Here is a 57,215-nt window from a genome sequence, read left to right as displayed (position 1 = left end):
CAGCAGGGCGTCGCCCGGCTCCAGGGCGGCCCGCACCATTCGCAGGAAGCCGGCCCGCTCCCGGGGCAGGAAGTTGCCGAGGGTGCCGCCGAGGAAGGCGAGCAGCCGCGGGCCGCCGCCGGGCGGCAGGCCGAGGCCGCGGGTGAAGTCGGCCAGCACCGCGTGCACGGCCAGCCCCGGGTAGTCGGCGGTCAGTGCGGCGCCCGCCGCCTCCAGCGCGCTCTCGCTGACGTCGACCGGCACGTAGGTGCCCAGCGTGCCGAGGCCGCGCAGCGCGTCCAGCAGCAGCCGGGTCTTCTCGGACGAGCCGGAGCCCAGCTCGACGAGGGTGCGGGCCCGGGTCAGCGCCGCGATCTCCCCGGCGTGCCCGGTGAGGATCTCGCGTTCGGCGCGGGTCGGGTAGTACTCCGGCAGCCGGGTGATCTCCTCGAACAGCTCGCTGCCGCGGGCGTCGTAGAACCACTTCGGCGGCAGCCACTTCGGACTCGCCGTCAGACCCCGCTGCACGTCGTGCCGGAGCGCGTGGCTGAAGTGGTCGGCAGGCAGCAGGCGGGTCAGGTCGAAGGTGCTCACGTCGGTTCGTCCTCTCGCGTCGTGCGGTCGATGGGCGCCGGGCGGTCGGTGGGCGTCGGTCGGTCGATGGGATGCAGGGTGACGCCCGCCGGGGTGGCGAGCAGCAGGGTGCGGTCGGGCACCTCCGACCAGCCGGGTCCGTCGTCGTACGGCTCCGAGGCCACGACGACGCCGGGTCCGGTGCGGTGGAAGAGCGTGTCGCCCCAGGCCGTGGCGGCGATCGAACGGCCGTCGGTGGCCAGGAGGTTGAGCCGGGCGCCCTCGCCGTGCTTCGCGGCCTCCCGCACCGTGTCGGCGAGCGCCTCGCCGAGCTCGGCACCGGTGCGGAGCCGGGCCAGCACCAGCGCCCACAGGAGGGCGGAGTCGCTGCGGGCCTCCAGCGACATCAGGTCGGCGGGCGGCAGCGTCGCGGCCAGCGGACCGTACCGCTCCGGCCAGCCCGGCAGCGCGCCGTTGTGGCTGAACAGCCAGTGCCCCTCGGCGAACGGCGCCGCCGCGGCCTCACCGGGCGCGCACCCGGCGGTCGCCGAGCGGACGGCGGCCAGCAGGGCCCGGGTGCGGACCACCCGGGCCAGGTCGGCGAAGGTCTCGTCGGCCCAGACCGGCCCGGCCCGGCGGTGACGCGCCGGGCGCTCGTCGCCGTCGGCGTACCAGCCGAGGCCGAAACCGTCGGCGTTGACCGTGCCGTACCGCTGCCGCCGCGGCGCCCACGACTGCCGGACGAGCCCGAACGGCGGGTCGACGAGCAGGGCGCCCACCGGGCAGGGCGGCCCGAGGTACGCGAGGTGGCGGCACATCAGGAGGCGTCCTGGCCGCAGGCGGTGCGGAAGCCGGCGAAGATCTGCCGCCTGACCGGGTAGTCCCAGTTGCGGAAGGTGCCACGGCAGGCGACCGGCGCCACGGCGAACGAACCGCCGCGCAGCACCTTGTACTCCGGCCCGAAGAACACCTCCGAGTACTCCTTGTACGGCCACGCCCGGAAACCCGGGTAGGGGTGGAAGTCGCTCGCCGTCCACTCCCACACGTCGCCCATCAACTGCCGGGCACCGCACGGCGCCTCGCCGGCCGGGTAGGCACCCGCGGGCGCGGGCTGCAGGTGCCGCTGGCCGAGGTTGGCGTGCTCGGTGCCGGGCTCGCCGTCTCCCCACGGGTAGCGGCGGGAGCGCCCGGAGGCCGGGTCGTGCCGGGCGGCCTTCTCCCACTCGGCCTCGGTCGGCAGCCGCCGGCCCGCCCAGCGGGCGTACGCGTCGGCCTCGTACCAGCTGACGTGCAGGACGGGCTCCTCCGGCGGCACCGGCTCGACCGTGCCGAACCGGCGCCGCAGCCACTGCCCGCCCTCGCGCGTCCAGTAGAGGGGGGCGGTGAGGCCGGCGTCCATCCGGTGCCGCCAGCCCTCGGACGTCCACCAGCGCGGGTCGTCGTACCCGCCGTCGGCCAGGAAGTCCTGGTAGGCGGCGTTCGTGACGGGCGCGGTGTCCAGCCGGTAGGCCGGCAGGTCGACGACGTGGGCGGGCCGCTCGTTGTCGAGCGCCCACGGCTCGGTGTCCGTGCCCATCGTGAACGGACCGGCGGGCACGAGCACGTCGGCGGGCAGCCGCCCGGCGCCCGCGGCGGGCGGCGGGGGAGCGGCGAGCACGGCGGCCCCCCGGCGCAGCTGGTGGGTGATCAGCATGGTCTCGTCGTGCTGCTGCTCGTGCTGCACGACCATGCCGAAGCCGAAGCCGGCGTCCAGCAGCGGTGCGCCCTCCAGCGGGCTGGTCTCCAGGAGGTCCAGCACCCGGCCGCGCACCTCGTGCGCGTAGCGGCGGGCCTCCTCCGGCGGCAGCAGCGGCAGGCGGGTCCGCTCGGCGCGCGGATGCTCGAAGGCGTCGTACAGCGGGTCGATCTCGGGGTGCATCGGGTCGTGGCCGCCGATGGCGCGCAGCAGCCACAGCTCCTCCTGGTTGCCGATGTGCGCGAGGTCCCAGACCAGCGGCGACATCAGCGGGGAGTGCTGCGCCGTGAGGTCCGGGTCGTCGACGCAGTCGGTCAGCGCGGCGGTGCGGGCGCGGGCGGTGGTCAGCTCGGCGGCGATCGTGCCGCGGAGCGCCGCCGGGTCGGTGCGGTCGGCGTTCAGCACGGTGCGTCCTCCTCGACGGCAGGGCGGTGGCCGGCCCGGACGGCGTCCAGCTGGTCGTCGGCGGGGCAGCGGCCGCGGGCGGGGTAGCGGTCGGCGTACGCGCTCAGGGCCCGGCGCAGCGGGGCCGACCCGTCCTGCCGGGCGAGTGCCCGGTCGGCGGCGGCGAAGCAGGCGAGGGTCGCCCGGCGCAGCGCGGGGTCGGCGGTGGCGAGGGTGGCGGCCCGGCACCAGAGGCTGCTGCGCGGCGGCAGGGCGCCGTCGCCGCCGAGCCGTTCGAGGGCCTCGAGGGCGGCGTCCCCGGCCTCCGGGTCGTCCACGAGTGCGGTGACCAGGCCGAGCGGCACGAGCCAGCCGTCGCCGGGCTGCGCGTCGATCATGCGCAGCTCCAGGTGGCCGCGCGGCCGGACGGGCGGGAAGAGCGTGGTGCGGTGGTACTCCAGGTCGGCCATGGTGGGCGGCCGCTCGCCGCCGCCGCGCAGCCATCCGCGGAAGGTCAGGCCGGCGGGGGCGGTCCACGGCGCGCCGTCGCCCCGGCGTACGCAGAGCACCTCGGCGTCCAGCACGTAGCGCGCCCAGGCCTCGCGGGGGTCGCCGTCCGGCGGCGGGGCGAGCGTGCGGGACGGGTCCATCCGTGCCCACACCATCTGCCGACTGGACCGGAAGCCGGTGGGTCGGCCGTCCAGCAGCGGCGAGTTGGCGAAGGCGGCGACGAGCACCGGGCCGAGCAGGTGGGTGAGCCGCCAGCGCCGGGCCATCGCGGCCTCGGTGCCGGCGTCCACGCAGACCTGCACGGAGGCGGTGCCGGTCATCATGATCCGGCCCCACGGCCCGGCCCGGTCGAAGAAGGTCTCCATCGCGCGGTAGCGCGGGTGCTTCGCCTGCATGCGGCGCTCGCGCGGCAGCGGGTCGGTGCCGCTGCCGGTGAGCCGCAGTCCCTGCCCGGCGAGGGCGGTGCGCAGGGCCGTCTGGTCGCGCAGCAGGTCGGCGGCGCAGGCGGCGGGGGTGGGGGCGGGCCGGGAGCTGAGCTCGACCTGGCCGCCGGGTTCGCGGGTGAAGCGGGAGCCCGCGGGGAACAGCGGGCCGTCGGGGTGGTCCGGGAGGGCTGCGAGGGCCGCCGACGTCCGGTCGGGTTCGACCGGCTTCTCCGGACATCGACTGTCGTGGACGAACCACTCCGCCTCGACCCCCACGAGGGCGGGCGGGCCGATCTTGAAACAGATGGCGGCCAGGTGGGTCTCGGCGGACGCCTCGGTCAGGGGCGTCACGCTGGGTGTGTAGGCGGGGGGCGCGGTGGTGCGCTGCGGCCGGACTGGTATCACCGGACTCACCATCCCTCGGTTCGCGGTTGCGGCCCGGTCTTTCCTGCTCAGTCTGCTACGCGTCAAACATCGTTGCCGCTCCACGCAGGTCAGGGATGGTCAGGTCCGCGTCAAGCGGCGGAGCGCCATGTCCAGGCGAGCGGGCGGCAGGGCGTAGTTCAGCCGCAGGAAACCGGGCGCCGGGCCGCCGAAGTCCGCCCCGTCGGCGAGTTCGACGTCACGCTCGGTGAGGGCCGCGGCCCTCGCCCGTCCGGGTGGCAGACCGAGCGCCGTCCCGTCGAGCCAGAGCAGGTACGAGGCCTGCGGCCGGGTGGGCACGGCCGGCCCGAGCGCCGCCAGCACGCGGTCACGGGCGGCGGCCAGGCGGGGCAGGAGGGCGTCCAGCCACTCCTCGCCCCCGGTCAGCGCCGCCCGCTGCACGGTCTGCTCCAGCAGACCGCCCTCCCACAGGCCGTACCCCGCCATCACCTCCAGCAGCCGCCCGCGCAGGGCGGCGTCCGGCACCAGCGCCCAGCAGCTCGGGACGCCGGAGGTGTTGAAGGTCTTGCCCACCGATCCCAGGGTCACCGTGTGCCCGGCGGCCGCACCGGCGAGCGCGACGGCCACCGGCTGGCGCAGCCCGTGGTCGGGGTGGACGAGGTCGCCGTGCACCTCGTCCGAGACCAGCAGGCCGTCCTCGGCGGCGGCCAGCTCGGCGAGCGCGCGGACCTCGGCCGCGCTCCACAGCCGCCCGGTGGGGTTGTGCGGGCTGCTCAGCAGCACCGCGCCGGGCCGGGACGCTGCCAGCGCCTCCAGCGGCAGCCGGAGGCCGTCGCCCTCCCGCACCAGGGCGGCGGTACGGAACGGCACCCCGGCCGCCGCGCACACCCGGGCGAACCCGCCCCACTCCGGCACCACGCCCGCCGCCGCCCGGCCGCGCAGCCGCGGCGCGGCCGCGGCGAGCAGCAGGCGCAGGGCGGTGCTCGGACCGAACGGCAGCAGCAGCACCCACTCCGGGTCGACCGCCACTCCGTGCCGCCGCCGGTACCACCGGGCCACCAGCTCGCGCCCGCCCGGATCGGCCACGGTGTAGCCGTAGGCCGGGTGGGCGGCGCGGGCGGCGAGCGCCGCACCGATCGCGGCCGGGCCGGGCAGGTCCATGTCGGCGAGGCCCATCGCGATCGCACCCGCGCCGGCCCGTGCCCACTTGCTGCTGCCGGTGCCGGTCCGGTCGAACTCCGTCGGCTTCTCCCGCACGCCTGCTCCCTCCGGGCGGACCCCCGCCGTCCACGGTAGGGGTCTGCCCGGGGGAGCGGCCGGGTCATGCGGGCGGGCCGGCGGTTCAGCCGATCGTGCAGGCGGTGCCGTTGAGGGTGAAGGCGGCCGGAACGCCGTTGGTGCCGGGCGTGGAGCCGGCGTTGAGCCCGAAGGTGACCGATCCGCCGGCCGGGACGGCGGCCGTCCAGGCCTCGTTGGTCACGGTCAGCAGCCTGCCGCTCTGGGTGCCCCTGGCGTTCCAGATCGAGTTGAGGGTCTGCGGGCCGGGGAAGGAGAAGACCAGCGTCCAGCCGTTGACGGCGGTCGTGCCGTTGTTGCGGATCGTGACGTCGGCGTTGAAGCTGCTGCCCCAGTCGGAGAGCCGGTAGGCCACGGTGCAGCCGGAGGCGGTGGGGGAGGGGCTGCTGCTCGGGCTCGGGCTCGCGCTGGCGCTCGGGCTGCTGCTCGGGCTGCTGCTCGGGCTCGGGCTGGCCGAGGTGCTCGCCGAGGGCGAGGGGCTCGGCGTCGCGGTGCCGCTCCTTGCCGCCATCCGCTCGGCGTGCGCGCGGAAGACCGCGAGTTCGGGCGCTCCGGCCATCACGCCGTAGGTGGGGTCGACCTGCCGGTCGGTGTACCACCAGAACGCGCTGCCGTCGCCGCCGGCCGCCTCGAAGTCCGCGAAGATCGCCTGCCACCAGGCGCTGCGGTCGACGTTCTTCACGTTGAACTCGCCCATGAAGAAGGGCTTGCCGACCACGTCGTGCGAGTCGTGGATCCAGGCGCGGATCAGCGCGGTGGTCCGGGCGAGCGACAGGCCCGCCCACTCCTCGGTGGTGTAGGGGTGCGCGGAGGTGAAGTCGATGTACGGCGAGTTGTGGATCGCGACGAACGGGTTGCCCTCGTCGCCGCCGAAGCCGTACGCGCTCTGGTGGCCCTCCAGGCCGGTGCCCAGCAGGTGGTTCGGGTCGATGCCCTTGACGAAGGCGCCCATCTCGTCGACCCAGGCGCGCAGCGTGGTGCCGCTGACGTTCTCGGCGGCGCTCTGGTCCTGGTAGCGGGGCTCGTTCATGAGCTCCCAGGCGAAGATCGTCGGGTCGTCCTTGTAGGCCACGCCGCTGTAGTGGTTGGTGCGGGTGAGGGCGTGCGCGACGTAGTTCTTGTAGGAGTCGAAGCAGCCGGGGCAGCGGGCCCTGTCGAAGAAGGCCGCGCGGCCGGGGTGGCCGCCGGGCAGGCCCTCCCAGGCGAGGCGGGTGTCGATGCCGCCGTACGCCTCCCAGTAGTTCTCGAAGACCGGGACGAGCCGCACGCCGTGGGCCTTCGCCGACTCGACGATGTAGTCGAACTCGGCGAACTCCTGCTCGTTGTAGACGCCCTCGGAGGGCTCGAAGCCGTGCCACGCCTCGTGGCTGAACATCCACAGCCGGACCACGCCGACCCGGTCGGCGGCGAACCGGGTGAACTGCGCGTCGATCCGGGCCTTGTCCATGTACTGCGTCTCGGTGTCGTTCGAACCGCTGCCGTAGGTGAACAGGTCGTAGGTGTTGGTGCCGGCGACGTAGTACGGCTTGCCGTCCAGGCAGAAGTGGATGCCGCAGCGCTGCACGAAGCCGCTCGGTGCCACGGCGGAGGCGCTGCCGCGGGCGACGAGCGCCACGGCGGCGACGGCCAGGGCGAGCAGCAGGGTCAGCGGCCGTGACCACCGGCGCCGGGCGTGCGGGGACGTCATCGGGTCTCCTCGGGGGTGCGCCGGGGCCGGCGCGTGCAGGAGCCGCCGGCCTGCCCGGGGCGGAGGCGCCGGCGGGGGCCGGGTCGGCCGTGCGGGGGTGACGGCTCGCGGGGGCTGCGTCGGCCCGCGCGATCCGGTGGCGGGCTGCAGGCGTGCTGAACTCCCGCCGGGGCTCGGCGGGTTGTGCCGGGCGGGCACGGCCCGGGTGGGTGGGGCCGGTGCCGGGCGGCCTCGGCGGAGGCGGCCCGGGCGCTGACGATGCAAGCACCGGCCCCGCGGTCCGTCAATGTTCCTGACGGGATCCGCGTGGCCGTTCCCGGCCATGGGCGCGTGTCCCTTCAGGTGTTCGCGTGGGGACTGCCGGGGGTACGAGCCGCCGGACGGCGCTCTCCCATGGGAAATCCCGCATGTCACAAGGGAGTTGGTGTGTGTTCCGGGGGAGCGGCCGGGACCGCCCCCAGGGCGCGGGGCCTGCGGCGATAGGGGTCTTGCGATCACACCTGAAAGGGGAGCGCTCCCACGGCCCGTTGCCGGTTCAGGAGTTGAAGTCTGCCGGAGTTCTTGACGGCGGTCCGCCTTCATGGCTTGATATGCCCAGAGCTCAGGGCGTGCCCCGATGCGCGGGGTGCTTTCGCCCGCCGCTCCGACGAATCGTCAAGTGCCCCCGTCAGGACCGTGCTTTGGCGACCGTCGTCCCACTGATCATGGGAGCGCTCCCACAGGTTCCCGCCCCACTGCACCCCCCGGGTCCCTCCCCCACCCGAAAGGATCCCGTCAGTGCCTTCCCCCATGATGAAGCGCGTGCGGACGGCTGCCGCCGCCGCAGCGTTGACGCTCGTCGGCGTCGTGCCGCTCGCCGCGGTCGCCACCCCCGCCCAGGCCGCCGAGGCCCGTGTCGACAACCCCTACGTCGGCTCCAAGGCCTATGTGAACCCGGACTGGTCGGCCCTGGCCGCGGCCGAGCCCGGTGGCTCCGCCATCTCCAACCAGCCGACCTTCGTGTGGATGGACCGGATCGCCGCGATCACCGGCTCCTCCTCCGCCAAGGGTCTGCGGGCGCACCTCGACACGGCGCTGGCGCAGGGCGCCAACCTCGTGCAGATCGTCATCTACGACCTGCCGGGCCGTGACTGTGCCGCCCTCGCGTCCAACGGTGAGCTCGGCGCCACCGAGCTGGGCCGTTACAAGACCGAGTACATCGACCCGATCGCCGCGATCATGGCGGACTCGAAGTACGCGAACCTGCGCATCGTCAACATCATCGAGCCCGACTCGCTGCCGAACATCGTCACCAACGCCGGTGGCACCGCGGGCTCCACGGACGCCTGCGCCACGATGAAGGCGAACGGCAACTACGAGGCCGGTGTCGGTTACGCGCTGCACACCCTCGGTGCGCTGTCGAACGTCTACAACTACATCGACGCCGCGCACCACGGCTGGCTGGGCTGGGACTCCAACATGCCGCCCGCCGTCACCGAGTTCAAGAAGGCCGCCACCACCAGCGGCGCCACGGTCAACGACGTGGCCGGCTTCATCGTCAACACCGCCAACTACAGCGCGCTGACGGAGCCGAACTTCAAGGTCACCGACTCGGTCAACGGCACCACCGTGCGCCAGTCCAAGTGGGTCGACTGGAACTACTACGTCGACGAGCTGAGCTTCGCCCAGGCGCTGCGCACCTCGCTGGTGGCCTCCGGCTTCAACAGCAACATCGGCATGCTGATCGACACCGCCCGCAACGGCTGGGGCGGCACCGCCCGTCCGACCGCCCCGGGTGCGCTGACCTCCGTCGACACCTACGTCAACGGCGGCCGGGTCGACCGTCGCATCCACGCCGGCAACTGGTGCAACCAGAGCGGTGCCGGTATCGGCGAGCGTCCGACCACCGCCCCCGCCACCGGCATCGACGCGTACGTGTGGGCGAAGCCCCCGGGCGAGTCGGACGGTTCGAGCACGGCCATTGCCAACGACCAGGGCAAGGGCTTCGACCGGATGTGCGACCCGACCTACACGGGTAACGGTCGCAACGGCAACAGCCTGACCGGCGCGCTCCCGAACTCGCCGCTGGCCGGTGCCTGGTTCTCCGCGCAGTTCCAGGAGCTCCTGAAGAACGCCTACCCGGCGCTCACCACCACCCCGCCGCCGGTCGACACCACCGCGCCGTCCGCGCCCACCGCGCTGACCTCGCCGGCCAAGACCTCCACCAGCGTCTCGCTGTCCTGGACGGCCTCGACCGACAACGTCGGCGTCGCCAGCTACGACATCTACCGCGGCGCCACCCTGGTCGGTTCGACCAACGGCACCACCACCACGTACACCGACTCGGGCCTGACCGCCTCCACCGCCTACAGCTACACCGTGAAGGCGAAGGACGCGGCCGGCAACGTCTCGGCGGCCTCCTCGGCGCTGTCCGTCACCACCTCGGCCGGCGGCACCAACGACACCACCGCGCCCACCGCGCCCACCGCGCTGACCTCGCCGGCCAAGACCTCCACCAGCGTCTCGCTGTCCTGGACGGCCTCGACCGACAACGTCGGCGTCACCGGCTACAACGTGTACCGCGGCGCCACCCTGGTCGGTTCGACCACCACCGCCACCACGTACACCGACTCGGGCCTGACCGCCTCCACCGCCTACAGCTACACGGTCCGGGCGAAGGACGCGGCGGGCAACCTCTCGGCGGCCTCCTCGGCGCTGTCCGTCACCACCTCCGGCACCAGCACCGGCTCCGGCTGCACCGCGGTGTACACCGTCTCCAGCGACTGGGGCGCCGGCTTCAACGCCAACGTCACCGTCACCAACAACGGCACCAGCGCGATCAACGGCTGGAAGGTCACCTGGACCTACAGCGGTGGTCAGACGATCACCAACCTGTGGAACGGCACCGCGACCCAGTCCGGTCAGGCCGTGACCGTCACCAACGCCGGCTACAACGGCGCCCTGGGCGCCGGCGCCAACACCAGCTTCGGCTTCGGTGCGAGCAACTCGGGCAGCGGCAACGCCGTCCCGACGCTCACCTGCACCACCAGCTGATCCGCTTCGCGATCTGATCGCGAAACCCGGGCGGCCGATCCCACGGCGGTGGGATCGGCCGCCCTTCGCGCTGCCCGCGTACGGGCGTGCCGTGCAGGCGGGCAGGCGTGCGGTGCAGGCAGGCGGGCAGGCGGGCGGGTGGCCGGGTCAGGCGGCGGCCAGCTCGAAGGCCGAGTTGACGAGCGCCACATGGCTGAACGCCTGCGGCATGTTGCCCAGTTGGCGTCCCTCCAGCGGGTCCCACTCCTCGGCGAGCAGGCCGACGTCGTTGCGCAGCGAGACGAGCCGGACGAACAGCTCCCGCGCCTCCTCCCGGCGGCCGATCGCCACCAGGGCGTCGACCAGCCAGAACGAGCAGGCCAGGAATGCGCCTTCGGAGCCCCGCAGGCCGTCGGCGTCGGCGTAGCGCCGGATCAGGCCGCCGTGGTCGAGCCCGGCGCGGACGGCCTCGACGGTGCGCACCACCCGCGGGTCGTCGGGCGGCAGGAAGCCGCTCTTGACGACGAACAGCGTGGCCGCGTCCAGCTGGTGTCCGCCGTAGTGCTGCACGAACACGCCGCGGCGCCGGTCGTAGCCGTGCGCGCAGACGTCGGCGTGGACGGCGTCGCGCATCTCCCGCCAGCGTTCCACCGGCGCCGGGAGGCCGGTGAGTTCGGCCATCTTCAGGGCCCGGTCGGCCGCGACCCAGGCCATCACCTTGGAGTGCACGAAGTGCCGGCGTCCGCCGCGCACCTCCCACAGGCCCTCGTCGGGTTCGGTCCAGTGCTTCTCCAGGAACGTCATCAGCATCCGCAGCAGGCTCCAGACCTGACGCTCCATCGGTATTCCGGCGCGGAGCGCGAGGTGCATGGTGTCCACCACCTCGCCGTAGACGTCGAGCTGGAGCTGCCGGACGGCGGCGTTGCCGAACCGCACAGGTGTCGAACCCCCGTACCCGGGGAGCCAGTCGGCCTCGGTCTCGGGCAGCCCGCGCTCGCCCGCCACGCCGTAGACGGCCTGCAGGTCGCCGGGGTCGCCGGCGATGGCGCGCAGCAGCCACTTGCGCCAGGCGGCGGCCTCCTCGCGGAAGCCTCCGCGGAGGAGGGCGGAGAGGGTGAGGCTGGAGTCGCGGAGCCAGCAGAACCGGTAGTCCCAGTTGCGCTCGCCGCCCATCGCCTCGGGCAGCGAGGCGGTGGGGGCGGCGACGATGCCGCCGGTCGGCTCGTACGCCAGGGCCTTGAGGGTGAGCAGCGAGCGCAGCACGGCCTGGTGCCAGTCGCCCTCGTAGCGGCAGACGTCGGCCCAGCGCTGCCAGCCCTCCAGGGTGTCCGCGAGGGCGCGCGCGGGGTCGTTGCGCGGGGTGGAGTGCAGGTGGGAGGGCTGCCAGGTGAGGACGAACGGCACCTGCTCGCCCGCCCGCACGGTGAAGTCGGAGGCGGTGGAGCCGTCCTGGCCGTAGGTGTGCACGCCTGGGGGCACCCGGAGCCAGGCGGAGTCGGGGCCGGCGACGGCGACGCGGTGGTGCTCGGTGCGGCGCACCCAGGGCTCGACGCGCCCGTAGTTGAAGCGCAGCCGGAGTTCGCCGCGCATCGGCACGCTGCCGGTGAGGCCCTCGACGATGCGGACGAGTTGGGGTACGCGGTCGCGCTGCGGCATGAAGTCGAGTGTGCGGACGGTGCCGACGGGGGTGGCCCAGACGGATTCGAGGACGAGACTGTCGGCGAGGTAGCGGCGCCGGGTGCAGTCGCCGGCGCCGACCGGGGCGAGGCGCCAGGCGCCGTGGCCGCGGTCGCCGAGGAGTCCGGCGAAGCAGCTGGGGGAGTCGAAGCGGGGCAGGCAGAGCCAGTCGACCGAGCCGTCCCGGCCCACCAGGGCAGCGGTCTGCAGGTCACCGACGAGGGCGTAGTCCTCGATGCGTCCAGCCATCACCCCATTGTCCGCCGAGAGTGTCAGGTGCCGCGCGGCGTAACGGCGTCCGGGCCCGGATGGCTACCGGTTCTGCCCGTTCCGGTTGCACTGAAGATCGGAACGTAGGAAAATCATGAGGCGTTATTGTCATTTTCTCCTGAGCCGGAAGGGGTGCGGCCATGCGGCAACCGGACTGGGTGCCCGCCGGAACGGACCTCGAAAAGCCCAACGCGGCTCGGATGTACGACTTCTACCTCGGCGGCTCGCACAACTTCGAGGCCGACCGGCGGACGGCCCGGCATGCGGTCGAGCTGTGGCCCGAACTCCCGCAGATCATGCGGGCCAACCGCGCGTTCCTGCGCCGCGCCGTGCAGTACCTCGCCGAGACCGGCGTCCGGAGATTCCTCGACATCGGCTCGGGCATCCCCACCTTCGCCCCCGTCCACGAGGCCGCCCGGGCCGTCCGGCCCGACGCGCAGGTCGTCTACGTGGACAACGACCCCGTGGCGGTGGCGCACAGCAGGCTGCTCCTGCGGGACGACCCGCTCAGCGTCGTCGTCGAGGCCGACCTGCGCTCCCCAGACGACCTGCTCGCCCGGCCCGAGGTGGCCGCCCTGCTCGGCGGGGGCGAGCCCGTGGCCGTGCTGCTCGTGGCGGTCCTCCACTTCGTGCCGGACGGCGACGGCCCGTACAAGGCCGTCGCCGCGGTCCGCGACGCGCTGCCGCCCGGCAGCGCGCTGGTGCTCTCGCACGCCTCCCTGGAGGGCCGCCCCGACCAGGCCGACGCCCACCAGGACATCTACCGGCGCACCCCCACCCCGCTCACCATGCGCAGCCGTGCCGACATCGAGGCCTTCTTCGAGGGCCTCGACCTGGTCGACCCCGGCGTGGTGTACCTCCCGGAGTGGCGGCCGGAGGCCCCCGGGACGGTCGGCCCGCACCCCGAGCGGATGACGGGCATGGCCGGCGTCGGACGCCTCCCGTGAGTGACGGGCTGCCGGCCCCCTCCGGCAGCACCGGCCGCCTGCGCGAGGACTGGGCCCGGCTGCTCGCCGACGGGCACGGCGGCGCCGTGCACCCGCGGGTGCTGGACACCCTCGTCGACCGCACCACCGAACTGCTGGAGCGGGCCCGGACGAGCCGCCCCTTCGACCCGGCCGCCGCCCAGCAGGCCGGAGCCCTGCTGGTCGACGCGCACTTCACCGACCCCGAGGTGCTGGCCAGGGCGGTCGAGGTGCTGCACCGGGAGCCGCCCCCCGACGGGTCCGGCGCGATGCTCGCCGGGGCCTTCGCGGCCGGCTGGGCGGCCGCGCTCCGCGAGCGCACCCTGCGGGAGCAGGAGGCGATCCGGCTGGCCGCCGACACCGCGCGCCACGAGATCGAACGGGCGCTGCGCGAGTCCGAGGCACGGTTCCGGGCGCTGTTCGAGAGCGCGGCCATCGGCATCGGCATCGGCGACGTCGAGGGCAACATCCTGGCCGTCAACAAGGCGATCGGCGAGATCTTCGGGATCGGCGCCGAGGACATGGCGGGCCGCCGGGTCGGCGACCTCGTCCACCCCGAGGACACGCCCGGCGTCTGGGAGGCGTACGGCGACCTCATCAGCGGCAAGCGCGAGTACTTCCAGGTCGACAAGCCGTACTACCGGCACGACGGCGAGGTGGTCTGGACGCACCTGACCGTCTCGCTGATCCGCGACGCGGACAACGTGCCGAAGTACCAGGTCGCCATGCTGGAGGACATCACCGACCGCTACCGCCTGCAGGAACGGCTGCGCCACCAGGCCACCCACGACCCGCTGACCGGCCTGCCCAACCGGGCCGCCTTCTTCGACCGGCTGGAGCGGCTCTTCGAGGAGCCGGAGCCGGGCGCGCGCTTCGGCCTGTGCTACGTCGACCTCGACGGGTTCAAGGTCGTCAACGACAGCCTCGGGCACGACATGGGCGACCAGTTGCTGACCGCCGTCGCCGCCCGGCTGGAGGCCGCGCTGACCCCGCTGGGCCACCTGGTGGCCCGCCTCGGCGGCGACGAGTTCGTCGTGCTGCTGGAGAACTGCCGCGGCGAGCAGGAGGCCGTGGCGGCCGCCAAGGCCGTGCTCGCCGCGCTCGCCAAGCCGGTGGTCGTCGGCGACCACCGGCTCGCCGTGGGGGCCAGCGTGGGGGTGCTGGAGCGCCGGGTCGCCACGACCACCCCGGGTGCGGCGGTGCGCGCCGCCGACCTGACGCTCTACCGGGCGAAGGAGGCCGGCCGCGGCCGGTGGACCCTCTTCGACCCGAAGGAGAACGCCCGCGCCGTCAGCCGGTACGCGGTCTCCGTGCGCATGCCGTCCGCGCTGGACCGCGGGGAGTTCTTCATCGACTACCAGCCGCTGGTCAACCTCGCCGACGGCTCGCTCGCCGCCGTCGAGGCGCTGGTGCGCTGGCGGCATCCACAGCTCGGCGTGCTCGGCCCGGAGGAGTTCGTCGGCACCGCCGAGGAGACCGGCCTGATCATGCCGCTCGGCCGCTGGGTGCTGGAGCAGGCGTGCAGTCAGGCCGCGGACTGGGTGCGGCGGTTCGGCGACCGGGCGCCGCAGCTGAACGTCAACCTGGCGGTCCGTCAGGCCCGCAACGCCGGGCTGGTCGCCGACCTCGACCGCATCCTGCGCAGCACCGGCCTGGAGCCGGCCAAGCTCCAGCTGGAGATCACCGAGTCGACCGTGGTCGGCCCCGAGGACGAGGCGCTCAAGGCCCTGCACGGCCTCGTCGACCTGGGGGTCTCGCTGGCCGTGGACGACTTCGGCACCGGCTGGTCCAACCTCGCCTACCTGCGGGACCTGCCGGTCTCCGGCCTCAAGATCGCCGGCTCCTTCGTCGGCGACCTGCACGACCCGGCGAAGGACACCCACCTCGGCTGGCGCATCGTCAGCGGCCTGGTGTCGCTCGCCCACACCCTGGGCCTCACCGTCACCGCGGAGGGCGTGGAGAACCGCGCCGACGCCGAGCGGCTGCGCCTGATGGGCTGTGACTGGGCCCAGGGCTGGCACTTCGGCCGCCCGGTGCGCCCGGGGGAGATCGCCCGGCGGATCGCCGAGGCCAACCTGCCGGAAGCGCTCGACGTCACGGAGTGACGGCACTCCGTGCCACTGTCAGAAAAGCTGATAAAACCGGACAGAACCCCTTGACTCCGCGTGACCTGCATGCGGATGATGGGGCCAACCGGTACCGCTTCTACGGCGGGATCGCCAGGTACCGGCCGTCACCGTCGGCGCTCAGCGCGCCCGAGACGACCGACGCATTGCAGGGCCAGGGCCAGGGGGGCTCTTCGAGGCCGCTGGGGGATTTCAGGCCCGCGTCGCTGTCCGCTCTCCTCCCCACGCCAACGGGCACCCCTGTGCCCGGCCGCCTCGCAGAGAGGCCTGCTCGCGATGAGCACCATGCTGCCCTCCGAACCGGAACTCCCGCACCCGAGCGGCAACGGCCGGCCGACGCGCCGGGCCGCCGACCGGGTCACGTCCCCGCAACCCATGCGCCGGGCCACCGACAAGGCCGCCCCCGCGCAGGCGGGACGCCGGGCCACCGACCGGGACACCCGCCCGCTGCCCATGCGCCGCGCCGGCGACCGGCCCGTCCGCCGCACCGTCAGCCTGGTCGTGCCCGCCTACAACGAGGCCCGCAACATCCCGTGGGTGTTCGAACAGATCCCGCGCTGCGTGGACGAGGTCCTCCTCGTCGACGGCTCGTCGAGCGACGCCACGCTCGCCATGGCCCGGCACTGCCTGCCCACCGTGCGCAGCGTCCAGCAGACCGGCCCCGGCAAGGGCAACGCCCTGCGCACCGGCTTCGCCGCCGCCACCGGCGAGTACATCGTGATGCTGGACGCCGACGGCTCGATGTGGCCCGGCGAGATTCCCCACTACCTCCACTTCCTCGACAACGGCTACGACTTCGTCAAGGGCTCGCGCTGCATCGCCGGCGGCGGATCGCTCGACTTCACGAGGATCCGCTCGCTCGGCAACCGCGCCCTGCTGGCCGTCGTCAACCGGCTGTACCACGCGGCCCTCACGGACCTGTGCTACGGCTACTGCGCGTTCCGCCGCAGCTTCCTGGACGAACTCCAGCTGCGGTCGTCCGGCTTCGAGATCGAGGCCGAGATGGTCGCGCACGCACTCCGCTCGGGCCTGCGCATCGCCGAGGTCCCGAGCCTCGAACTTCCCCGCCGCAGCGGTCGCTCGAACCTCCACGCCGTCTCCGACGGCAGGCGGGTCTTGCGGACCCTCATCGCCGAGCGCCCCGGCGCCCGGTCCGCGGCGCCCCTTGCCGTGGGGGAGCGATGATGAATGGCCACGACCGGCGCACCCCGGCAGCCTGCCCGCGCCCTGTCGCCCGTACGACGCCCTACACCCCCGTCCGGGTGGTCGAGCTGGACCTGGACGCCCCGGAGCGGCTGTGCGCGCCCGGCGGACTCGGCCCGGTCGACCCGGACGGACGCGTGTTGGCGTTGGTGCGACAGCACGGACACCCGCTCGGGTTGGTATCGGCCACCGGCACTGCAGGCGATCCCGCCACGCTGCGCCGGGCGCTGGTCGCAGCCGCCCATCGGGAACTGCACGTTCCCGCCCCGTCCACCGCGACACCCGGGCCGCTGCCCGGTCGGGCCGGCGGCGCCCGGGTGCCCGCGGACGGACCCACCGCGACGATCATCGTCTGCACCCGGGACCGCGGCCCGATGCTCCGCGAGTGCCTCGACTCCGTCCTCGGCACGGCCTACCCGCACACGGAGGTGATCGTGGTCGACAACGCCCCCTCGGACGACGTCACCCGCGAACTCGTCCGCACCTGCTACGCCGACCGCGTCCGCTACGTCCACGAGCCCGTCGCCGGGCTCGCCCGGGCCCGCAACACCGGCCTGGCCGCGGCCCGCGGCGAGATCTGCGCCTTCACCGACGACGACGCCCTGGTCGACCCCGGCTGGGTCACCGCCATGGTGGCGGCCTTCGGGGCGGACGACCGCATCGGCTGCGTCACCGGCCTCGTGCTCCCCGCCGAACTCGACACCCCCGCCCAGGAGGCCTTCGAGTCGTACGGCGGCTACGCCAAGGGCTTCGCCCCGCACGACTGGACCTGGCACGACGGCGACGGTGCCGACGACCCGCTGCTGCCGTTCGCCGTCGGCCGCTTCGGCACCGGCGCCAACATGGCGCTGCGCACCGCGGTCATCCGCGGCCTCGGCGGCTTCGACGAGGCCACCGGCGCGGGCACGCCCACCCGCGGCGGCGAGGACCTCCTCGCGTTCTTCCGCGTCATGGAGGCCGGGTACACGGTCGCCTACCGGCCCGACGCCGTCGCGTGGCACCGCCACCGCCGCACCGACGCCGACCTGCGCAACCAGATCTACGGCTTCGGCGTCGGCTTCGGCGCCTACCTGACCGCCGCCGTCGTGCACCGGCCGCGCCTGATCGTGCCGCTCGCCCGGCGGGTGCCGCGCGGCCTGCGCCAGTGGCACGGCGCGCGGCGCACCCGGGCCGGCACCGCCGGCCGCGCGGGCGAGGGCCTGCACCTCGGCCGCAAGGAGTTCCAGGGCCTGCTCTACGGCCCGATCAGCTACCTGGTCAGCGTCCGCCGCCGGCACACGCACCGGGTCGAGGGGATGGCGTGATGTTCACCGTGGACTGCCGGCCGGCCGGGACCGCCCAGGTCGTCGAACTCGACCTGGACCACCCCGACGTCCTCCACACACCCGGTCACGAACGGCGCACCGCCCCCGACGGGCGCGTCCTCGCCCTCGTCCGCCAGCACGGGCACCCGCTCGGCCTGGTCGAGGCCACCGGCGCCGCCGGCGACCCCGTGGGCCTGCGCCGGGCGCTCGTCGAGGCCGCCTACCAGAGGCTCTGCGTGCCCGGCCTGGCCGACGCCCGGCCCCGGCCGTACGGGCACCGGCCCACCGCCAGCGTGGTGATCGCCACCCGCAACCGGCCCGGGCCGCTGGAGCGCTGCCTGAAGTCGCTGTTCCGCCAGGAGCACCGCCCCGCCGAGGTCATCGTCGTCGACAACGCACCGTCCGACGACGCCACCGAACGGCTGGTCCGCGACACCTACCCCGGCCGGGTCCGCTACCTCCGCGAACCGGTCGCCGGGCTCGCCCGCGCCCGCAACGCCGGGCTGGCCGCCGCCCGCGGCGAGATCTGCGCCTTCGCCGACGACGACCTCGTCCTCGACCCCGGCTGGCTCGGCGCCCTCGCCGACGCCTTCGCCGCCGACCGGCGCGTCGGCTGCGTCACCGGGCCCGTGCTGCCCGTCGAGCTCGCCACCGACGCGCAGGCCGCCGTCGAGCAGTACGGCGGCGGCTACGCCAAGGGCTTCACCGCCCGCCACTGGTCGCTGGCGGACGGGTCCGACGACCCGCTGCTGCCGTTCAAGGTGTGCACCTTCGGCACGGGTGCCAACATGGCCTTCCACACCCGGAGCCTCCGTCGCCTCGGCGGCTTCGACGAGGCGACCGGTGCCGGCACGCCCACCCGCGGGGGTGAGGACATGATGGCCTTCTTCCGCGTCCTGGTCGGCGGCCACACCGTGGCGTACCAGCCGGACGCGATCGTGTGGCACCGCCACCACCGCACCATGGAGGCCCTCACCACGCAGGTCTTCAACTACGGCGTCGGCTTCGGCGCCTTCCTCGCGGCAGCCGTCCGCACCGAGCCGCGGCTGCTCGCCGTGCTGCTGCGCGGCCTGCCGCGGGCCTCCCGGCAGTGGTGGGCCGGCCGGGTCCGCGACCAGGCGGCGCTCACCGCCCCCGGCACCCCGCGCCACCTCAACCGCCGTGAACTCGCGGGCCTGCTCTACGGGCCGTTCACCTACGCGGTCAGCGTCCGGCGGCAGGACCGGTCCGCGGAGGGCGGTCACCGATGACCGGGCCCGTGCTCCGCCAGGCCGAGTCGGTGCGGCCGTGCTCCTGCCCGGTCCCGCTGCCCTGCGAGTGCTCGTACACCTCGCTGGTGCGGGCCCGGACACGGGCCGCGGTACGCCGCGCCAAGCACGCCGAGCCGCTGCTGCGCAACGCGCACCTGCTCGCCGCGAGCTCGATCCTGGCGGCCGGGCTCGGCGCCGTCTACTGGATGTTCGCCACCCGCTGGTACGACGCCGAGGCGGTCGGCCGCAGCTACGCCGCACTGTCGGCGGTGGCGCTGCTCGCCGCCGTCGGCCAGCTCGACCTGGGCGCCGTGCTCGTGCGGTTCGTCCCGGCGGCCGGCCGGCACACCCGGCGGCTCGTGCTGCGCTGCTACGCGGCCAGCACCGCCTGCAGCGTGCTCGCCGCGGCCGGGTTCCTGCTGCTCGTCCCGTGGCTCGCGCCCGAACTCCGCTTCCTGCGCGAACCCCTCCTGGCGTGCGCCTTCGGCGTGGCCACGGCGGGCTACGCGCTGTTCGTGCTGCAGGACGCCGCGCTGACCGGGCTGCGGCGGGCCGGCTGGGTGCTCGGCGAGAACGTCGTCTTCGCACTCGTCAAGGCCGGGGCGCTCGCCCTGTGCGCGGCGTTCGCCGTCGGCACCGGGATCCTCGTCTCCTGGGCCGCCGCGCTGCTCGTCGCGATCTCCGTCACCACCGTCGTGATCTTCCGCTGGGCGGTGCCCGCCCACGAGCGCCTCGACCGCCACGGCGCCGAGATGCCCACCCGGATCGTCCGCTTCGCCGCCGCCGACTACGTGGCCACCCTCGCCAGCCTGGCGCCGTTCACCGTCGTCTCGCTGATGATCCTCGACCGGCTCGGCCCCGAACTCAACGCCTACTACTCGCTGACCTGGATGGTCTCGTACCCCTGCTACCTGGCCGCGACCAGCATGGCCAACTCGCTCATCGTCGAGGCCGTCCACGCGCCCGAACGGCTGGCCGAGCACGCCCGCAGGCTGATGCGGCACATCCTCCTGCTGATGGTCGGGCCGGTGCTGCTCGTCACCGTCGCCGCCCCCTGGATCCTGCGGATCTTCGGCCCCGGCTACGCCGAGCACGGCACCACCGTGCTCCGGCTCATGCTGATCACGGCCCTGCCCAACGTCGTCCTCACCATCGCGGTCGCCGCCGCCAAGGCCTGCCGGGCCCTGCGCTGGATGATCGGACTGGAGATCACGTTCGCGGCGCTCTCGATCACCCTCGCCGCCCTGCTGCTGCCCAGACTCGGCCTCACCGGGATCGGCGTGGCCTGGCTGCTGGCGGTGTGCGCCCTCGCCCTGCCGCTGCTGCTGGCGATGCCCCGCTGGCTGCCCGTCCGCCCCCGGAGGCCGGCATGACCGTCGAACCCGCCGCGCCCAGCCTCACCGCGGTGATCTGCGCCTACACCACCGACCGGTGGGACGACCTCGGCGCCGCCGTCGCCTCCGTCCGGGCCCAGCGCACCCCGCCCGACGAGGTGCTCCTCGTCGTCGACCACTGCCCCGAACTGCTGCGCCGCGCCGCCTCCCTCCCGGGCCTGCGGGTGCTGGAGAACCGCCACCGCCGCGGCCTGTCCGGTGCCCGCAACACCGCACTGGCCGCCGCGCACGGAGACGTCGTCGCCTTCCTCGACGACGACGCGGTCGCCGCACCCGACTGGACCGCCCGCCTGCTCGCCGGCTACGCCGACCCGTCCGTGCTCGGCGTCGGCGGCCACGTCCGGCCCTGGTGGGAGACCGGCCGCCCCGGCTGGTTCCCGCCCGAGTTCGACTGGGTCGTCGGCTGCTCCTACACCGGCCTGCCGGACCGGCCCGCCGAGGTGCGGAACTTCATCGGCGCCAACATGTCCTTCCGCCGCGCGCCCGTGCTCGCCGCCGGCGGCTTCGACGACGGCCTCGGACGGGTCGGCGAGCGCCCGCTCGGCTGCGAGGAGACGGAACTGTGCATCCGCCTCACCGCCCGCACCCCGGGCGCGGTGCTGCGGCACGAACCGGCCGCCGCCGTCCGCCACCACGTGCCCGGCAAGCGCACCACCTGGTCGTACTTCGTCGCCCGGTGCTACGCCGAGGGCCGCTCCAAGGCCGGCGTCGCCCGCCGCAGCGGCACCGGACCCGCCCTCGCCAGCGAGCGCCGCTACCTGCGCCGCACGATGCCCGCCGCCGTCGTGCGCGCGGTGCTGCACGGCCGTCCGCGCACCGCGGGCGCGCTCTGCGCCGGCGTCGCCACCACGCTCGCCGGGTACACCGCCGGACGGCTCCGCCGCGGCCCGGTGCCGTCCGGTGCCCGCCGCCCCGGCTCCCCCGCCCCCGCGCCGGAGGGCACGACGACCGGGAGCAGACCATGAGAGCCGTGCCCGTCTTCCTCTGGCACTCGGTGGCGGACGACCCGCCGCCGTGGATCGCCCCCTTCACGGTCACCCCGGCGGTCTTCCGCGAGCAGATCGACCGCATCCTCGACAGCGGCCTCCAGGTGGTGCCCCTCAGGCGGCTCGTCGCCGCCATCCGGGGCGGCGCCGCACTGCCGCCCCGGGCCGCCGTGCTGACCTTCGACGACGGCTTCGAGGACTTCTACTGGACGGTCGCCCCCGTGCTCGCCGACCGCGGACTGCCCGCCACGCTGTACGTCACCGTCGGCGCCCTGCACCCGCCCGGCGGCGAGCCGACCGGCAGCCTGCTGCCGAGGTCCGGGCGGATGCTGAACTGGCGCCAGCTCACCACCCTCGACCTCCTCGGCATCGAGATCGGCGGCCACTCGCAGACCCACGCCCAGCTGGACACCCTCTGCGGCCAGCGCTGCACCGAGGAGATCGCCGGCTGCAAGCAGCGGCTGGAGGACGCGCTCGGCCACGAGGTCGTCTCCTTCTCCTACCCGCACGGCTACTCCAGCCCGGCGGTGCGCCACAGGATCGCCGAGGCGGGCTGGACGTCGGCGGCGGCCGTGCAGGACAGGTTCAGCTCGGCCGCCGACCACCCGCTGCGGATCAGCAGGCTGATGATCCGCAGCGACACGCCGACCGAGCGCTTCGGCGCCTGGACGGCCGGCCGCGGCGCCCGGATCGCACCGCTGCCCGAACGGCCGTACGACAAGGCCTACCGGGCCTACCGGCGCCTGCGCGCGGCGGCCGGCAGCCCGGTCGGCGGACCGCCACAGGACTGAGGGCCCCCGATGTCAGCTCACCAGACCAGCAGCCCGGCGGCGGAGGCCGGCGACCCGCCCCCCGTACCCGAGGCCACCCGGCCCGTCCGCGCGCGGCGGCTCCCCCCGCTCCGCCGCGGACTCCTGGTGCCGGCCGCGCTGCCGATCGCCGTGGGTCTGTGGATCGCCTCGCTGCCGCGGGTGAACGTCGACGCGATGGGCGACCTCGGCCTCCTCCAGGTGCTGCCGGTGACCTACTTCGCAGCCCTGGGCCTGCTCGCCGTCGGCTTCCTCGCCGTGCTGCGCGAGCCGCGGGTGCGCCAGCCGTGGGCGGCCGGGTACGTCCTCGCCCTGATCACGGTGATCCACGCGACGCCCAGCGCGCTCTACCCGGCGCTGCGCTACGCGTGGGCGTGGAAGCACGTCGCCGTGGTCGACGCGATGCTGCGCCACGACGGCGCCGTGCCGCACTCCGGCACCCTCGACATCTACAACCAGTGGCCGGGGTTCTTCCAGCTCAACGCCGCCGTGCTGCGGGTCACCGGCCTGCACTCGGTGCTCGGATTCGCCTCCTGGTACCCGCTGCTGGCGAACCTCCTGCTGGTGGGCCCGCTGCTGCTGCTGTACCGCTCGGTCACCACCGACCGCCGGCTCGTGTGGGGCGGGGTGTGGCTGTACTTCTCGGTCTCCTGGGTCGGGCAGGACTACTTCTCGCCGCAGGCCTTCGCCCACCTGCTGTACGTGACGGTGCTCGCGCTGGTGCTGCGGCGCCTCGCCGACCGGCGCCGCGCGGCGGCCGCGGGAACCCCCTCCGCCCGCCGCCCGGGGGCGTTCGTCCTGGTGGTGGTGCTGATCGCGGCGATCGTCTGCTCGCACCAGCTCACCCCGCTGATGCTGATCACCACGCTCCTGCTGCTCGCGATCCCGCGGCGCAACCGGCGGGTGGTGCTGCCCGTCCTCGGGGTCGCGGTGGGCCTGACCTTCCTCTGGGACTCCACCGTCGCCCGGCCGTACGTCTCGACGCACCTGAGCGACCTGATCGGCGCCCTGGCCACGCCCGACCGCAACGCCACCTCCGGCCTGGCCGGTCTCGGCAGCGCGGCGCCGGGCCAGGTGTTCGCCTCCTGGGTGGACCGGTCGCTGACCGCCACGGTGTTCCTGCTGGCGCTGGTCGCGGTCGTCCGCCACCGGTGGGTGCGGCGCACCGGGCTGCCGCTGATGCTCCTCGCCCCGCTCGTGATGCTGCCGAGCAACAACTACGGCGGCGAGATGATCTTCCGGGTCTACCTGTTCGCCCTCCCGGCCGCCGCCTTCCTCGTGGCCACCCTGCTGGTGCCGCCCTGGCCGCACCGCCGGTGGCGGGCCTACGCCTCCGGCCTGGTCGCGGCCGTACTCCTCGGCGGCCTGCTCTTCGGCTACTACGCCAAGGAGAACATGAACCGCTTCACGGCCGAGGAGGCCGCCGCCACCCGCTTCGTGACGAGCGTGGCGCCACCGGGATCACGCATCGTCTCCGTGACCTCCTCCCTCCCCGGCGGCGAGCTCGGCTACGACACGCACGAGCGGCTCGTCCTGGCCCAGGACCCGCTGGACCAGCGCCGCCTCCTGCTCACCGACCCGCTCGCCGTGCTGCAGTCGACCATGGACGACCCCCGGATCACCGGCCCGACCTACGTCATCCTGACCCGGGCCCAGGAGGCCGAGTCCCGACTGACCGGCGTCTTCCCGGTCGGCACCGTCGGGAGCGTGCGGGCCGCCCTGGACACCTCCACACTCTTCCAGCGGCTGTACGACGGCCCCGACGCGGCGGTCTACCGCTACATCGGGCCGGGCGCCCGGCCGTCCCCGCCCGGGAGCGTGCAGCCATGAGAGTCCCGCCCGGTGCCGCCGCCCGCCTCCTGCCCGTCGTCGCCGGCTGGACGGCCGCCCTCGCGACCGCCACCCGCTGGCCCGGCGACCCGCTGCGCACCGCGGTCGCCGGCACCTTCCTGCTCGCCGGGCTCGGCACCGCCGTCCTGCAGGCCGCCCGGCCGCTCGGCGACCGTCCCGGCCCGGCCGACCGGATGCTGACGGCGGCCCTCGTGCCCGTGGCGGGCGCCGCGGTCGTCGCCCTCGCCGCCGTGGCGCTGTTCTCGACCCACACGTTCACCGCGGTCCGCCTGGCGACCGGGCTGGCGCTGCTCACCACGCTGCTCGCCCTGCTGCCGCGCCCGCGGCCCCCGCGCCCGGACCCCGCCCGCCCGGACCCCCCGGGCGACGGGCCCGCCGCCGCGCCCCGGCGCCCGCCGCGGCCGGGCCGCACCGCCCTGCGCGTCGCCACCGCGGCCGGCCTGTGCCTGCTGCTCACCACGGCCTGCAGCGGCATCCCGGACGGCCCGGGGGCGAGCCCGGGCGCGCAGGCGGTGAGCGGCGGGCGGACGGAACCCGCCCGCGAGCGGCCGGCCGCCCCCGGCCCCTGGCACCTCGTCTTCCACGACGACTTCACCGGACCGGCCCTGAACACCGCCGACTGGGCGACCTGCTACGACTGGAACGACCGCGGATGCACCAACGCCGGCAACGGCGAGGAGCAGTGGTACCTGCCGGGCGGGGTGGCGGTGGCCGACGGCGCCCTGGCGCTGACCGCCCGGCGGCAGGACACCCGCGGCAGCGACGGCCGCACCTACCCGTGGACCTCCGGCATGGTCACCACCGGCCGCGACCACTGGGACGGCGCCCCGCGGCACACCTTCACCTACGGCTACTTCGCCGCCGCGATCCGCGCCCCTGCGGACTCCCTCGGCATGTTCCCGGCGTTCTGGCTGATCCCCGCGGAGGCCCGCGGCACCCCGCCCGAACTCGACGTCGCGGAGTTCCCCAACACCAACCTCCAGGTCGACATGAACCTCCACTGGCGCACCGCCGACGGCCGCGACGCGCACGTCGGCCACCGCTACGGCCCGGCGGACTTCGCCTCCGAATACCACGTCTTCGCCCTGGACTGGGAGCCGGACGCCGTCACCTGGTACGTCGACGGCGTCGAGCGGTTCCGGATCACCGAGAGCGCCCGCATCCCGTCGGTGGCGATGGAGATCGTCGTCAACCTCGCGGTCGGCTACCTGGCCTCGCCGCCCGCGTCGCTCGACACCGCCACGCTGAAGGTCGACTGGGTCGGTGTCTGGCAGCATTGAGCCCCACCGGCAGTACCGACCCGAGAGGTACGTGCAGCGATGGTCACGAACCGGCCGGATCTCGACCGCGGTGTTCCCGCCCTGCTGGTGAAGGTCGGCCGGTACCCGCAGTCGCACAGCGCGGTCGGCGCCGTCCGCTCGCTCGGCCGGGCAGGTGTCCCGGTCCACGCCATGGTGGAGGACCGGCTGACGCCCACGGCGGTCTCCCGCCACCTGACCGGCGCCGTCGTGTCCCGGACCACCGGCTGCGAGCCGGAGGAGCGGCTGCTGGCGGCCGTCCGCGGCGCCGCCCGCGCGGTCGGCCGCCGCTGCGTCCCCGTCGTCACCGACGACGAGGCGGCCGTCCTGCTGGCCGAGCACGCCGACGAGCTCCGCGACCACCTGCTGCTGCCGCCGGTGCCCGCGGCGCTCCCGCGCCGGCTGGCCGACAAGGGGGAGCTGCCCGCGCTGTGCGCCGCGGCGGGCGTCCCCACCCTGCGGGCCGCCGCACCGGCCGGACGCGAGCAGCTGCTGGAGACGGCCCGGCGCCTCGGCTACCCGCTGGTGCTCAAGAACCTCGCGCCGTTCTCCCGGCTCAGCCGTCCGGCGGTGGGCCACAGCACCGTCGTCCGCGACGAGCGGGCGCTGCTCGCCGCCTGCCCGGACGCCACCGCGGGTTCCGTGCTCGCCCAGGAGTACCTGCCGGACGAGCACGCCGAGGACTGGTTCACCCACCTGTGCTGCGGCCCCGGCGGGGAGCCGCTCGTCCTGTTCACCGGGCTGAAGCTCCGGGCCTGGCCGCCCGGCGGCGGGGTGACCACCCGGGCCCGGGCGCTGCCCAACCCGGCGCTGGCGGCCCTCGCCGAGCGGTTCTGCCGCTCCGTCGGCTACTGCGGCATCGCCGACCTCGACTGGCGGCTCGACCGGCGCACCGGCGGCTACCACCTGCTCGACTTCAACCCCCGGACGGGGGCGCAGTTCCGGCTCTTCGAGACCGCGGGCGGCGTGGACGTCGTCCGCGCCCTGCACCTGTCGCTCACCGGCCGCCCGGTGCCGCCCGGCCCGCAGCGCGCCCGTTCCTTCGCCGTCGGCCAGCTGGACGCGATGGCGGCGGTCAGCGGCCTCCGGCACGAGCGCCGGATGCCCCGCGACATCCGGCCCCGGCGGGGCACCGAGCGGGCCTGGCTCAGCCTCGACGACCCCGCCCCGGCGGTGGCCGAGGCCGCCCGCTTCGCCGCCACCGAGGCCCTGCGCCTCGCCCGGTCGGTGCGGCGCCGCGGGTAGCGGCCGCTACCCGGCGGCGGCGACGGCCGCGCCGACCCGGCGGCCGGCGAACGCGGTGCCGCACACGAACCGCATCACCGGGCCGAACGTGTCGGCCGCGGTGAGACCGGTGAAGTACAGGCCCGGCACGGACGACTCGAAGCCGGGCGTCAGCCGCGGCGCGCCGCCGGGCGCCCGCCGGACGGCCCGGCGCAGCCCGGCGTCGAGCAGGTCCAGCCGGTCGACGTCCACCCGGTAGCCGGTGGCGGCGAGCACGTGGTCGACGACCAGCTCGTCCCGGTCCGGCCCGTGCAGCCGGAGCCGCACCCCGTCCGGCCGCACCTCGGCGTCCTCCACGGTGTGCCCGGTCAGCACCCGGAACCGGCCGTCGACCCGCTCCCGCAGCCACCACGCACCGGCCGGCCCGAGCACCGTGCGCACCCGGAGCTCGCGGGCGCCGTCGGAGAGGTGCCGGAACGCCCACGGGATGCCCGCGTACGCCCGCAGCGGCCAGCCCGGTCCGAGCACGGAGCCGGGTTCGGCGAGCCGCGAGGTCAGCGGCCGGTCGTCGACGAGGTCGGTGACCGGCGGGGTGCCGAACGCCAGCTGCGGCCTGCGGGCCACGACGGTCGGGGACGCCCCGGCCTCGTGCAGCAGGGCCGCGCTCTCCAGCGCGGACTGCCCGGCCCCGACGACGGCGACCCGGCGGCCGGCGAACACGCCCAGGTCGGCGTGGTGCGAGGTGTGCGAGGCCAGTCCGGCGTCCACCGCCGCGGCCAGCACGGACGGCACCCGGGCGTACGGGCGCAGGCCCGCCGCCACCACCACCGCGCCGGTGGTCAGCTCCTCGCCGGTGCCGAGCTCCAGCCGGAACCCGCGCGGGCCGGACGTCACGGAGACGACCTCGGTGCGCTCGACGTCGGGCACCCGGTTCCGCTGGAACCACTCGCCGTACGCGACGAACTCGTCCACCGGGATCGCGTACCGGTCGCCGACCGGCGGCTGCCCCCGGCTGATCCGGAAGTCGGCCAGCGTCCAGGCGCCCGACGGGTCGGAGATGTTCGAGGCACGGGGGGTGGACTTCAGGTACATCCCGCGCGGCATCGCGGACCGCCAGCCGTCCATCGGCTCGCCGAACACCCGCACGTCGACCCCCCGGCCCCTCAGATGGGCGGCGGCCGCCAGGCCGTACGGCCCGGCCCCCACCACCACGGCACCGGGCGACACCCGGTCGGACGGCACTGTCATGGGAAAACCTCCGGTGCTCGACGCCCTCCTCTCCAGCATGCGACCGGCCGCCGGGGGCGGCACGCCCGCCCGGTGCCGGCGGTCAGTGGCGCTGCGCCCGGACGACCTTGGCGTTCGCCGCGTCGGCCTTGGTGTCGCCGTGCGCCAGCACCGTCCGGGTCTGCCCGGCGCCGAGGCCGGTGGTGCCGACGACGACCGTCTCGACGGTCGCGCCGGAGCCGTCCAGGAAGTCCACCTGCACCGCGTAGGCGGCCGTCTCGGAGGTGGAGTTGGTGATGGTGAGCGTCGCCGCCGGGAAGCCGTCGGTGGCGGTGGTGGGGATGCCCGTGAGGGTGACGTCGCCGAGGGCGTTGCCGGTGCCGGCGACCCCGGTCAGGGCGGCGCTCGCGCTCGCCCGGGCCTTCGACACCTGGGCCGAGACGGACGCCTCGAACGCCGCCGCCCGGGACTCCAGCGTCGAGGCCGCCGCCGAGGCGGACGCGGCGCGGGCCGAGGCGACCTCGGAGATGAGGGCGGCGGCGTTCGACGCCGCGTCGGAGGCTTCGGCACCGGTCAGCTCGGACGCCTCCGCAGCCGCCGAGGCGGCGTGCCGGGAGGCCTCGGCCGCGGCCGACGCGACGGCCGGGCTGATGCCGCCCACGGTCTTCTCCGAACTGCTGCACGCGGCGGCGCCCGCGGTCAGCGCGGCGGCCGCGGCCAGGATCGCGCCGGCCCGGGCGGTGGGCCCGGTGAGGGCGCGCAGGCGGGGGTGCTGGGTCATGGCGGGCTCCCGAGGGGCGTTCGGCCGGAGGATGCACAACGTCTCAAGCCTGCGAGGGCGCGCCGGGGGCCGCGCGCAGGGCTGCGCCGCCCGGGTGTGCGGCGGCCCCCGGCCCCCGGCCCGCGGGTGCGGACCGGGGGCCGGACGGGCGGTGCCGGCCGTCAGTACCGCAGTACGGCGGCGATCCGCTCGTGCGCGCTGAGCTGCTCGTCCGGCAGGAAGACCACCTCGGCGCCCTTGTCGAGGGCGGTCTCCACCAGTTCGTCGACGATGTCCTCGCGGACGCCGTCCTCCCAGCCGCCGGTGCTCCCGTCGTCGAGCGGGGTGAGGTGGCCGTCGGTCAGCCTGACGGTCCGCTGGAAGTGCTCCTCGACGGCGACCATCTCGGCGCGGCCCTCGCAGACGGCCTCCCAGACCTCGTCCAGGCCCGCGGCGAACGCCCGGCGGCTGCGGGCGGCGTCCAGTGCCGACCCGACCCGGTCCGACTCGTGCCGGGCGAACTCCGCCATGGCCGGGGTGAGCTCCTGCAGCAGCAGGCGGTCGGGGCCGTCCGTGAGGCCGCCCTTGAGCACGGTGGCGACGGCCTTCCCGGCGGCCTGCCCGGTGCCGACCTCCTGCAGCAGCGACACGGCCTGCGCCAGGCCGACGAGGAACAGCGGCCGCGGGTCGGCGGCCAGCACCGTGCCGAGGGCCGTGTCGACGGTGCGCAGGAAGCGGCGGGTGTCCTCGTCGCTGAAGGTGCTCGGCTGGTCGCCGACCCGCTCCTCGCGCTGGACGTCCCAGTCGGGCCCCTCGGCCTCCGCGGGGAAGCCGTCCGCCTCGTGCTCGTGCAGCGTCTGCCCGGTGCCGCCCCACAGCGAGGCGCGGTCGGCGGCCACCGCGAGCACCCAGTACGGGCGGGCCTGCGCCTTGGCGGCGACGAGGTTGCGGGTCAGGAAGGTGTCGCTCAGCACGACCCGCTCGGGCACCTCGCGGGCGAGGTTCCACACCTGGTGGTCGGCGGTGGTGGCGTACAGGACCAGCCCGTCCTGGGTGTGGCGCGGGTCGATCTCGGCGACGGCCCGCTCCAGCTGGCGGTGCAGGTCGATCCGGTCCTGCCGGGAGGCCTCCGGGGAGGAGTCGATCCGGCGCTCGGCCTCGGCCAGCAGGTTGCGCAGTCGCACCGCGTCCTGGGCGTTCTCCGGCTCGCGGCGGTGCGTCGGCATGGTCAGCGAGACCGCGGGGTACGGCCGTGCGGTGCGGAGCTCGCGCAGGGTCTCGGCGGTCAGGGAGTCGGTTTCCATGGGCGCTCTTCCGGTTCGGGTCCGCACCGGGCGCAGTGCCCGGCGGGGCCGCGCGGCGGGGCGGGAGGACGGGAGGCGGCCCACCGCCCGACGCTTCCACGCGCCCCGCGCCGCCGCCCGCCCGCTGCGCCGACCGGGTGAGGGCGGTCAGGCGCCGAGCGAGAGCCCGGCGATGCCGTGGCCGAGGGTGCGGGCGGTGCCGTCGGCCTTGGTGCGAAGGTAGCGGACGTTGCTGTCGGAGAGGTGCACGCCGGTCGGCACGCGATCGGCGACCTCGATGCCGAGGGCGCCGAGCTGGGCCGCCTTGTCGGGGTTGTTGCTGAGCAGCCGGATGCCGGTGGCGCCGAGGGCGGTGAGCATCTGCGCGGCGGCGGTGTAGTCGCGGCCGTCCTCGGGCAGGCCGAGCGCGGTGTTGGCCTGGTAGGTGTCGAGGCCGGAGTCCTGGAGGGCGTAGGCGTCGAGCTTGTTGTACAGGCCGATGCCGCGGCCCTCCTGGCGCAGGTAGAGCAGGTAGCCGCCGGCCTCGGCGATCCGCTCGACGGACTCGCGCAGCTGGGGGCCGCAGTCGCAGCGGGCCGAGCCGAAGACGTCGCCGGTCAGGCACTCGGAGTGCAGCCGCACCAGGGGCGTGCCGGTGGCCGGGGTGGGCTCGCCGAGGGCGAGGGCGAGGTGTTCGGCACCGTCGGCGAGGCCGTGGAAGGTGTACACCCCGGCGTCCGCGCGGTAGCCGTCCGGGAAGGCGAGCGGGATGCGGACGTGGGACCGCACGCGGGCGGGCGCGGGCCGCGGCGTCCGGGCGGTGTCGGTGTGCGGCATGCCGGCCTCCGTGATCGGTAAGTGGTTCAAATTCGAACCGCTTGCTCGACCGTACCGTGTAGTTCCAATATGAACAACCGTCGTCCGTTCCTGCCCCGCCCGTCCCGTTCGGCCCACCATCCCCGGCCGACCCGCCCGACCGCTGCGCAAGCTGGGTGAAGGATGTCGCCGATCTCAGGGAGCACCATGTCCAAGGCGTTCGCGTACCGGGCGTACGGAGGACCGGAGAACCAGGAGTTCCTGGAACGGCCCGTACCCGCCCCCGGACCGGGGCAGCTGCTGGTCCTCGTCCGCGCCGCCGGGGTCAACCCGGTGGACTGGAAGATCCGCAACGGCTGGCTCGGCACCGGCGGCCCGCTGCCCGGCGTCTTCGGCGTCGAGGCGTCCGGCGTCGTCCAGCAGACCGGCGCCGGCGTCGACGGCTTCACCCCCGGCGAGGAGGTCTTCGGCACCGCCGTCGCCGGCGGCTACGCCGAGCACACCCTGCTCGACGCCGCCGGCACCGCCCACAAGCCGCTCGGCGTCACCTTCGCCGAGGCCGCCGCGCTGCCGGTGGCCGCCGCCACCGCGTACGACGCCGTCGAACAGCTCGGCCTGGAAGCCGGCCGCACCCTGCTGGTGCTCGGCATCGCGGGCGGCGTCGGCAGCGCCGCCGCCCAGATCGCCCGGGCCCGCGGACTGACCGTCATCGGCACCGCCTCCGACCGCAACCGGGAGTACGTCGAGGGTCTCGGCGCCGTCCAGATCCGCTACGGCGAGGGTGTCGCCGACCGCATCCGCGCCGCCGCCCCGGACGGCGTCGACGGGATCATCGACCTCATCGGCGGCGAGGACCTCCGCGAGGCCGCCCCCGTGCTCGCCGACCGCACCCGGCTCGTCTCCACCGTCGACCCCGGGACGGCCGCCGCCCTCGGCGGCGGCGCCGTGCACCGCGCCCCGGCCGGCGCCGCGCTCACCGCGCTCGCCGGGCTCGTCACCGACGGCGCGCTCGACCCCCGGATCACCGGCAGCTTCCCGCTCGACCGCGCCCCCGAGGCGCTCGCCGAGGTCGAGACCGGACACGCCCGCGGCAAACTCGTCCTGGTGATGGAGTGACATGAAGATCGACAGGCCCGCCATCGGCGCCCCCTGCTGGGTGGAGCTCGCCACCGTCGAACCCGACGCCTCCAAGGTGTTCTACCGCGAACTCTTCGCCTGGCGCACCGAGACCGACCTCCGGCCCGAGGCCGGTGGCTACACCGCGCTGATGCTCGGCGCCGAACCCGTCGCCGGACTCAGCCCGCTCCGCACCTCCGGGCAGCCCACCACCTGGACGGTCTCCTTCGCCGTACCCGACGCCGACGCCGCCGCGCAGGCCGTCCGCGCCGCCGGCGGCCGCATCCTCGCGGAACCGGTCGAGGTGCTCGACCTCGGCCGCTTCGCGGTGGCCGCCGACCCGGGCGGCGCCGCCTTCGCCCTCTGGCAGGCCCGCGCCTTCAACGGCACCACCCTCATCGACGAACCTGGCTCCCTCGGCTGGGTCGAACTCGCCACCCGCGACACCGCCGCGGCGAAGGAGTTCTACCCCCGGGTGCTCGGCTGGAGCGTCACCGTCGGCGAGATGTACACCCAGTGGGGCCTGCCCGGACGCGACTTCGGCGGCATGACCGACATGGCCGACCAGTTCCCGGCCGACGCCGCGCCCTACTGGATGCCGTACTTCGCGGTCGCCGACGTCGACACCACCGCCGAGCGCGCGGCCGTGCTCGGCGCCACCGTCGTGCTCCCGCCCACCGACGTGCCGGACGGTCCCCGGCTCGCCGTGCTGCGCGACCCGCAGGGCGCCGTCCTCGGCATCCACGTCGCCGGGACGGTGGCCGAACCCGTCGGCAAGCCCTAGGGCGTGTCCGACAGCGCCCGACGCCGCGCGCCGATCCGCCGCGAATCGTCGGAAACGCCCTGGCGGAGCACTACGAGCGGGACGCCGACGGTTCGGCGGCGGGCGCGGCCACCGGAGCCGGGCCCGCCCCGCGGCGGTGCCGGCGGAACACCACCGCCGCGCCGATCAGGGTGACCGCCACCGAGCCGTACGGCACCCAGTCGCCGAGCCGGTCGTACCAGGTCAGGGCGGCCGGATCGGCCAGCGGCACCCGGACGGTCAGCGCCCCGGACGCGTCCGTGCCGAGCCGGGCCAGCCGACGGCCCTGCCGGTCGTACGCCACGGACTCGCCGGTCAGCGCCGCCTGCACCACCGGGCGGCCCGTCTCGGCCGCCCGGATCGCCCCCAGCGAGGCGTGCTGCGCCGGAGCGGACGTCGACTGGAACGTCGACGTCGACGACTGGTAGACGAGCACCGGCGCCCCCGCCCGCGCGGCCGCCCGCGCCATGTCGGGGAACGCCGACTCGAAGCAGATCAGCGCACCCACCGGCAGCGGGCGGCCGTCCGCGGCGGTCGCGGGCAGCAGGTGGAACGCGCTGCCCGGCGCGCGGTTCTCCCCGGCGGCCTTGCTCACCCCCGAGATCCAGCCGAGCGCCGAACGGAATGGGATGTACTCGCCGAACGGCACCAGCCGGATCTTGCGGTAGCGGGCCGCGACGCCGTCCGGGGTGACGAGCACCGCGTCCTTGGAGATCCGGCCGTCGGCCTTGCGGGCGTCCTCGCCGACGACCAGCTGCGCGCCGGTCGTCGCGGAGAGCTTCCGCAGGCCCGCCAGCACCGCGGCGTCCGTGTCCAGGTCGGCCGTGGTGCTGCTCTCCGCCCACACCACGAGGTCCAGCTGCCGCCCCACCAGACCCCGGGTGATCCGGGTGCTCGCGGCCAGCCGCGAGACCTCGTCGGAGGTCTGGCCGGGCTGCACCAGCGCCACCGTCGCACTGCCGCCGCCGGCCGGTGCGGGCAGCACCGCGAACAGCACCGGCCCCGCGACGAGCACCACGACGGCCGCCACCACGGGCAGCGCCCGCACCCGGCCGGTGCACACCAGCACGACCGCCGTGTTGCACGCCGCCACCGCCGCGCTCACCAGCCACACCCCGCCCACCGAGGCCAGCGCCAGCACCGCCGGGTGCTCCCACTGGCTGGCGCCGAGCAGCGCCCACGGGCCGCCGAGCGCATGCCAGGACCGGACGAACTCGCAGCTCACCCAGACCGCGGGCAGTACGACCAGCGCCGTCGCCGCCGCCCGCAGGCCCGCCGGACGGTGCAGCAGCCGCCACACCGCGAACCCGAACACGCCCTGCACCGTACCGACCAGCACCGCCAGCACGAGCAGGGCCGGCCCGATCGACGGCGTCAGCCAGTACATCGCCGCCAGGATGAACCCGGCGCCGAACCACCAGCCGCGGACGGCCGCCTCGCGCCCGTCCGGGGCCCGCTGCATCAGCAGCATGCCGGGCACCAGCGCCACCCACGCCAGCCAGGCCAGGCCCGCACCGGGGAAGGCCGCCACCGGCAGGGCGCCGGCGGCGAGCGAGGCGTAACGGGCGGGCCGGGTCAGGGCGGTGCGCAGGCTCATGCGGAGATTGTCCTCCCGGACGCGCGCGATCATGCGCCGACGTGCGGCGCGGTCCGCGGCGCACGTCGGGTCGGGCATCGCCCGGCCCCGGCCGCGCGCCGCCCGCGGAGGTCAGGCGTCGCCCTCCAGATCGCCCTCGGTCTCCAGGAACGCCGCCCGCAGCTCCTCGATCAGGCGCGGGTCCGGCTCGGCCCACAGCCCGCGGTCGGCCGCCTCCAGCAGGCGCTCGCTGATGCCGTGCAGCGCCCACGGATTGGCCTCGCTCAGGAACTCCCGGTTGACCGGGTCGAGCACGTACTCCTCGGTGAGCTTCTCGTACATCCAGTCGGCGACCACCCCGGTGGTGGCGTCGTAGCCGAAGAGGTAGTCGACGGTCGCGGCCATCTCGAAGGCGCCCTTGTAACCGTGCCGCCGCATCGCCTCCATCCAGCGCGGGTTCACCACGCGGGCGCGGAAGACCCGGGCCGCCTCCTCGGTCAGCGTCCGGGTGCGCACCGTCTCCGGGCGGGTCGAGTCGCCGATGTACGCCGCCGGGTTCTTCCCGGTCAGCGCCCGTACGGTGGCCACCATGCCGCCGTGGTACTGGAAGTAGTCGTCGGAGTCGGCGATGTCGTGCTCGCGGGTGTCGGTGTTCTTCGCGGCGACGGTGATCCGCCGGTACGCGGTCTCCATCTCCTCCCGCGCCGGCCGGCCGTCCAGCCCGCGGCCGTACGCGTAGCCGCCCCACACCGTGTACACCTCGGCGAGGTCGGCGTCGGTGCGCCAGTCCCGGCTGTCGATCAGCTGCAGCAGGCCCGCCCCGTACGTGCCCGGGCGGGAGCCGAACACCCGGACGGTCGCCCGGCGTTCGTCACCGTGCTCGGCCAGGTCGGCCTGCACGTGCGCGCGGACGAAGTTGTCCTCGTCGGCCTCCTCCTGCCCGGCGGCGAGCCGCACGGCGTCGTCCAGCAGGGCGACCACGTGCGGGAAGGCGTCCCGGAAGAACCCGGAGATCCGCAGCGTCACGTCGATCCGGGGACGGCCCAGCTCCGCCACGGGCACCGCCTCCAGGCCGGTCACCCGGCGCGAGGCGTCGTCCCACACCGGGCGCACGCCCAGCAGCGCGAAGGCCTCGGCGATGTCGTCGCCCGCGGTGCGCATCGCACTCGTGCCCCACAGCGAGAGGCCCACCGACGGCGGGTACGTGCCGTCGTTATCGGCGCGGTAGCGCTCGACCAGCGACGCCGCGAGCGCCTGCCCGGTCTCCCACGCCAGCCGGCTCGGCACCGCCTTCGGGTCGACCGAGTAGAAGTTGCGGCCGGTCGGCAGCACGTTGACCAGCCCGCGCAGCGGCGAGCCGGACGGGCCGGCCGGCACGAAGCCGCCGTTCAGCGCGTGCAGCACCGCGTCCAGCTCGTCCGTGGTCGCCGCCAGACGCGGCACCACCTGGCGGGCCGCGAAGTCGAGGACGTCGCGGACGGCGTCGGGATGCCCGGCCGCGACCTTCTCCACCGCCTCCGGCGACCAGGCCTCCGCCTCCATCGCCTCGACCAGGGCACGGGCCTGCGCCTCGGCGGCGTCGGTGGCGCCCAGCGTCAGCGCCGCCTCGTCCAGGCCGAGCGCCTCGCGCAGACCCGGCAGGGCGCTGACCCCGCCCCAGATCTGCCGGGCGCGCAGGATGGCGAGCACCAGGTTGACCCGGTCGGTGCCGGCCGGCGCCTGGCCCAGCACGTGCAGGCCGTCCCGGATCTGGGCGTCCTTCACCTCGCACAGCCAGCCGTCGACGTGCAGCAGGAAGTCGTCGAAGCCGTCGTCCTCGGGCCGCGCGTCGAGACCGAGGTCGTGGTCGAGGCGGGCCGCCTGGATGAGCGTCCAGATCTGGGCGCGGATCGCGGGCAGCTTCGCCGGGTCCATCGCGGCGATCGACGAGTACTCGTCGAGCAGCTGCTCCAGCCGCGCGATGTCGCCGTAGCTGTCGGCGCGCGCCATCGGCGGCACCAGGTGGTCGACCAGCGTGGCGTGGGCGCGGCGCTTGGCCTGGGTGCCCTCGCCCGGGTCGTTCACCAGGAACGGGTAGACCAGCGGCAGGTCGCCGATGACGGCGTCCGGCCCGCAGTCCGCCGACAGCGCCGCCGTCTTGCCCGGCAGCCACTCCAGGTTGCCGTGCTTCCCGAGGTGGATGACCGCGTGCGCGCCGAAGCCGCCGTCCTCCTGCGCCGCCGCGATCCAGCGGTACGCCGCCAGGTAGTGGTGGCTCGGCGGGAGGTCCGGGTCGTGGTAGATCGCGACCGGGTTCTCGCCGAAGCCGCGCGGCGGCTGGATCAGCACCAGCAGGTTGCCCGAGCGGATCGCGGCGAGCACGATGTCGCCGTCCGGGTTCTGCGAGCGGTCGACGTACAGCTCGCCCGGCGGCGGGCCCCAGTGCGCCTCGACGCCGGCGCGCAGGCCCTCCGGGAGGCCCGCGTACCAGCGGCGGTAGTCGGCGGCGGGGATGCGGACCGGGTTGCGGGCGAGCTGCTCCTCCGTCAGCCAGTCCTGGTCGTAACCGCCGGCCGCGATCAGCGCGTGGATGAGCGCATCGCCCTCGTGCTGGACCTTTCGCCCGCTCGCCTCCGTGCCCTCCTGGCCCGGTGCCGACGGTCGTCGCTCCGTCGCTCCCGCGTCGCTCCCGCGCTCCTCCCTTTCGGCACCGGCGGGCCCTTCGGCTCGGGGCGCGGCTTCCCGCCCGCCCGCCGGTGTGTCGAGTCCCGGCAGGTCGGTGCCGAGGTCCATGCCCTCCGCGCGCAGCCGCGCCAGCAGCCGCATCGCGCTCGCCGGGGTGTCCAGGCCGACGGCGTTGCCGACCCTGGCGTGCTTCGTCGGGTACGCGGACAGCACCAGCGCGAGCCGCCGCTCGGCGGCCGGGGTGTGGCGCAGCTGCGCGTGGCGCACGGCGATGCCGGCGACCCGGGCGGCCCGCTCCGGGTCGGCGCGGTAGACGGTGAGGCCGTCCTCGTCGAGCTCCTTGAAGGAGAACGGCACGGTGATCAGCCGGCCGTCGAACTCCGGCACGGCGATCTGGGTGGCCGTGTCGAGCGGGGAGAGGCCGTCGTCGCTCTCCTCCCACCGGCTGCGCGACCAGGTCAGGCAGAGGGCCTGCAGGATCGGGCGGTCGAGGGCGGCGAGCGCGCCCGCGTCCCAGGCCTCCTCGTCGCCGCCGGCCTGCGCGTCGGCCGGGCGGGTGCCGCCCGCGGCGAGCACCGTGGTGACGATCGCGTCGGCCCGAGCCAGCTCGGCGAGCAGCTCCGGCTCGGCGCCGCGCAGCGAGGAGCAGTACAGCGGCAGGGCGCGGGCGCCCCGGTCCTCGATCGCCGAGCACAGCGTCTCGACGAAGGCGGTGTTGCCGCTCATGTGGTGGGCGCGGTAGTAGAGCACCGCGATCAGGGGACCGTCCGTGTGCCGCTGCGCGCGCTCCAGCGGGCCCCAGTCGGGTGCGGAGGCGGGCGGGGCGAAGCCGTGGCCGGTGAGCAGCACGGTGTCCGAGAGGAACGCGCCGAGTTCGGCGAGGTTGGCCGGCCCGCCGTGCGCGAGGTAGGCGTGCGCCTCGGCGGCGATGCCCGCAGGCACGGTGGAGAGCTCCATCAGCTGGGCGTCGGGGGCCTGTTCGCCGGTCAGCACGATCACCGGGCGGGGGCCGGCCAGCAGGGCGTCGAGCCCGTCCTCCCAGGCCCGCCGGCCGCCGAGCAGCCGCACGACGACCAGGTCGGTGCCGTCCACCAGCGCGGGCAGGTCGTCGGCGGTGAGCCTGGCGGGGTTACCGAGCCGGAAGGGCACCGGGCCCTGCGCGGCGCGGGCGCTCAGCAGGTCGGTGTCGGAGGTCGACAGCAGCAGGATCATGCGGAGGGCCTCCCGGCCAGGTCGGTGTTCCGGGTCGCGAGTCGCGGGGTCGGCCGTGCCGGGGGAGCGGGCGGTGCGGGCTCGGCGCGTCCGGTACGGACGGCGGAGCCGGGCAGGCGGCATCGCACAGGTCGGACCTTCCTCGGGGTCCGCGCCCCTCGGTGTGCTCCCGGCCGGAGACCGGGAGAAGGCGGAGGACGGCGGGAGTTCCTGGCTCCACGGCAGGCTGAGCCGTGGTTACAGTGGCGGGACCGCACCGGATTTGCACCGGTTTCCTCCGCTTGCCGTCGCTGGCGTCGGGCCGTCCTCACGGACCGCCCGGCAGCATCGTACGGGGTGCCGCACGGCTGCGGGACAGGGCGCCGACTGTGATCTACGAGACGGGGGCGGCCCGCCGCACCCTCTGTATGCTCGCCGCCATGCCCGCTTCACCCGACGCCGCTGCGCGAGGCTCCGCCCTGCCCGGCCGGGGCGGCGCGGACGCCTGCCCCGGGGCTCTCCGTCTGCACGCCGCCGACGACGGCGCCCTGGCCCGGGTGCGCCTGCCCGGCGGACTCCTGACGGCCCGTCAGCTCGTGGCGCTCGCCGACGCCGCCGAGCAGCTCGGCGACGGCGCACCGGAGACCACCTCGCGCGGCAACGTCCAGTTGCGCGGCCTGCCTTCGGACTGCGGGGCCGAACTCGCCCGGCGGCTGCGCGAGGCCGGGCTGCTGCCCTCCGAGACGCACGAGCGGGTGCGCAACATCGTCGCCTCGCCGTACGCCGGGGTCGACGGCCGCGGCCACGCCGACGTGCAGGGCTGGGTGCGCGCGCTCGACGCGGAGCTGTGCGCGAGCGGCTGGGCGGCCGGACTGTCCGGCAAGTTCCTCTTCGCCCTGGACGACGGCCGCGGCGACGTCGCCGCCCTCGACGCCGATGTGACGTTGATCGCAGCGCCCGGCGGCACCGCGCTGCTCCGGCTCGGCCGGGCCGGCAGCGTCCGCCCGGTCGGTGCGCCCGTGGCCGCCGCGCTCGCCGCCGCCCGCGACTTCCTGGCGGCCGCGGCCGGCCGGGCCTGGCACCTGCGGGAACTCCCCGACCTGCTGCCGCCCGGCACCGAACCGCTGCCCGCTCCGGTCGGCGGCGCGCCCGCGCTCGGCGCCCTGCCCGGCGGGATCGCCGTCGGCACCCGCTTCGGCCGGGCCGCCGCCGACCGGTGGCGCCTGCTGGCGGAGGTGTCCGCCGGTGAGATCCGGCTGACGCCGTGGCGGGGGGCCGTCCTGCCCGGCGTGCCCGCCGACCGGCTGCCCGAACTGGCCGCCGCCGGGTTCCTGACCCGGCCGGGCACCGCCTGGGACCGCGCCACCGCCTGCACCGGCCTGCCCGGCTGCGCGAAGTCGCTCGCCGACGTCCGCACCGACGCCGCCCGCGCACTGGAGCACGCGGCCGGCGCGGCCCGAACGGCCGCGCACCCCGGCGTGCCGTCCGGCGCGGCCCGCACTCCGGAGCGCGCCGGTGCCACGGCGCCGCCCGTGCACTGGTCGGGCTGCGAGCGGCGCTGCGGACACCCCGCGGGGCGATGGGTGGACGTGCTCGCGCTCGGGCAGGGCTACCGGGTGACGCCGGTCGGCACGACGGCGCCTTCAGTGGATGTGACGACGGAAGAGATGGCCGAGGCGGTCGCCGAGGCCCGGAGGATCACGTGATCGAGTACGAGAAGGACGGCGCGGCCATCTACCGGCAGTCCTTTGCCACCATCCGGGCGGAGGCCGATCTGGCCGCGCTGCCCGAGGACGTCGCCCGGGTCGCGGTGCGGATGATCCACGCCTGCGGCATGACCGACCTGGTCGAGGACCTCGTGTACTCGCCCGGCGCGGTCGCCGCCGCCCGGGCGGCCCTGCTCGCCGGGGCGCCGATCCTCTGCGACGTCAACATGGTCGCCAGCGGGGTGACGCGCAAGCGCCTGCCCGCAGGCAACGAGGTCGTCTGCACCCTCACCGACCCGGCGGTGCCCGAGCTGGCCCGCCGGATGGGCACCACCCGCAGCGCCGCCGCCATGGAGCTGTGGCTGCCCCGGCTGGAGGGTGCGGTGGTGGCCGTCGGCAACGCCCCGACCTCGCTCTTCCGGCTGCTGGAGATGGTCGAGGCGGGCGCACCCCGCCCGGCCGCGGTGATCGGCGTGCCCGTCGGCTTCATCGGCGCCGCCGAGTCGAAGCAGGCCCTGGCCGAACACCCCGCCGCACTGGAGCACCTGGTGGTGCGCGGCCGCCGCGGCGGCAGCGCGATGGCCGCCGCCGCCGTCAACGCGATTGCGAGTGAAGAAGAGTGACGGGCCGTCTGTACGGCGTCGGGCTCGGCCCCGGCGACCCCTCCCTGCTGACCGTCCGTGCCGCCGAACTCATCGGCAAGGCCGACGTGGTGGCGTACCACAGCGCCCGGCACGGGCGTTCCATCGCCCGCTCGATCGCCGACCGGTACCTGACGGGCGGGCAGATCGAGGAGAAGCTGGTCTACCCGATCACGGTCGAGACCACCGACCACCCCGGCGGCTACCGCGGCGCACTCGACGACTTCTACGAGGAGGCGTCCGCCCGGCTCGCCGCCCACCTGGACGCCGGCCGCGACGTCGTCGTCCTCGCCGAGGGCGACCCGCTGTTCTACGGCTCCTACCAGCACATGCACAAGCGCCTCGCGCACCGGTACCCGACCGAGGTGGTGCCCGGCGTGACCTCGGTCAGCGCCGCCGCCGCCCGGCTCGGCACGGCGCTGGTGGAGGCCGAGGAGACCCTGACGATCATCCCCGGCACCCTGCCCGAGGAGGAGCTGACCGCCCGGCTCGCCTCCGCGGACTCCGCCGTGATCATGAAGCTCGGCCGGACCTTCCCCGCCGTCCGCCGCGCCCTGGAACGGGCCGGCCGCCTCGCCGACGCGCAGTACGTCGAACGGGCCTTCATGGACGGCGAGCGCACCCTGCCCCTCGCCGAGGTCGACGCCGACTCGGTGCCGTACTTCTCCGTCGCCGTCCTGCCCAGCAAGGTGGCACCGCTGGACGCCGCCGAGCCCGAACCGGACGGCCCCGGCGAGGTCGTCGTCGTCGGCACCGGCCCCGCCGGGCCGCTCTGGCTGACCCCGGAGGCCCGCGGCGCCCTCGCCGCCGCCACCGACCTGGTCGGCTACACCACCTACCTCGACCGGGTGCCCGTGCGGCCCGGCCAACTGCGCCACGGCTCCGACAACAAGGTCGAGGCCGAGCGCGCCGAGTTCGCCCTCGACCTGGCCCGCCGCGGTCGCCGGGTGGCCGTCGTCTCCTCCGGCGACCCCGGCGTCTTCGCGATGGCCACCGCCGTGCTGGAGGCCGCCGGCGCCGACCCGTACCGCTCGGTGCCGGTGCGGGTGCTGCCCGGCATGACCGCCGCGCACGCCGCCGCCTCCCGGGCGGGCGCCCCGCTCGGCCACGACTACGCCGTGGTCTCGCTCTCCGACCGGCTCAAGCCGTGGACGGTCATCGCCGAACGGCTGCGCGCCGCCGCCGCGGCCGACCTGGTGCTGGCGCTCTACAACCCCGGCTCGAAGTCCCGCACCACCCAGGTCGGCCTGGCCCGCGACCTGATGCTGGAGTACCGGGCCGCCGACACCCCCGTGGTGATGGCCCGCGACGTCGGCGGCCCCACCGAGCGGGTGCGCACCGTGCGCCTGGCGGACCTCGACCCGGCGCAGGTCGACATGCGCACCCTGCTGCTGATCGGCTCCTCGCAGACCCGCCTCGTGCAGCGCGACGACGGCACCGAGGTGGTCTGGACACCGCGCCGCTACCCGGAGGACTGAGCCCGCCGCCGGCCCCGGGCCGGCGGCGCGGAGCCGTGCCGTGCGGCGGTGAGTGTCCGCCGCACGGCACCCCGGGGACGCCGGGCGCTGGAACAATGGCGCCATGGCCGAACCTCACATGCCAGAACGCCACGCCCAGCTGCTCGCCTACGCACAGGGCCTGACACCGCCGTCGGGGTGGAAGGTCGAGATCTCCGGCGACGAGATCATCATGATGGCCGGACCGTCGGTGATCCACCAGCGTAATCTGCTGGTCGTCCGTGAGCAGTTCGACGCTGCCCGCCCGGCCGATCTGATGCCGAGCGAGAACACCGACCTCGCCTCGCCGAACGTCGGCAAGCTCCGCAACCCCGACCTCACCTACATTCCGACCGCGGTCGTCGAACTCGGCGGCAACGACGTCCCGGCGGAGCTCGCGGCCATCGCGGTCGAGATCGTCTCCCCGTCGAACCCCGAGAACGACCTGGTCGGCAAGGTCCGTGACTACCCGCTCATGGACATTCCGATGTACCTGCTCGTCGACCCCCGCGAGGGCGTCGTCACCCTGTACTCGGAGCCCGCAGCCGGGGTCTACCACCGGCAGTGGAACGGTACGTTCGGCGACACCGTCCCGATCCCGGAGCCCTTCGGCTTCGGCCTCGCCACCACGGGCCTGATCCGCTACCCGGCCTGACCGCCGCGGCGCGCCGTCAGGGCTCGGGCCACAGCTCCACGGAGTGCGCCGCGACCCGGCCGCCGATCAGGCGCAGGGCCTCCGCGGCGGGCAGCGGGCCGGGCCGGCGGCCGTCGCGCAGTCGCAGCGCCACCCGTCCGTCGGCGGCCTCCGCCGCGCCGACCACGGCCTGGTACGGCACCAGCCGCCCGGCCCGGACCCGCGCGCCGAGGGTGCCGGCGTCCGGGCCGGCGAGCTCCGCCCGCAGGCCGCGGACGACGGCCTCCCGCACGAGCTCCTCGGCCTGCGGCCGCTGCTCCTCGCCGACCGGCAGGACGAGCAGCTGCACCGGCGCCAGCCAGGCGGGGAACGCCCCCTGGTGGACCTCGACGAGGTGGGCGACGGCCCGCTCCACGCTGCCGATCACCGCGCGGTGCACCATCACCGGGCGGTGCCGGGCGCCGTCCGGGCCGGTGTAGCCGAGGTCGAACCGGGCCGGCTGGTGGAAGTCGACCTGCACGGTCGAGAGGGTCGACTCGCGCCCCGCCCGGTCGGCGACCTGCACGTCGATCTTCGGCCCGTAGAAGGCGGCCTCGCCGCCCGCCTCCTCGTAGGCGACGCCCGCCGCGTCCAGCGCCTCGACGAGCACGGCGTTCGCCCGGCGCCACAGTGCCGGGTCCGCGACGTACTTGCCGCCCTCGGCGGGCAGCGACAGCCGGTACCGGGCGGCGGTGATGCCGAGCGCCCCGTACGCCTGCCGGATCAGGGCCAGCGCGGCCAGCACCTCGCCGGCCACCTGGTCGGGACGGCAGAACACGTGGGCGTCGTTGAGCTGCATCGCCCGGACCCGGGTCAGCCCGCCGAGCACCCCGGACAGCTCGGAGCGGAACATGCCGCCGAGCTCCGCCATGCGCAGGGGCAGCTCGCGGTGGCTGTGCGGGCGGGAGCGGAAGAGCACCGCGTGGTGCGGGCAGAGGCTGGGGCGCAGCACCATCTCCTCACCGCCGATCCCCATCGGCGGGAACATGTCGTCGCGGTAGTGCGCCCAGTGCCCGGACATCTCGTACAGCTCGCGCTTGCCGAGGACGGGCGAGTACACGTGCCGGTAGCCGGCCTGCCGTTCGAGTTCGCGGACGTACTCCTCCAGGGCGTGCCGGACGGCCGCGCCGTCGGGCAGCCAGAAGGGCAGGCCGGCGCCGATCAGCGGGTCGGTGTCGAAGAGGTCCAGAGCGCGGCCGAGGCGGCGGTGGTCGTGCACGGCGGTCTCCCTCGCGGGTGGCGGGGGCGGGTGACCGGAGGGACGGCGAAGCCCCGGGGCACTCGCCCCGGGGCTTCGTCGGACAGCAGGTGTCAGCGCGCCGGGACGTGGTCCGGCGTCGTCGTGGCTGCTGCACCGACAGGCTTCATGCGGGCAGGCTAGCCCGCCGTGCGGGCGGGGCGCACCCGGATTTCCGCCGCGCGGTGCGCCGTCCGCCGCGCGGCCCGGTCAGGCGGCCTTCGGCAGCGGGAAGGCGGAGCGCATGATCGCGTCGAAGGCGGCGTCCGGCAGCAGCCGCTTGGCGATCATCGTGCCGCGGGCCATCGCCCCGATCGCGTAGCGGGCCCGCGGGCGGCGCACGGTCGCGGCGCGGACGACGACCCTGGTGGCGGTCTCCGCGGTCACGGCGCCGTTGCGGCGGGTGAAGGCGCGGGTGGCGTAGAGCTCCGCGAGCTCCGTGGTGAAGCTGCCGTACGGGCCGCCGTGGTCGGCGCCGCCGGGCATGGTGCCGACCGCGGTGCCGCCGAACTCCGTCATCGTGGGCCCGGGCTGGACGACCACGACCTCCACGCCGAAGGGTGCGACCTCCAGCCGCAGCGAGTCGCTGATCGCCTCCACCGCGTGCTTCGTCGCGTGGTAGAAGGCGCCGCCGGGCGGGGAGAAGCGCCCGCCCATGGAGGAGATGTTGACGATCCGTCCGTGGCCGGCGCGGCGCATGCCGGGCAGCACGAGCTGCGCCATCCGCACGAGCCCGAAGACGTTGGTGTCGAACTGCGCGCGGACCTCCTCGGGCGAGGCCAGCTCGACCGGCCGGTGCAGCCCGTACGCGGCGTTGTTGACCAGCACGTCGACCTGGCCGTGGGCCTCCTCGACGGCGGCCACGGCCGCGGCCATCGACGCCTCGTCGGTGACGTCGAGCGGGAGCGTCGCGATGCCGAGGGCGGCGAGGTCGGCGAGCGTCCCGGGGCGGCGCGCGGTGGCGTGGACGCGGTGGCCGAGTCCGTGCAGGGCGAGGGCGGCCTGCCGGCCGAGGCCGGTGGAGCAGCCGGTGATCAGGACGGTCCTGGGGGTGCTCATGGGTTCCTGCCTTCGTGGGCGGGGGGAGGGGTCGGGGTGGCGGCGGGCTCTCCCGGTCGGTGCAGGAGGTTCCAGACGGCCTCCTCCGCGCGGGCGAGGGACTCGGCCGGGAGTGCACCGAGGCCGGCGGGCCGGTGCCGTCTCACCAGCCCGGCGAAGGCGCCGAGGGCGAGCGCGACGAGGTCGGCGGCGTCGCCGTCGCGGATCTCGCCGGCCTGCTGGCCGCGCTGCACGAAGTCGGCGGAGAGCTGGTCGACCTCGGCGGTCAGGGCCCGGCTGCCGGGGGCGAGGAAGGTGTCGTGCTGCTGGTTCTCCAGGAACACGAACGCCTCCGGGCGGGCGGTCGCGTAGCGGGTGAAGCCGCGCCAGTGGCGGGCGAACTCCTCGCGCGCGGACCGGGCGGGCCCGCCCTCGGCCATCGCCGCGGCGAGCTCGTCGAGCAGGGCGCGCTTGGCGTCCTGGAAGGCCGCGTTGCCGAGCGCCTCCTTGCTCGGGAAGTACCGGTAGATGCTGCCGACGCCGACGCCGGCGCGCTGGGCGACGGCGGGCATCTGGGTGCCTTCGTAGGTGCGCTCGGCGAAGAGCGCGACGGCGGCGTCGAGGAGCTGCCGGGGGAGGTCCGGCCTGCGCGTGGTCACGGAATGAATATTCATTCCGTAATGGAGGGCTGTCAAGCCCCGCAGGTCCGTACCGGAGGGGCCGGACCGGTCAGCGGCGGGCCGACAGCCAGGCGAGCGCGCCCGGGACGTCCTCGGCCACGGGGACGCCCACCGGCGTCGCGGGGCGGCGCACCACGACCACCGGCAGGCCGAGCTCGCGGGCGGCGGCCAGCTTCGGGGCGGTGGCCGTCCCGCCGCTGTCCTTGGTCACCAGCACCTCGATCCGGTGGTCGCGCATGACCGCCAGCTCGCCGTCGAGGGTGAACGGCCCGCGGTCGAGCAGCACCTCGGTGCGGGGCGGGCGCGGCGGCTCGGGGGCGTCCACCGAGCGGGCCAGGAAGTACGTCGTCCTGAGGTGCGCGAAGGCCGACAGCCCCTGGCGGCCGGTGGTGAGGAAGACCCGGCGGCCGAGGCCGGGCAGCGCGTCGGCGGCCTCGGCGAGGCAGGCCACCGGATGCCAGTCGTCGCCGTCGACCCGCCCCCAGCCGGGCCGCCGCAGGACGAGCAGGGGAACATGGGTGTCGGCGGCCGCGAGGGCCGCGTTCCGGCTGATCCGCTCGGCGAAGGGATGGGTGGCGTCGATGACCGCGTCCACACGGTGCTCGCGCAGCCACTCGGCGAGTCCGGCCGGGCCGCCGAAGCCGCCGATCCGCACCGCGCCCTCGGGCAGCCGCGGCTCGGCCACCCGGCCCGCGAGCGAGCTGGTGACCTCCAGCGCCGGGTCGGCCGTCAGGTCGGCGGCCAGGCGGCGGGCCTCGGTGGTGCCGCCGAGGATCAGGACGTGCATCGGGACTCCAGGAGGCGGACGTGACTGAGGCGGGCGGCCGGGCGGCGCAGCTGAAGAGTAGCGGGCTGCGGCACGGCTGGACGACGGGTGCGTGCGCGACCGCCGCCGCCACCGCGGCCTACACGGCGTTGCTGACCGGGGAGTTCCCCGATCCGGTGGTGATCACTCTGCCGAAGGGCCAGCAGCCGGCGTTCGCGCTGGCCGTCGAGGAGCTCGCCGGGGGCCGGGCGACCGCGGGCGTGGTGAAGGACGCGGGCGACGACCCGGACGTCACCCACGGCGCACTCGTCCGTGCGACGGTCACGGCGGCCGCGCCGGGCGCGGGCGTGGTGTTCCGGGCGGGCCCGGGCGTGGGCACGGTCACCAAGGCGGGCCTGCCGCTGCCGGTCGGCGAGCCGGCGATCAACCCGGTGCCGCGGCAGATGATCCGGGACGCGGTGGCGGGGGTCGCCGCCGCGCACGGCGGCACCGGCGACGTCCTCGTGGAGGTGTCGGTCGACCACGGCGAGGAGATCGCCCGCTCGACGTGGAACCCGCGCCTCGGCATCCTCGGCGGACTGTCGATCCTCGGCACGACGGGCATCGTGGTGCCGTACTCCTGCTCGGCCTGGATCGACTCCATCCGGCGCGGGATCGACGTCGCCCGCGCGGCGGGGCGCACCCACGTGGCGGGGTGCACCGGCTCGACGTCCGAGAAGGTCGCGGTGGCGGTGCACGGGCTGCCGGAGGACGCGCTGCTCGACATGGGCGACTTCGCGGGGGCGGTGCTGAAGTACCTGAAGCGGCACCCGGTGCCGCGCCTGACCGTCGCCGGGGGTTTCGCGAAGCTCTCCAAGCTGGCGGCCGGCCACCTCGACCTGCACTCGGCCCGGTCGCAGGTCGACAAGGGGTACCTGGCCGGGCTGGCCCGGCAGGGCGGGGCGTCGCCGGAGCTCGCCGACCGGGTCGCGGCCGCGAACACCGGCCTGGAGGCCGTGCAGTTGTGTGCCGCCGCGGGGGTGCCGCTCGGCGACCTGGTGGCGGAGGGGGCCCGGGCCACCGCCCTCGGCGTGCTGACCGGCTCGCCGGTGGCGGTGGACGTGATCTGCATCGACCGCGCGGGCGCGATCGTGGGCCGGGCGGCGCCGGCGGGGCCGGGCGTCAGCCGATGACGGCCTGCGCGTCGATCTCCACCAGCATCGGCTCCTGCGGGAGTTCGACGAAGACGGTGGTGCGGCAGGGCTTCACGCCGCCCGCCGGCACGTTCTCCTCGATGAAGGCGGCGTAGACCTCGTTCATCAGCGGGAAGTGCGCACGCTCCGTCAGGTACACGCGGAACATCACCACGTCCTCGATCGTCGCCCCGCCCGCCTCGACGATCGCCTTGACGTTCTCCAGGGTGCGCCGGGTCTGCGCCCGGACGTCGCCGTGGTGGAGGTACTCGCCCGTCGCCGGGTCCTGCGGGCCCTGGCCGGAGACCTGCAGGATCGGGCCCTTGCGCACGCCCTGGGAGAACGTCCAGGCGGGGGCGGGGGCGCCGTCCGTGCGGATCTCGGTCTTGCCGTTCATGGGGTTCGCTCCTTCTGTGCGCCCGACGGTCCGTCAGGCTTCCGTGGCGCCCGCGTCGGCGGAGACCGCCCGGGCGGTGGCGAGCAGCTGCGGCAGCAGCTCCAGCACCTGGTCGTAGGGCAGCACGACGTCGGGCACCGAGACGGAGGCCGCCGCCACCACCCGGCCGGTGGCGTCCCGTACGGGTGCGGCGACGCAGTTGATGAACGTCTCGTGCTCGGCGTGGTCCTGCGCCCAGCCCTGGGCGGCGACCTGCTCCAGCTCGGCGAGCAGGGCCTTCGGGCCGGTGAGGGTGTGCGGGGTGTGCGGGGTGTAGGTGATGCCGGCGGCGACCCGGCGGCGTTCGGCGGGCGGCAGGTCGGCGAGCAGCACCTTGGCCACGGCGGTGCAGTGCAGGGAGGCCCGCAGCCCGACCCGGGAGTACATCCGCACCGGCTGCCGGGAGTCGTACTTGTCGATGTAGACGACCTCGCCGCCCTCGTACGCGGCGAGGTGCACCGTCTGCCCGGTCGCGGCGTTCAGCGCGGCGAGGTGCGGTGCGGCGGTGCGGCGGATGCCGCGCTGCTCCAGGGCCAGGCCGGCGAGGGCGAAGAGCCCGGCACCGAGGTGGTAGCGGTAGGCCGCGTCGCGGTGCACGAACCGCTCCTCCTCCAGGCTCTGCAGCAGCCGCAGCACCGTGGTCTTGTGCACGCCGAGCACCTCGGCCAGCTGGTCGAGGGAGCGTTCGCCCTCGCCGAGTTCGGCGAGCAGGCGCAGTGCGCGGGAGACGGTCTGGCTCATGGCGTTCCTGGTGCTCCGAGGGGTGCGGCGGGCCGGGTCGGTACGGGTGACACGATGCCATCCGCGGTGACCCGGGTCGCGGCCCACTCCTCCTCCGACGCGTCGAGCAGCGCCGCCACGGCCAGCGGGGGGTGCGGCCGGGCGCGGTCGCCGCGGGCGGTGAGCGCGCCCGCGGCGGTGAGGTGGCCCAGGCGCAGCCGTCGGCGCTGGTCGAGGCCGCGCAGCAGGCCGGCGAGGTAGCCGGCGGCGAAGGCGTCGCCGGCGCCGGTCGGTTCGACGACGTCGACGGCCAGGGCGGGCTCGGTGGTGACGCCGTCGCGGGTGAGGGCGGTCGCCCGGTGCCCGGAGTCCTTGACGACGACGGCGGCGGGTCGGGGGAACATCGCGCGCAGGGCGTGCGGGTCGCCGGTGCCGAGGGCGTCCTCGGCCTCGTCCGCGCCGAGCAGCAGGACGTCGGCGGCGCCGAGCAGGGCGGGCAGGACGCCGGGGTCGCGGTGGCGCCACAGGCCGGGCCGCCAGTTGAGGTCGAAGCTGACGGTCCGGCCGGGGCGGCGGTCGGCGAGCAGGGCGCGGACGAGCGCCAGGCAGCCGTCGGAGAGGGCGGGGGTGATGCCGGTCAGATGCAGGAGCCGGGCGCCGTCGAGGAGCCGGGCGGCGGCGGGGTCGGCGAGCAGGGCGGGGGAGAGGGCGGAGGCCGCGGAGCCCGTCCGGTAGTAGTGCAGGCGGCTGCGGCCGGCGCCGAGGTCGTACGGCAGGGCCGAGCCGCCGGTCTCCTTCACGTAGAGGCCGGTGGGCCGGTGCGGGTCGACGGCGACGGCGGAGACGTCCACGCCGCGGGCGGCGAGGTCGGTGGTGATCCGGCGGCCGAAGCCGTCGTCGCCGACGCCGCCGATCCAGGCGGCGGGCACGCCGAGGGCGGCGAGGCCGCACGCGGTGTTGGACTCCGCCCCGCCGACCGAGACGCGGAAGCCGCCGGCGGCCTCCAGCGGGCCGGGCCGGTCGGGCAGCAGCACCGCCATCGACTCGCCGAGGCAGACCGCCTGCGGGCCGGGCCGTTGCTCCGCCATGCGCCGCACCTTCCGCCGTGTCGTTGACCGCTGTCCGGCGTGAATGTTAGAACCGTGACAGCACTATGCGCAACGCTCGTTGCGAATATCGCAACATCACAGGTGGAGGGTGGTCCGGATGGCCGACCTGCTGTTTCGTGGCGCCACCGTCGTCGACGGCACCGGCGCCGAACGCCGCCGCGCCGACGTCACCGTCACCGACAGCCTCGTCGACGGAATCGGACGCGGCCTCACCGCCCGCCGCACCGTCGACGCCGACGGCCTCGTCCTCACGCCGGGCTTCGTCGACATGCACACCCACTCCGACCTCGCCCTCCTCCTCACCCCCGACCAGCCCTCCCGGGTCACCCAGGGCGTCACCTGCGAGGTGCTCGGCCAGGACGGCCTCTCGTACGCCCCGGTCGACGACACCACCCTCGGCGCGCTGCGCCGCCAGATCGCCGGCTGGAACGGCGACCCGCCGGGCCTCGACTGGAGCTGGCGCACCGTCGGCGGCTACCTCGACCGGCTCGACGAGGGCATCGGCGTCAACGCCTGCTACCTGGTGCCGCACGGCTCCGTCCGGATGCTCGCGATGGGCTGGGACGACCGCCCGCCCACCCCGTCCGAGCTCGACCGGATGCGCGAACTCGTCGCCGCCGGGCTCCGGGAGGGCGCCGTCGGCCTGTCCAGCGGGCTCAGCTACACGCCCGGCATGTACGCGGGCACCGACGAGCTCGTCGCCCTGTGCGCGACGGTCGCGGCGTACGGCGGCTACCACGCGCCGCACCAGCGCTCGTACGGCCGGGGCGCGCTGGAGGGCTACGCGGAGATGCTCGACGTCGCCCGCCGCTCCGGCTGCCCGGTGCACCTCACCCACGCCACGATGAACTTCGACGTCAACCGCGGCCGGGCCGGGGCCCTGCTCGACCTGGTCGACCGGGCGCTCGCCGACGGCGTCGACGTCACCCTCGACAGCTACCCCTACCTGCCCGGCTCCACCACCCTGGCCGCACTGCTGCCCGGCTGGGCCGGCGCCGGCGGCCCGGACGCCACCCTGGCCCGCCTCGCCGACCCGGCCGCCCGCGAACGCATCCGCGCCGACATGGAGGAGCACGGCAGCGACGGCTGCCACGGCGTCGTCGCCGACTGGGCGACCGTGCAGATCTCCGGCACCGGCGACCCCGCCCTGACGGCCCTGGTCGGCCGGACCGTCGCCGGGATCGCCGAGGCGCGCGGCTGCACCGGCACCGAGGCCTTCCTCGACCTGCTCCGCGAGGACACCCTCGCCACCACCGTGCTGCAGCACGTCGGCGACGAGGAGAACGTCCGCGCCGTCATGCGGCACCGCGTGCACACCGTCGGCAGCGACGGCCTGCTGACCGGCGCCCGCCCGCACCCCCGGGCGTGGGGCACCTTCGCCCGGTACCTCGGGCACTACGGGCGGGAGCTCGGCGTCCTCACCCTGGAGGAGGCCGTCACCCGGATGACCGGCCGCCCGGCCCGCCGCCTCGGCCTCGACCGGCGCGGGCTGATCCGGCCCGGCCACCACGCCGACCTGGTGCTGTTCGACCCCGCCGCCGTGCGGGACACCGCCACCTTCGACCGGCCGCGCAGCCCCGCGACCGGCATCGCCCACGTCTACGTCAACGGCACGGCCGTGCTGCGGGAGGGCCGCCCCACCGGCGCCCTGCCGGGCCGGGCCCTGCGCCGCACCGACCGAGGAACCCGAGCCCTGTGAACGCTGCCCCCGCCGCCCTGCTCCGCGCCGCCCTCGCCGCCGAACCGGTGATCGCGGTCGTCCGCGCGCCCGCGATACCCGACGCCGCCGACCTGTGTGCCGCCCTCGCGGCGGGCGGCGTCACCCGGGTCGAGTTCACCTTCACCACGCCCGGCGTGGCCGGTCACCTGCGGCGGGCGGCCGACGCCGGCCACCGGGTGGGCGTCGGCACGGTGCTGACGGCCGGCCAGGCCGAGCTGGCCGTCGACTCGGGTGCGTCGTTCCTGGTCACGCCGGGGGCGCGGGCCGAGGTCGCGGAGGCCGCCGCGCGCACCGGCTGCCCGGTGGTGCTCGGCGCCCTGACCCCGACCGAGGTGGCGCACGCCGTCGACCTGGGGGCGGCCGCCGTGAAGATCTTCCCGGCCCGGGCGTTCGGTCCCGGCTACTTCGCCGACCTGCGCGGCCCGTACCCGGAGGTGCCGCTGGTGGCGTCCGGCGGCGTCAACGCCGGCAACGCCGCGGACTACCTGGCCCGCGGCGCGCTCGCGGTCTGCGCCGGCACCGACGTCGTGCCGCCCGCCGCGGTGGCCCGCGGCGACTGGGCGGACATCACCCGCCGCGCCGCGGCCTTCACCGCCGCCTGCCGGGCGGCCTGACGGCGCCTCACGGGCCGGGTCAGGAGGTGCAGGGCTCGTGCGGCCGCTCGCGGTCGGACGAGTACAGGTGGCTGTCGCGGAACTGCTCGGCGCCCAGCGTGCGGCCGACCAGGATCACCGCGGTGCGCAGCACCCCGGCCTCCTCGACCTGCCCGGCGATGGTGGCCAGCGTGCCGCGCAGCACCAGCTCGTCGGGGCGGCTGGCCATGGCGACGACCGCCGCCGGGCAGTCCGCGCCGTAGAGCGGCAGCAGCTCCTCGACGACGCTCCCGACGTACCGGGTGGCGAGGTGCAGCACCAGCAGGGCGCCGCTGCGGCCCAGGGTGGCGAGGTCCTCGCCCTCGGGCATCGGGGTGGCCTGCCGGGAGACCCGGGTGAGGATGACGGTCTGGCCGACCGTCGGCACCGTCAGCTCCCGCTTGAGCGCGGCCGCCGCCGCGGCGAACGCGGGCACGCCGGGCACGACCTCGTACGGGATGCCCAGCGCGTCGAGCCGGCGCATCTGCTCGGCGACGGCGCTGAAGACCGACGGGTCGCCGGAGTGCAGCCGGGCGACGTCGTGGCCGGCCGCGTGGGCGCGGGTGATCTCGGCGACGATCCGGTCGAGGTCGAGGTCGGCGGTGTCGACGAGGAGGGCGTCCGGCGGGCATTCGGCGAGCAGTTCGCGCGGCACCAGGCTGCCCGCGTACAGGCACACCCCGCAGCGCGCGAGGGTGCGCTGGCCGCGCAGGGTGATGAGGTCGGCGGCGCCCGGGCCGGCGCCGATGAAGTAGACGGTCACGGTGTTTCCCTCTCGACGGTCCTGGTGTCCTTGACGGCCGACCACTGGGTGACGGGCATGGCCTGCCGCCAGCCGGTGAACCCGCCGACCGGCACGGCGTGCGCGACCGCGAGCCTCACCAGGTCGCCGCCGTGGCGGCGGTACCACTCGGTCAGCAGCGCCTCGGACTCGAGCGTGACGGTGTTGGCCACCAGCCGGCCGCCGGGCGGCAGCGCGTCCCAGCAGGCCTGCAGCAGGCCGGGGGCGGTGAGGCCGCCGCCGACGAAGACCGCGTCCGGCGCGGGCAGGCCGGCGAGTGCGGCGGGCGCGGGCCCGGTCGCCACGTGCAGCCGCGGCACGCCGAGCGCGGCCGCGTTGCCGGCGATCCGTCCGGCCCGCACCGGGTCGCGCTCCACGCAGACGGCCCGGCAGCTGCGGTGCGCCCGCAGCCACTCGATCGCGATCGACCCGGAGCCGCCGCCGACGTCCCACAGCAGCTCGCCCGGCGCGGGGGCGAGCGCGGCCAGCGTCGCCGCCCGGACGTGGCGCTTGGTCAGCTGCCCGTCGTGCGCGTACGCGTCGTCCGGCAGGCCGGGGACGAGCTGCGCCCGCGGCCCGGCGCACTCCACGGCGACGATGTTCAGCGCGTCGCCCGGCGGGTGCCGCCAGCTCTCCGCGACGCCGTCGGTGATCCGCTCGCGCGCGCCGCCGAGCTGCTCCAGGACGCGCATCCGGCCGGCCCCGTACCCGCGGGCGGTGAGCAGCGCGGCGACCTGGCCGGGGGTGGCCGCGTCGGCGCTCAGCACGAGCAGGCGCCGTCCGTCGGAGAGCGCCGCGGTCAGGGTGTCCAGGGGCCGGCCGACGAGGCTGACGACCTCGGTGTCCTCGGCCGGCCAGCCGAGCCGGGCGCAGGCGTACGACACGGACGAGGGGTGCGGCAGCACGCGCAGGCGGTCGGGGCCGACGGTGTCGGCGAGGGCCCGCCCGATGCCGAAGAACATCGGGTCGCCGCTGGCCAGCACGCAGATCCGGCGTCCGGCGTGCTCCGCGAGCAGGCCCGGGACGGCGGGGAGCAGCGGGGACGGCCAGGCGACGCGGGCGGCGGCGGCCTCCGCGGGCAGCAGGGCGAGCTGGCGGGGCGCGCCGATCACGGCCTCGGCGGCGAGCAGCGCCTCGCGGGCCGCGGGCGCCAGGCCCTCCCAGCCGTCGGCGCCGACCCCGACGACGGTGATCACGGGTGCGGGCACGGCGGCGGCCAACGGTGACTCCTTGCAGCGCGGACGGGGCAGCGGCAGCCTATCGGCCGAGGCGCCCGCGCAGACCGGCCCTGTGGACAAAGCCGGGGCCGATGACCTGCGACGTTCGCCACACCGGCCGGCGCTCAGGGCCGGTAGGGCAGTTGCGGCACGTCGAAGCAGGTGGTGGTCATGTCCGGCACCTGCGTCACCCAGCCGCCGCGGCCGCCGTTCGCGGCGTCCTCCCAGCGGGCCGCGTCCAGGCAGGCGCGGGCGGGCCCGGAGGGCCGCGGCTGCGGGGCGAACGCCGCGGGCAGCAGCAGCCCGTGGGCGTCGTACGGGGTGCCGCTGCCCAGGAAGGCCGTCACGCAGCGGCGGGTCAGGTCGGCCCCGCAGGAGCGCATCGCGTCGGTCAGCCACCCGGCGGCCGCCCAGCCCTCCAGCTCCCAGGCGGAGAGGAGGTCCTCGCGCTGCGGGTAGTAGCGGGCCATCGCGGTGCGGAACGCCCGCACCGCCGGGTGGCCGGTGTCGGCGTAGTTGCGGCTGGAGGACGTCGCCCACAGGGCGGCCCGGCAGCCGGGGGAGTCCCGGTAGTCGGTGCGGGCGGTGTCCGACCAGTTCTGCACGTTCGTCACCTTGGCGCGCAGCCGCACGCCCGCCGCGTCGAGGGCCTGGCAGAGGGCGGCGTTGCCGCGGGTGTCCATGGCGTCGAAGAGCAGGTCGGTGCCGTCGGCCTTCATGGCGGCGGCGACCGCCTGGAAGCCGGGCAGCGCCAGGTCGACGGTGCGGCTGAGCACGCGGTAGCCCTCGGCGCGCAGGCCCTGCTCGATCTGCCGGGCGTAGCGCGCCGAGTCGGCCTGGTCGTAGGAGACCACGGCGGCGCTGGTCGCGCCGAGCCGCTCCTTGAAGAACCGGTACACCTCGGTGGTCTGGTAGAGGGTGCCGTCCCAGCCGACCGCGCGGCCGTCGCGCGGGGCGCTGCTGCCGTAGATGCCGTACAGGTGCGGCCACCGGTCGTAGGCGGTGCCGACGGGCTGCCCGCCGACGTCCGGCACGCCCTTCGCGCTGACGTACGGCGCGCCCGCGTACGTGAGGACGCTGCCCGCGACGAGGGCGAACACCCGGTCGCGGTCGACCAGGCGGTGCACGCAGTCCTGGTTGCCGATGCCGCTGCCGCCGTCGTCGCAGGTCACGACCTGCACGGTGCGGCCGCCGAGCCCGCCGGCGTCGTTCAGCGCGCGGAAGAAGGCGAGCGCGCCGAAGCGCGGCCCCGCGAAGGTCTCCGAGCCGACGGGACTGGTGAGCGAGGTGACGATGCCGACCTTGACGGTGCCGGGCCCGGCACCGGTGTCCGTGGCGCGGCCGGTGCCGCCGGCCGCGGGCGGGCCGAACGCGCTCTCCGGCAGCCTGCTGCCGCAGCCCGCCAGGGCCAGCAGCAGCGCGGCCGCCGCCACCGGCCCGGCCCGGCGGGCCGCCCGCCGGTACGCGGTCAGCCGCATCCCGGCACGGTCGCGCCGCCGGCCTGGGCGACGAGGCCGCAGAGGCTCTTCGTGGACACCTTCCACGTGCCGTCGTCCAGCACGGCGGTGCCGGTGGCGGCGGGCTGCACGACGTTGCCCTGCAGCGACAGCGTGTAGGTGACGGTCGCCTCGGTGGCGGAGGTGAAGTCCACGGCGGTCACGTCGGCCTTGACCTGGCCCACCCGGGGGTCGGCCGCGAAGCCCTGCAGGGCCGGGGCCAGTGCGGCGCCGTTCTGCAGCACCGCGGCCTTGTCGGCGATCGGCGTGGCCGGGTCGAAGAACTTCTCCCAGTTGGCCGTGACCTGGGCCTTCGCCGCCTCCACGTCGGCCGGGGCGCTGCCGGCCGGAGACGCCGGGGAGGCCGGGGAGGCCGAGGCGGTGGCCGTCGCCGAGGCACCGGCGGACGGCGAGCCGGAGCCCGAGGAGTCGCTGCTGCACGCCGCCGTCAGGCCCAGCGCGAGTGCGGCGAGGAGGGCCGCCGCCGCGGTCGCGGGGCGCCGCCGGCGGGCCGGGCACGGCCCGGTCGCCCGGGCCGGTTCGCTGCGGGTGGTACGCATGAGTCCCTCACCGCGTCCTTCCGACCGGCGGGCCGTCCTTCCCGCTGCCGGCCCCGGTCGCTCGTCTCGGAGCCGCCTCCGTGTCCGGAGCCGTCGCTGCGGCGCGATACACCGCGCGTGACACTATGAAGGCCGATCTGCGGACGAACCGCAAGAGGAGCGGGCGCATCGGCACAGAACGGACAGGTCTGGATGAACCGGATTCCCCGGCCGAGCGCCGCCGGGCTGCTGAGAGCCCTCCGGGAGTGGCCCGGCTGGTTCACGCTCGCCGCCGGCGCCGGGCTGTGCGTCCTCGGCTGGTACGGCGTCTCCGGTGAGCGGTTCACCGCCCGCCAGATGCCCTACCTCGCCTCCGCGACCGCCCCCGGGGCGGCGCTGATCGTGGCGGGCGCCGTCCTGATCGCCGTCCGCCGCCCGCCCGGCCGCGGCGCCGCCGCCGACCCGCGCCTCGACGAGCTGTACGCGCTGCTGGTCACCGACCGCCCGCCCGCCGAACCCGATGCCGATGCCGACGCCGGCTCGGCCGACCCGGCCGGGCGGGCGTCCGTGCCGCCGGTCGCCCTGCCCGGCGGCACGCTCTACCACCGCCCGGGGTGCCCGCTCGTCGCCGGGAAGAGCGCCGCCGCCCCGGCCCACCCGCAGGCCGTCCGGGACGGCGGCCTCACCCCCTGCCCGGTCTGCGAACCCGGACCGCCCGGCGAGCCCGGACCGCCCGGCGAGCCCGGACCGCCCGGCGGAGACCGGCCCCCCGCGGTGCCCGGACCGTGAGCGGGGGCGCCGGCCTCACCGCCGACCTCGCCCTGGCCGGGCTGTCCGTCGGCAGCGCCGCCGCGCTCAGCGGCGTCGGCCTGGTGGTCACCCACCGCACCACCGGCGTGCTCAACCTCGCCCAGGGCGCGCAGGCCGTCGCCACCGCCTACCTGTTGCGCGAGCTCGTCGTCGTCCGCGGCTGGCCGCTCGCCCCGGCCGCCGCGTTCTGCCTGCTCCTCGCCGCCCCGGCGTTCGGTGTGCTGCTCGACCTCGCGGTGTTCCGGCCGCTGCAGCGGCGCGGCGCCGGGGCGGGCGAGGCGATGGTCGCCGGGATCGGCGTGTTCGTGCTGCTCGTCGGCGCGGTGGTGCTGCTGTGGGGCACCGCGCCGTTCGCCGACGCACCGGCCCTCGTCGGGCCGCGGCGGCTCGCCGGCCCGGGCGGCCACGTGCTGCGCCTCGACACCGCCGTCCAGCTCGCCGCCGTCCTCGCACTGGTCGGCGGGGTCGGGCTCGTCACCCGGTACACGGCGTTCGGCCTGCGGGTGCGCGCCGTTGTCGACAACCGTCCGCTCGCCGGGCTCACCGGCATCGACGCCGACCGGATCTCC

47 protein-coding genes and 1 riboswitch (2 of these 48 running past the window's edge) are annotated in these 57,215 nt (G+C 75.7%); of the genes, 23 read left to right on the top strand and 24 right to left on the bottom strand.

Annotated features, from left to right (window positions below; all coding sequences use genetic code 11):
* The 6 genes from egtD to OG335_RS09520 all read right to left on the bottom strand — a co-directional run.
* On the bottom strand, positions 1–573 hold the 5' portion of the coding sequence (gene egtD / locus OG335_RS09545; RefSeq protein WP_405010614.1) for an L-histidine N(alpha)-methyltransferase. 399 nt of this gene lie to the left of the window's left edge; 573 of the gene's 972 nt are visible here — the first part of the coding sequence; the start codon lies at positions 571–573; its stop codon lies beyond the left edge, outside the window.
* Positions 570–1,370 (bottom strand): ergothioneine biosynthesis protein EgtC, encoded by an 801-nt coding sequence (gene egtC, locus OG335_RS09540; RefSeq protein ID WP_405010613.1) that lies wholly within the window; start codon positions 1,368–1,370, stop codon positions 570–572. Before egtC ends, egtD begins: the two co-directional genes overlap by 4 nt.
* Positions 1,370–2,692 carry an ergothioneine biosynthesis protein EgtB gene (egtB, locus tag OG335_RS09535; protein ID WP_405010612.1) on the bottom strand — a complete coding sequence of 441 codons (1,323 nt, stop codon included), beginning with the start codon at positions 2,690–2,692 and terminating at the stop codon, positions 1,370–1,372. Before egtB ends, egtC begins: the two co-directional genes overlap by 1 nt.
* Complete coding sequence (gene egtA, locus OG335_RS09530; protein ID WP_405010611.1) at positions 2,686–3,957, bottom strand: ergothioneine biosynthesis glutamate--cysteine ligase EgtA; 1,272 nt, start codon at positions 3,955–3,957, stop codon at positions 2,686–2,688. Before egtA ends, egtB begins: the two co-directional genes overlap by 7 nt.
* A 153-nt stretch (positions 3,958–4,110) precedes the next feature.
* Positions 4,111–5,247 carry an aminotransferase class I/II-fold pyridoxal phosphate-dependent enzyme gene (locus tag OG335_RS09525; protein WP_405010610.1) on the bottom strand — a complete coding sequence of 379 codons (1,137 nt, stop codon included), beginning with the start codon at positions 5,245–5,247 and terminating at the stop codon, positions 4,111–4,113.
* A gap of 85 nt (positions 5,248–5,332) precedes the next feature.
* Positions 5,333–6,973 (bottom strand): cellulose binding domain-containing protein, encoded by a 1,641-nt coding sequence (locus OG335_RS09520; protein WP_405010609.1) that lies wholly within the window; start codon positions 6,971–6,973, stop codon positions 5,333–5,335.
* A 789-nt stretch (positions 6,974–7,762) separates the two neighbouring features.
* Here OG335_RS09520 and OG335_RS09515 point away from each other — a divergent pair.
* Positions 7,763–10,006: a glycoside hydrolase family 6 protein gene (locus OG335_RS09515; RefSeq protein WP_405015344.1), complete on the top strand. Its 2,244-nt coding sequence runs from the start codon at positions 7,763–7,765 to the stop codon at positions 10,004–10,006.
* Between the two features lie 147 nt (positions 10,007–10,153).
* Here OG335_RS09515 and OG335_RS09510 read toward each other — a convergent pair whose 3' ends face one another.
* Positions 10,154–11,911, bottom strand: coding sequence for a glycoside hydrolase family 15 protein (locus OG335_RS09510; protein ID WP_405010608.1), 1,758 nt, complete (start codon positions 11,909–11,911; stop codon positions 10,154–10,156).
* Positions 11,912–12,072: 161 nt separating this feature from the next.
* On the opposite strand from OG335_RS09510, the gene OG335_RS09505 reads away from it, so the two are divergent.
* The 11 genes from OG335_RS09505 (at position 12,073) to OG335_RS09455 (ending at position 26,363) form a co-directional block, all read left to right on the top strand.
* Positions 12,073–12,879 (top strand): SAM-dependent methyltransferase, encoded by an 807-nt coding sequence (locus OG335_RS09505; protein WP_405010607.1) that lies wholly within the window; start codon positions 12,073–12,075, stop codon positions 12,877–12,879.
* Positions 12,876–15,002 carry a putative bifunctional diguanylate cyclase/phosphodiesterase gene (locus OG335_RS09500; protein ID WP_405010606.1) on the top strand — a complete coding sequence of 709 codons (2,127 nt, stop codon included), beginning with the start codon at positions 12,876–12,878 and terminating at the stop codon, positions 15,000–15,002. Before OG335_RS09505 ends, OG335_RS09500 begins: the two co-directional genes overlap by 4 nt.
* Before the next feature lie 297 nt (positions 15,003–15,299).
* Positions 15,300–16,208 (top strand): glycosyltransferase family 2 protein, encoded by a 909-nt coding sequence (locus tag OG335_RS09495; RefSeq protein ID WP_405010605.1) that lies wholly within the window; start codon positions 15,300–15,302, stop codon positions 16,206–16,208.
* Positions 16,208–17,530 (top strand): glycosyltransferase, encoded by a 1,323-nt coding sequence (locus OG335_RS09490; RefSeq protein ID WP_405010604.1) that lies wholly within the window; start codon positions 16,208–16,210, stop codon positions 17,528–17,530. The genes OG335_RS09495 and OG335_RS09490 overlap by 1 nt, the downstream gene beginning before the upstream one ends.
* Positions 17,530–18,780 carry a glycosyltransferase family 2 protein gene (locus tag OG335_RS09485; protein ID WP_405010603.1) on the top strand — a complete coding sequence of 417 codons (1,251 nt, stop codon included), beginning with the start codon at positions 17,530–17,532 and terminating at the stop codon, positions 18,778–18,780. The genes OG335_RS09490 and OG335_RS09485 overlap by 1 nt, the downstream gene beginning before the upstream one ends.
* Positions 18,777–20,153, top strand: a complete 1,377-nt coding sequence (locus OG335_RS09480) for a lipopolysaccharide biosynthesis protein (protein ID WP_405010602.1) — start codon at positions 18,777–18,779, stop codon at positions 20,151–20,153. The genes OG335_RS09485 and OG335_RS09480 overlap by 4 nt, the downstream gene beginning before the upstream one ends.
* Complete coding sequence (locus tag OG335_RS09475) at positions 20,150–21,139, top strand: glycosyltransferase family 2 protein (protein WP_405010601.1); 990 nt, start codon at positions 20,150–20,152, stop codon at positions 21,137–21,139. The genes OG335_RS09480 and OG335_RS09475 overlap by 4 nt, the downstream gene beginning before the upstream one ends.
* Positions 21,136–21,951, top strand: coding sequence for a polysaccharide deacetylase family protein (locus OG335_RS09470; protein WP_405010600.1), 816 nt, complete (start codon positions 21,136–21,138; stop codon positions 21,949–21,951). The genes OG335_RS09475 and OG335_RS09470 overlap by 4 nt, the downstream gene beginning before the upstream one ends.
* A 9-nt stretch (positions 21,952–21,960) precedes the next feature.
* Positions 21,961–23,799 carry a glycosyltransferase gene (locus OG335_RS09465; RefSeq protein ID WP_405010599.1) on the top strand — a complete coding sequence of 613 codons (1,839 nt, stop codon included), beginning with the start codon at positions 21,961–21,963 and terminating at the stop codon, positions 23,797–23,799.
* Positions 23,796–25,100 carry a family 16 glycosylhydrolase gene (locus tag OG335_RS09460; RefSeq protein ID WP_405010598.1) on the top strand — a complete coding sequence of 435 codons (1,305 nt, stop codon included), beginning with the start codon at positions 23,796–23,798 and terminating at the stop codon, positions 25,098–25,100. Before OG335_RS09465 ends, OG335_RS09460 begins: the two co-directional genes overlap by 4 nt.
* 39 nt (positions 25,101–25,139) lie before the next feature.
* Positions 25,140–26,363, top strand: a complete 1,224-nt coding sequence (locus OG335_RS09455; RefSeq protein WP_405010597.1) for an ATP-grasp domain-containing protein — start codon at positions 25,140–25,142, stop codon at positions 26,361–26,363.
* 6 nt (positions 26,364–26,369) lie between these two features.
* Here the strand turns inward: OG335_RS09455 and OG335_RS09450 are convergent, their stop codons facing one another.
* From OG335_RS09450 to ribA, 4 genes are all read right to left on the bottom strand, one after another.
* Positions 26,370–27,590 carry an FAD-dependent oxidoreductase gene (locus OG335_RS09450; RefSeq protein ID WP_405010596.1) on the bottom strand — a complete coding sequence of 407 codons (1,221 nt, stop codon included), beginning with the start codon at positions 27,588–27,590 and terminating at the stop codon, positions 26,370–26,372.
* Positions 27,591–27,672: 82 nt separating this feature from the next.
* Entirely contained in the window at positions 27,673–28,350 is a 678-nt protein-coding gene (locus tag OG335_RS09445) for an FxLYD domain-containing protein (RefSeq protein ID WP_405010595.1), read from the bottom strand.
* Positions 28,351–28,511: 161 nt separating this feature from the next.
* Complete coding sequence (locus tag OG335_RS09440; RefSeq protein ID WP_405010594.1) at positions 28,512–29,633, bottom strand: chemotaxis protein; 1,122 nt, start codon at positions 29,631–29,633, stop codon at positions 28,512–28,514.
* Positions 29,634–29,780: 147 nt separating this feature from the next.
* The gene (gene ribA, locus OG335_RS09435; RefSeq protein WP_405010593.1) at positions 29,781–30,449 is read right to left on the bottom strand and encodes a GTP cyclohydrolase II; all 669 of its coding nucleotides are present in this window, start codon (positions 30,447–30,449) and stop codon (positions 29,781–29,783) included.
* Between the two features lie 186 nt (positions 30,450–30,635).
* Between ribA and OG335_RS09430 the strand changes: the two genes are divergently transcribed.
* Positions 30,636–31,544 carry an NADP-dependent oxidoreductase gene (locus tag OG335_RS09430; RefSeq protein WP_405010592.1) on the top strand — a complete coding sequence of 303 codons (909 nt, stop codon included), beginning with the start codon at positions 30,636–30,638 and terminating at the stop codon, positions 31,542–31,544.
* 1 nt (position 31,545) lies between these two features.
* Complete coding sequence (locus OG335_RS09425; RefSeq protein WP_405010591.1) at positions 31,546–32,328, top strand: VOC family protein; 783 nt, start codon at positions 31,546–31,548, stop codon at positions 32,326–32,328.
* A gap of 70 nt (positions 32,329–32,398) precedes the next feature.
* On the opposite strand, the gene lnt is transcribed toward OG335_RS09425, so the two are convergent.
* Together lnt and cobN are read right to left on the bottom strand one after the other, a co-directional pair.
* A complete protein-coding gene (gene lnt, locus OG335_RS09420; protein ID WP_405010590.1) occupies positions 32,399–33,943 on the bottom strand; it encodes an apolipoprotein N-acyltransferase in 1,545 nt (514 codons plus the stop codon).
* 111 nt (positions 33,944–34,054) lie between these two features.
* On the bottom strand, positions 34,055–37,798 hold the full coding sequence (gene cobN / locus OG335_RS09415) for a cobaltochelatase subunit CobN (protein WP_405010589.1): 3,744 nt from the start codon (positions 37,796–37,798) through the stop codon (positions 34,055–34,057).
* Between the two features lie 181 nt (positions 37,799–37,979).
* Positions 37,980–38,119, bottom strand: a riboswitch (cobalamin riboswitch).
* A 98-nt stretch (positions 38,120–38,217) separates the two neighbouring features.
* Between cobN and OG335_RS09410 the strand changes: the two genes are divergently transcribed.
* From OG335_RS09410 to OG335_RS09395, 4 genes are all read left to right on the top strand, one after another.
* On the top strand, positions 38,218–39,483 hold the full coding sequence (locus OG335_RS09410; RefSeq protein WP_405010588.1) for a hypothetical protein: 1,266 nt from the start codon (positions 38,218–38,220) through the stop codon (positions 39,481–39,483).
* Positions 39,480–40,106, top strand: a complete 627-nt coding sequence (locus OG335_RS09405; protein WP_405010587.1) for a precorrin-8X methylmutase — start codon at positions 39,480–39,482, stop codon at positions 40,104–40,106. Before OG335_RS09410 ends, OG335_RS09405 begins: the two co-directional genes overlap by 4 nt.
* Positions 40,103–41,602 (top strand): precorrin-2 C(20)-methyltransferase, encoded by a 1,500-nt coding sequence (locus OG335_RS09400; protein ID WP_405010586.1) that lies wholly within the window; start codon positions 40,103–40,105, stop codon positions 41,600–41,602. The genes OG335_RS09405 and OG335_RS09400 overlap by 4 nt, the downstream gene beginning before the upstream one ends.
* A gap of 103 nt (positions 41,603–41,705) precedes the next feature.
* Positions 41,706–42,275 (top strand): Uma2 family endonuclease, encoded by a 570-nt coding sequence (locus OG335_RS09395; RefSeq protein ID WP_405010585.1) that lies wholly within the window; start codon positions 41,706–41,708, stop codon positions 42,273–42,275.
* A 16-nt stretch (positions 42,276–42,291) separates the two neighbouring features.
* On the opposite strand, the gene thrS is transcribed toward OG335_RS09395, so the two are convergent.
* From thrS to OG335_RS09375, 4 genes are all read right to left on the bottom strand, one after another.
* Positions 42,292–43,512 (bottom strand): threonine--tRNA ligase, encoded by a 1,221-nt coding sequence (thrS, locus tag OG335_RS09390; RefSeq protein WP_405010584.1) that lies wholly within the window; start codon positions 43,510–43,512, stop codon positions 42,292–42,294.
* A 228-nt stretch (positions 43,513–43,740) separates the two neighbouring features.
* Positions 43,741–44,589, bottom strand: coding sequence for an SDR family NAD(P)-dependent oxidoreductase (locus OG335_RS09385; RefSeq protein WP_405010583.1), 849 nt, complete (start codon positions 44,587–44,589; stop codon positions 43,741–43,743).
* Positions 44,586–45,227, bottom strand: a complete 642-nt coding sequence (locus tag OG335_RS09380; protein WP_405010582.1) for a TetR/AcrR family transcriptional regulator — start codon at positions 45,225–45,227, stop codon at positions 44,586–44,588. Before OG335_RS09380 ends, OG335_RS09385 begins: the two co-directional genes overlap by 4 nt.
* A gap of 70 nt (positions 45,228–45,297) precedes the next feature.
* Positions 45,298–46,035 (bottom strand): cobalt-precorrin-6A reductase, encoded by a 738-nt coding sequence (locus OG335_RS09375; protein WP_405010581.1) that lies wholly within the window; start codon positions 46,033–46,035, stop codon positions 45,298–45,300.
* Between the two features lie 20 nt (positions 46,036–46,055).
* On the opposite strand from OG335_RS09375, the gene OG335_RS09370 reads away from it, so the two are divergent.
* Complete coding sequence (locus OG335_RS09370) at positions 46,056–47,186, top strand: cobalt-precorrin-5B (C(1))-methyltransferase (protein WP_405010580.1); 1,131 nt, start codon at positions 46,056–46,058, stop codon at positions 47,184–47,186.
* Here OG335_RS09370 and OG335_RS09365 read toward each other — a convergent pair.
* The 3 genes from OG335_RS09365 to OG335_RS09355 are packed head-to-tail and all read right to left on the bottom strand — an operon-like array spanning position 47,176 to position 49,430.
* Positions 47,176–47,583, bottom strand: a complete 408-nt coding sequence (locus OG335_RS09365; RefSeq protein ID WP_405010579.1) for a RidA family protein — start codon at positions 47,581–47,583, stop codon at positions 47,176–47,178. The genes OG335_RS09370 and OG335_RS09365 overlap by 11 nt on opposite strands.
* A 33-nt stretch (positions 47,584–47,616) precedes the next feature.
* Positions 47,617–48,363: an IclR family transcriptional regulator gene (locus OG335_RS09360; protein ID WP_405010578.1), complete on the bottom strand. Its 747-nt coding sequence runs from the start codon at positions 48,361–48,363 to the stop codon at positions 47,617–47,619.
* Positions 48,360–49,430 (bottom strand): sugar kinase, encoded by a 1,071-nt coding sequence (locus tag OG335_RS09355; protein ID WP_405010577.1) that lies wholly within the window; start codon positions 49,428–49,430, stop codon positions 48,360–48,362. Before OG335_RS09355 ends, OG335_RS09360 begins: the two co-directional genes overlap by 4 nt.
* A gap of 118 nt (positions 49,431–49,548) precedes the next feature.
* Here OG335_RS09355 and OG335_RS09350 point away from each other — a divergent pair, with 118 nt between their 5' ends.
* Positions 49,549–51,150, top strand: a complete 1,602-nt coding sequence (locus tag OG335_RS09350) for an amidohydrolase family protein (protein WP_405010576.1) — start codon at positions 49,549–49,551, stop codon at positions 51,148–51,150.
* On the top strand, positions 51,147–51,785 hold the full coding sequence (locus OG335_RS09345) for a bifunctional 4-hydroxy-2-oxoglutarate aldolase/2-dehydro-3-deoxy-phosphogluconate aldolase (protein WP_405010575.1): 639 nt from the start codon (positions 51,147–51,149) through the stop codon (positions 51,783–51,785). Before OG335_RS09350 ends, OG335_RS09345 begins: the two co-directional genes overlap by 4 nt.
* 19 nt (positions 51,786–51,804) lie before the next feature.
* On the opposite strand, the gene cobM is transcribed toward OG335_RS09345, so the two are convergent.
* From cobM to OG335_RS09325, 4 genes are all read right to left on the bottom strand, one after another.
* Complete coding sequence (gene cobM / locus OG335_RS09340; protein ID WP_405010574.1) at positions 51,805–52,566, bottom strand: precorrin-4 C(11)-methyltransferase; 762 nt, start codon at positions 52,564–52,566, stop codon at positions 51,805–51,807.
* Positions 52,563–53,804: a precorrin-6y C5,15-methyltransferase (decarboxylating) subunit CbiE gene (gene cbiE / locus OG335_RS09335; protein WP_405010573.1), complete on the bottom strand. Its 1,242-nt coding sequence runs from the start codon at positions 53,802–53,804 to the stop codon at positions 52,563–52,565. Before cbiE ends, cobM begins: the two co-directional genes overlap by 4 nt.
* Before the next feature lie 122 nt (positions 53,805–53,926).
* On the bottom strand, positions 53,927–55,279 hold the full coding sequence (locus OG335_RS09330) for an ABC transporter substrate-binding protein (protein ID WP_405010572.1): 1,353 nt from the start codon (positions 55,277–55,279) through the stop codon (positions 53,927–53,929).
* Positions 55,270–55,857 (bottom strand): hypothetical protein, encoded by a 588-nt coding sequence (locus tag OG335_RS09325; RefSeq protein ID WP_405010571.1) that lies wholly within the window; start codon positions 55,855–55,857, stop codon positions 55,270–55,272. Before OG335_RS09325 ends, OG335_RS09330 begins: the two co-directional genes overlap by 10 nt.
* Before the next feature lie 192 nt (positions 55,858–56,049).
* Here OG335_RS09325 and OG335_RS09320 point away from each other — a divergent pair, with 192 nt between their 5' ends.
* Together OG335_RS09320 and OG335_RS09315 are read left to right on the top strand one after the other, a co-directional pair.
* Positions 56,050–56,625 carry a hypothetical protein gene (locus OG335_RS09320; protein ID WP_405010570.1) on the top strand — a complete coding sequence of 192 codons (576 nt, stop codon included), beginning with the start codon at positions 56,050–56,052 and terminating at the stop codon, positions 56,623–56,625.
* Positions 56,622–57,215, top strand: partial view of an ABC transporter permease subunit gene (locus OG335_RS09315; protein ID WP_405010569.1) — the 5' end (the start) only. It continues 1,335 nt past the right edge of the window; only the first 594 of its 1,929 coding nucleotides appear in the window; it begins with the start codon at positions 56,622–56,624; the stop codon falls past the right edge of the window. The genes OG335_RS09320 and OG335_RS09315 overlap by 4 nt, the downstream gene beginning before the upstream one ends.

The sequence above is a fragment of the Kitasatospora sp. NBC_01539 genome (assembly GCF_045040525.1).
Classification (GTDB): domain Bacteria; phylum Actinomycetota; class Actinomycetes; order Streptomycetales; family Streptomycetaceae; genus Kitasatospora.
The sequence above is the reverse complement of the archived record's forward strand: the minus strand, read 5'-3'. Positions and strand labels throughout refer to the sequence as shown.

Coding starts and splice junctions, on each gene's coding strand:
- cobN (WP_405010589.1), bottom strand. CDS start 37,798: ATGATCCTGCTGCTGTCGACCTCCGACACCGACCTGCTGAGCGCCCGC.
- OG335_RS09425 (WP_405010591.1), top strand. CDS start 31,546: ATGAAGATCGACAGGCCCGCCATCGGCGCCCCCTGCTGGGTGGAGCTC.
- OG335_RS09320 (WP_405010570.1), top strand. CDS start 56,050: ATGAACCGGATTCCCCGGCCGAGCGCCGCCGGGCTGCTGAGAGCCCTC.
- OG335_RS09440 (WP_405010594.1), bottom strand. CDS start 29,633: ATGGAAACCGACTCCCTGACCGCCGAGACCCTGCGCGAGCTCCGCACC.
- OG335_RS09490 (WP_405010604.1), top strand. CDS start 16,208: ATGAATGGCCACGACCGGCGCACCCCGGCAGCCTGCCCGCGCCCTGTC.
- OG335_RS09470 (WP_405010600.1), top strand. CDS start 21,136: ATGAGAGCCGTGCCCGTCTTCCTCTGGCACTCGGTGGCGGACGACCCG.
- OG335_RS09325 (WP_405010571.1), bottom strand. CDS start 55,857: ATGCGTACCACCCGCAGCGAACCGGCCCGGGCGACCGGGCCGTGCCCG.
- OG335_RS09495 (WP_405010605.1), top strand. CDS start 15,300: ATGAGCACCATGCTGCCCTCCGAACCGGAACTCCCGCACCCGAGCGGC.
- OG335_RS09510 (WP_405010608.1), bottom strand. CDS start 11,911: ATGGCTGGACGCATCGAGGACTACGCCCTCGTCGGTGACCTGCAGACC.
- ribA (WP_405010593.1), bottom strand. CDS start 30,449: ATGCCGCACACCGACACCGCCCGGACGCCGCGGCCCGCGCCCGCCCGC.
- OG335_RS09515 (WP_405015344.1), top strand. CDS start 7,763: ATGATGAAGCGCGTGCGGACGGCTGCCGCCGCCGCAGCGTTGACGCTC.
- OG335_RS09350 (WP_405010576.1), top strand. CDS start 49,549: ATGGCCGACCTGCTGTTTCGTGGCGCCACCGTCGTCGACGGCACCGGC.
- OG335_RS09395 (WP_405010585.1), top strand. CDS start 41,706: ATGGCCGAACCTCACATGCCAGAACGCCACGCCCAGCTGCTCGCCTAC.
- lnt (WP_405010590.1), bottom strand. CDS start 33,943: ATGAGCCTGCGCACCGCCCTGACCCGGCCCGCCCGTTACGCCTCGCTC.
- OG335_RS09445 (WP_405010595.1), bottom strand. CDS start 28,350: ATGACCCAGCACCCCCGCCTGCGCGCCCTCACCGGGCCCACCGCCCGG.
- OG335_RS09355 (WP_405010577.1), bottom strand. CDS start 49,430: ATGGCGGAGCAACGGCCCGGCCCGCAGGCGGTCTGCCTCGGCGAGTCG.
- OG335_RS09465 (WP_405010599.1), top strand. CDS start 21,961: ATGTCAGCTCACCAGACCAGCAGCCCGGCGGCGGAGGCCGGCGACCCG.
- egtC (WP_405010613.1), bottom strand. CDS start 1,370: ATGTGCCGCCACCTCGCGTACCTCGGGCCGCCCTGCCCGGTGGGCGCC.
- OG335_RS09485 (WP_405010603.1), top strand. CDS start 17,530: ATGTTCACCGTGGACTGCCGGCCGGCCGGGACCGCCCAGGTCGTCGAA.
- OG335_RS09480 (WP_405010602.1), top strand. CDS start 18,777: ATGACCGGGCCCGTGCTCCGCCAGGCCGAGTCGGTGCGGCCGTGCTCC.
- OG335_RS09330 (WP_405010572.1), bottom strand. CDS start 55,279: ATGCGGCTGACCGCGTACCGGCGGGCGGCCCGCCGGGCCGGGCCGGTG.
- OG335_RS09360 (WP_405010578.1), bottom strand. CDS start 48,363: ATGAGCCAGACCGTCTCCCGCGCACTGCGCCTGCTCGCCGAACTCGGC.
- OG335_RS09450 (WP_405010596.1), bottom strand. CDS start 27,590: ATGACAGTGCCGTCCGACCGGGTGTCGCCCGGTGCCGTGGTGGTGGGG.
- OG335_RS09505 (WP_405010607.1), top strand. CDS start 12,073: ATGCGGCAACCGGACTGGGTGCCCGCCGGAACGGACCTCGAAAAGCCC.
- OG335_RS09375 (WP_405010581.1), bottom strand. CDS start 46,035: ATGCACGTCCTGATCCTCGGCGGCACCACCGAGGCCCGCCGCCTGGCC.
- OG335_RS09475 (WP_405010601.1), top strand. CDS start 20,150: ATGACCGTCGAACCCGCCGCGCCCAGCCTCACCGCGGTGATCTGCGCC.
- OG335_RS09385 (WP_405010583.1), bottom strand. CDS start 44,589: ATGAGCACCCCCAGGACCGTCCTGATCACCGGCTGCTCCACCGGCCTC.
- OG335_RS09430 (WP_405010592.1), top strand. CDS start 30,636: ATGTCCAAGGCGTTCGCGTACCGGGCGTACGGAGGACCGGAGAACCAG.
- OG335_RS09410 (WP_405010588.1), top strand. CDS start 38,218: ATGCCCGCTTCACCCGACGCCGCTGCGCGAGGCTCCGCCCTGCCCGGC.
- OG335_RS09520 (WP_405010609.1), bottom strand. CDS start 6,973: ATGACGTCCCCGCACGCCCGGCGCCGGTGGTCACGGCCGCTGACCCTG.
- OG335_RS09455 (WP_405010597.1), top strand. CDS start 25,140: ATGGTCACGAACCGGCCGGATCTCGACCGCGGTGTTCCCGCCCTGCTG.
- OG335_RS09460 (WP_405010598.1), top strand. CDS start 23,796: ATGAGAGTCCCGCCCGGTGCCGCCGCCCGCCTCCTGCCCGTCGTCGCC.
- OG335_RS09365 (WP_405010579.1), bottom strand. CDS start 47,583: ATGAACGGCAAGACCGAGATCCGCACGGACGGCGCCCCCGCCCCCGCC.